Source organism: Psychrilyobacter piezotolerans, assembly GCF_003391055.1.
GTDB classification, from domain to species: Bacteria; Fusobacteriota; Fusobacteriia; order Fusobacteriales; family Fusobacteriaceae; genus Psychrilyobacter; species Psychrilyobacter piezotolerans.
In genome coordinates this window covers 1-41438 of sequence record NZ_QUAJ01000025.1, presented here as the reverse complement: position 1 = coordinate 41438, position 41438 = coordinate 1, and the positions used below count along the sequence as shown (strand labels likewise).

Sequence of the window (41438 nt, the reverse complement as noted above, 5' to 3'; positions counted from 1 at the left end):
AAAAAAGCTTTTAGGTTGTCGTTGGTAAGAATATCTTTAAGTGTAATAGTAGTCATAATAGTTATTATACCAAAAAACCCCCAAGATGGGGGCTGGGGGTTGAAGAAGCGTTAGCTTTTTTTTATTATCTAGGGAATTAGTCTCGTTACACTGCGGAACTTATTCTGTTGGACGACTGAGTAGAATATTTACTGAGGAGTAGAGTAACATCTAGAAAAAGAATTTCTTAGTGCAGCTCTTTATCTCATTTTCTAAAAATCTCATTTAATGTTTGGCAACGTACATTGGACAGAATTTTTCTGTGGATCTTTTTTGCAGCTTTATATTTTCCTAGATAAAAAAATTTTTTTTAATTTTTTTATTAAACTTAAAAAAAGACTAATAAACAATAAAAATATTTTTTTCACTATTCGAAGCCCAAAAAATGAGAAAAACGTGCTGATTAATAATACAACTATCCATCTTGGATATTTTTTTCACTCTACATAAAATGGATAAGTGTTTATTATTCGAATCAATTGCATTTATTTGATAAAAAAAGGTTGATTTCGAGAAAATTTTGTAGTATAAATGATTAGAGCAAAAAATAATAAATTTAAAGGGGGATAAAATAATGAGAATAGGAATACCTGGAGAGATCAAACCACAAGAGCATAGAATTGCATTAGTACCAGAGGGAGCAGCAGAATTTGTTAACAGAGGGCATAATGTTTATATGACATCTGGAGCAGCAAATGGAATTGGATTAACTGACGAAGATTATAAAGCTGTAGGAGTAGAGATCCTTTCAACTTTAGAGGAAGTTTATGAAGTTTCAGATATGATCGTAGGAGTTAAAGAGCCTCAACCTAGAGAACTTGCTCTCATTAAACCCGGACAAATTCACTATAGATATCTTCATTTAGCACCAGACTACGACCAGACAGTAGGATTGATGGAAGCAGGAGCTACCGGGATTGCATTCGAAACTGTAGAGATGCAAAACAGAAGTTTACCATTATTAGCACCAATGTCTGAAGTTGCTGGTAGAGAAGGAGTTATTTTTGGAGCTAATATCTTAGCAAAACATATGGGTGGAAAAGGAATCTTATTAGGAGGAGTTACTGGTACTGCTAGAGCAAAAGTTGTTATCGTAGGAGCTGGAATCTCTGGACAAGCAGCACTTAAGATGGCAGTTGGATTAGAAGCTGACGTTACTATATTAGATGTAGATATCGCTAAATTAAAGTATCTTGATGATATTTATGGAAATAAGATCAAAACTTTATACTCTAATTCAGGAAATTTAGCAGCACAAATTAAAACAGCTGACTTGGTAATATCTACTGTCTTAATTCCAGGAGCAAAGTGTCCGCATTTAATCACTATGGATATGATCCATTCAATGGAAGCAGGATCAGTAATTGTAGACATTTCAATCGACCAAGGTGGATCAACTCCGATATCTAGACCTACATACCATGAGGATCCTACTTTCTTAACTGACAACGGTGTTGTAATGTACTGTTGTGCTAATATGCCTGGAGCTATGCCTAGAACATCTTCATATGCTCTTGCAAATGTTACACTTAAATACGGATTAGCAATAGCTGATTTAGGAGTAGAGGGAGCTATCAATAAATTCCCTGAATTAAGACCTGGTATCAATGTTTATGAAGGTAAATTAGTTTATAAGCATGTTTCAACTGCTTTCCCTAATTTACAATTTGACGAATTAGATACAGTAATGTATGCTGGAAAATAAATATTTTAAAAGCTCAAGGTTATCCTTGAGCTTTTTTTTTGTCTAAATAGATACAAATATTCTTTTCCATATAATGACTATAAACTTCAAAGGTTAAAATCTAAAAAAATTAAGTTTAAAAAATATGTGTAATCTGTGATAAAAAAAGAAAACCTTCTGTGTAATAACTATAAAAGTTTTATAAAATTAGTGTAGATTGGTGGCGTAATGGGCATCACCAAAATAAATTATAAAACTTTAGTTTATCCCTGTCTGGATGCAATGCCTCGTTGCTTTTTTTATTTCTTTTTTTATCTTAACAATATAGTAAAGGGTGAATAACCCTGCTAATAAGTCTGCCACAGCATGACTTGCGATTATACCCCCCAGTCCAAATTTATAATTTAGAATATACACTAGAGGAATGAAGAAAAAACCGTTTCTACAACTGGCTAATATAAAACTGTCCCGGCCTCTTCCTAAAGATTGATAGAGAGTAGTTACAGTGGTAGTAACTCCGAATGTAAAGAAGAAAATATTTAAAGAATAAAGATTTAACCGCCCTAATTTAATCACTTCAGCATCCAATGAAAATATTTTTATAATTTCATCGGAAAATATTATATACATAAGGTTTAAAACTATACTATATATAGTGACCCATATAAGAGATACTCTGAAAGCTTCTATTATACGTGAATAGTTTTCCCGTCCATAATTATAAGCTACCAAAGGTTGGAACCCCTGGGCAAATCCAAAGAGGGTAAACATAATAATAGAAACAACACGCATGGCAATCCCTCCAGCAGCAATGGCTGTATCTCCGTAAACTTCCAATGCATTGTTGTACACTGCCATGGATACACTCACTAAAACCTGTCTGGAAAATGATGGCAGCCCAACAATTAAAATACTATAAAAGATAGATTTTTTAAATAAAAACTTCTTAAAAGACAGGTTTAAAAGGCTGGATTTTGAAAAATAGTATTTTAATAAAAATAAAGTTGAAATAAACTGTGCAATGACTGTGGCAATAGCAGCTCCCTTTATTCCAAAATTTAAAACAAAGATAAAGATAGGATCTAAAATAATGTTTAAAACTGCTCCCAACCCTATGGCACACATACTATATTTACTGTTTCCCTCTGCTCTAATAGTATTATTTAAAACCATATTGATGACAGTGAAAAAAGTACCTAAAATGATAATCAATGTATATGTCTTTGCATAGGGTAGGATTGTAGGAGTTGCTCCTACAACCTTTAATATCTGTTCTAAATATACCACCCCAAAAATAGTCGCGGCTGCCGAAAGAATGATCCCTAAACCTATGGATAGATTAAATGTGATATCTGCACTTTTTTTATCCTGTGCTCCCAAAAATCTGGAGATCATACTCCCTCCGCCAACACCAATCATCTGTCCTAAGGCTGCTATCAGCATAAATAACGGGTAGGAAACAGCAATAGCTCCTATTGCACGGGTATCATTTAACATTCCGACAAATAGTGTATCCACTACATTATATATGGCAGATATTAAAATCCCAACGATGGCAGGCAGTGATAATTTAAGCAGTGCTCTGGGTATTTTTTCCTCTTTAAGTATCCATTCTTTGTTCATAATATAATTCTCCTTTAATTTCTATAAACTGCATTCAAACTTTCATAAAGATCATACCTAGATAAAATTATTATGAAACTTCAGACGTTCAAGCAAAGTATAGAGATAAATTCCAGATAAAACTGTAGAATATTCTACAGTTTTTGATAATTGTGGGGTATACTCTAAATAGGGAGGTGAGCCGTGGAAAAAATCATTGAAATTATAGGGAAAACTCCACTAAAAGATTTTATTCCTCAAAAATACACAAATAGATTAAAAATATTAAATCTATCATCTGGAGAATACTTTCATTATTCAGAGAAAGAACTAAACTCTACTTTTTTTCTTATTGAGGGAATGATCCAAATAAAACAAACTACTCAGGATGGAGTTGATTTAAATTATATCTTATTGGATAACTTTAATGTCGTTGGAGAGAAAAAATTACTCTTTGGAAAGGAAGGAGGGGTGGATTTTTACACCATAAGAGATAAAACGAAAATTTTAGAAATTCCACTTGATATTGGAATAAAATTGATTAAAAATGATAAATTTAAAATTTTTTTATTGAAACTTCACTGTGAAAAGCTGCATAAATTTGTATGGGATATTTCCATCCTACACTTTAAGGGAGTAAAAAAGTTTTTAGCTCACAATATACTGACCTATTCCACAGATGATAAGTTTAGATTTAAAAATATGTCCTTTCTCAGTGAAATACTCAGTATTGACAGAAAAAGTTTATATAGTGCTGTAAAAAAATTAGAGGAAAAAAAATTAATAATCAGAGAAAATAAAATTATCAAAATTCTAGACAGAAAAAAACTAGAGGAATATATTAAAATTTAAAAAATATAGTCGGAGGAAGTAAAATGAAATTGGAAAAATATTGATCCTATGAAGGGTCAATAAAAAAAGGAAAAGGCAGCAGTTTTAGTATATTTACTACAAGGGGTGATGGATATGCCGGAGCAAACATTTTTAATGATTAAACCAGACGGTGTTAAAAGAAGGTTAGTAGGAGATATATTGATTAAACTGGAAAAAAAGGGATTAAAAATAGTCGCCATGAAGATGCTGCAGATAACAAGGGAATTGGCAGAAATTCATTATCAGGAGCATAGGGGAAAAGGGTTCTATGAGGAACTGATTAAATTCATTACCTCTGGACCTGTTGTAGCGATGGTTTTAGAAGGAGAAGGGATTGTAGAAATTATCCGTAATTTTGCAGGAAAAACTAATCCAAAAGAGGCAGGATGTGGTACAATAAGAGGTGATTATGCTTATGACCTGACTCAGAATGTTGTACATACTTCTGATTCTATAGTAAGTGCTAAAAGGGAGATAATTAATTTTTTTGAAAAGGCAGAGATCCTAGGTAAATAGAGAGGTAAAAAAATGTTTTTACTCTTCTAAAATTTGAGATAAATGTATATTTATGATAAAATTATTTAAAATAAATAGGGGTGATTTATTATGAAACAAGTGAGTGATGTAATGAATACAGATTTAATAACAATAGAGGCCAACTTGACCTTTGATAATATCTTAAAGATAATGACAGAAAAAGGTGTGGGTAAACTTCCTGTGATCGATAATGGACAGTTGGTAGGAGTTGTTACAAGGGATGATATTTTGGTAAGACAAGAAACTGCCCCGCTCCCTCCAGTAGTTGCATTTTGGGATCTGCTTATAACACTTCCACAAAATAAAGAATTTAAGAAAAAATTGAAAAAATTATCAGGGTATACTGCAAATGACATCATGTCTACAGATTATTTAGTTGTAAAAGAATCTGATGATCTAGCCGTTGTAATCACTCAAATAGTAGAACAAAAATATAATTATGCCATTGTGGTAGAGGAGGATTCTATAGAGGGGATTATAACGAAAACTGATTTAATCAATAAATGCTTTAATTAATAAATGATGCTTCGCGCTTACAAAGCCTATAATAATATTAAGATGTAATTCTTATTTTCCTTAAAATTCTATTTAAAATAAATTATTTTGATGATTTTAAAGAAAAATTACGGCTGTTTGCCCGCCTCTGGCGGCAAACTCTACGGTTTTTAATGCGTGCACCATCGCGAAAGTTCAGTTAATAAATGTTTTAAATTAAAAAAAAGAGGATGGTGTAAAAAAAACGTTGGAAATTTATAGTCAACTTATTTTATTGGTGGTATTAATTATTTTATCGGGATTATTTTCAGCTTCTGAAACAGCTCTTACTGCATTTAAAAGTACCGATCTGGAAGAAATTGAAAGGACTAATCCTAGAAAATCAAAATTGTTAAAAAAATGGTTAACCAAACCTAATGAGATCTTAACAGCAATACTTTTAGGAAATAATATTGTAAATATCTTAGCTTCATCTATAGCAACCGTAGTGACTTTACAAATAATGGGATCTAAATCTGGGGACGCAATAGCCATAGCTACTGTATCTATGACAATTGTAGTCTTGATATTTGGGGAGATAACTCCTAAAATAGTTGCCAAAACATACTCGAAAAAGATATCAGGAATTGTTATAGGACCAATCTATCTCCTGAGTATCGTTACATTACCTATCATAAAGTTATTGATATTTGTCACAAAGGTCATCAGCAGGATGATGGGGGTAGATATCAGACATGAAAATCTCATGATAACAGAGGAAGAGATCAAATCCTATATTAATGTAGGCAAAGCTGAGGGGGTAATAGAAGAAGAGGAAAGGGAGATGATCCACTCTATTATAGAGTTTGGTGACACCGCTGCAAAGGAGGTCATGACTCCTAGAACCTCTATTTTTATGTTAGATGGCGAATCTACAATAGACGAGGTTTGGGATGAGATTATACAGAGCGGTTACTCCAGAATACCTGTATACGGGGAAGATTTAGATGAAATATTAGGAATCCTCTATGTTAAAGACCTTCTGATACTAGCTAAAAAAGGAACTACAGATATCCCTCTAAAAAGTATATTGAGGGAGGCATATTTCGTACCTGATACAAAGTCTATAGTGGAGATCTTAGGTGAATTTAAAAGTAAGTATGTTCACATGGCCATTGTCCTGGACGAATATGGAGGAACTGTAGGGTTAGCCACTATTGAAGATCTCATTGAGGAAATAATCGGTGAGATAAAAGATGAATATGACCTTCACGAAGAGGATGAAATTGAAAAAATAAGTGAATCAAAATATAAAGTTGATGCACGGATAAATATTGAAGATTTAAATAAAGAATTGGGGTTAAATATCCCTGAATCGGAAGATTATGAGAGTCTTGGTGGATATGTCTTAGATATCCTGGGCCGGGTAGCAGAGGTTGAAGATGTCGTTGAGTTAGAAGGTCTTAAAATGAAAGTTTTGGAAATAGATAAGATGAGGGTAGTTAAAATTCTTATAGAGATAAGTGAGGAAGAAGGATGAAAAGAATAAAAAGTCTATTCGCAACAGGATTAATCACTGTTTTACCGGTATTAATCACAATCAATATAATGTCATGGATATTTAAATTTTTAAATAATTATTTAAGCCAGAATATTTTTGTAAAAGAGATGACCTCATACCTGTTAAAAAATGGGTTCTATTCTAAATTTATAACACAGATGTTGGTTTATTTAATTGCTGTAACAATAATTATATTAACTATTATCATTACAGGTCTTGCCATGAGAAATGTAATGGGAAAAAAAATAGCAAAAATAATAGATCGTTTGTTTTCTAATATTCCTTTAGTAAAACCTATATACACCACTATTTTGCAGATTAGACACCTGATGTTTACATCAAACACAAAGGCTTATCAAAAAGTAGTTATGATAGAGTATCCCAGGAAGGGGATCTATAGTCTGGGATTTTTAACCAACAGAGAAAATAAACTTTTTGAAGATATTTTAGGAGGGAAAAAATTGCTCAATATATTTATACCTACCTCTCCTAATCCTACTTCCGGAATGTTTATAATGGTAGAAGCAGATAGTGTCAGGGAATTAGATATCAAGATTGAAGATGCTGTTAAATTAATAATTTCTGGCGGAGCAATAGTTCCAAAGATCAATAAAAATTAGAAAATTAGGGGTATTATATGAAAAAAATATTATTAGTGATAGGTTTGCTTCTGCTTATGGGCTGTACCTCGGCAGATCAGAAGAAAAATAAGGAACATCATCTAATCAGAGGGATGAATTATAGTAAAAGTGGTAATTATACCAAAGCCATAGATGAATATAAATATTTTTATGAGATTGACAAAAAAGATCCTATTCTCCTTAGGGAGATGGGATTAGCCTATGCTCAATTAGGTGATTATGGGACAGCTGAAAAATACTATTTAGAAGCTATAAAATTAGATCCTAAGGATCAGATAACATTATCCAATATGGCTATTTTGTCCTATAAAATGGGAAAATTAAGGGAAAGCAGGTACTATCTGTCACAAATTTCATCGGACAGTATAGATTATAAAATATATCTGTTAAAGGGATATATCGCCTATGATGAAAAAAAATATGAAGATGCTTATCTTGAATTTACCAAAGTTCTAAATTTAATAAAAATCGAGGACTATACCTTTGTAGGCAAATATGTAGAAATTTTACAAAAAACAAACAGAACCAATGAGATCTATCCATTTATCTATAAAGTATATGAAGTTCAAAAAAATGATCCAGATGCAGTGATCACATATTCCAGATTTCTGATCGATGTTTTTAATGATTATGATGGGGCTTTAAAAGCTTTAAAAACATATATTGCAAGGGAAAAAAATAACCGTGTAATATTGGAGGTCGCTAAACGAAGTTTTGAAATGGGCAAAATAAATGATACTGAACTATACCTAAAATTATTAACAGATGCCTATAAATATGATTTGGATGTTTTAAATTTGAAAAAAGAAATAGCCGTCCATAATAACAAGCCTGCAGATGTTAAAAAATATCAAAAAATAATTGAGAAGGTGAGTGATTTAGACAGTGAAGAATATCAGAATTAGAGTTTGTGGAATCTTAGAAAAGAATGATGAATTACTTTTAGTTAAACATGTAAAAAATAAGTGTGAATACTACCTCCTCCCAGGGGGCGGGGTAGATCACGGTGAAGACTTTAGGACTGCTCTTAAAAGGGAGTTTATGGAAGAGTGCAGCCTCGATGTAGAAGTAGGAGATATGATCTTTATATCTGAAGGAATAGCTCCTAATGGCGGCCGTCACATTGTAAATATCTATTTTAAAGTTTCCTATATAAGCGGAGACCTGCAGGTTGGATTAGATGGCAGTAATTTAATAGGTGTGGAATACATAAAAAAATCAGACTTAGAGAATATTATACTCCATCCAAATACAAAAAAAGAGTTAAAAGAATATTTTGAGAATGGAAACACCGGTATAAAGTATCTGGGGAATAGATGGGAATAAAGATAACTAAGACTTAGTCACGAATAGCACGAAGAAAAAATTAAAAGAAAAAATAAGGGAGAAAGAAAAATGAATTTGAAGAACTATATAGCACTTGTGGAAGATTATCCAAAAGAAGGGATAAAATTTAGAGATATAACGCCTTTACTGGCAAATGGAAAGGCTTTTAAAAAAGCAACAGATGAGATAGTAGAGTATGCCAAAGAAAAAAAGATCGACCTGGTAGTAGGTCCTGAAGCCAGAGGATTTATCTTTGGATGCCCGGTATCTTATGCTTTAGAGGTAGGATTTGCACCGGTAAGAAAACCCGGAAAACTTCCCAGAGAAACAGTGGAATATGAATATGATTTAGAATATGGAACTAATACACTATGTATGCATAATGATTCTATAAAACCTGGTCAAAGGGTGCTTATCGTTGACGATCTATTGGCTACTGGGGGAACAGTTGAAGCTACTATAAAGATAATAGAAGATTTAGGCGGAATTGTTGCTGGAATGGCATTTCTTATCGAATTAGAGGATCTAAATGGCAGAGAAAATTTAGCAGGTTATGATATCATGACATTGCTCAAGTATTAATAAGAAAGCGACACTTGGTGTCGCTTTCTTATTAGTACTTGGATTAACTATATTTATTTAAAAAATTTTTAAGGAAGGAATTTTATGGAATATAAATCAAATATCGCTGAAGAACTTAAAAAAAATAATTTAAAGATAAACGAGGATATGATCTTCTCTGCCTATGAATTTGCCAGGGAATCCCATGTGGGGCAGTACCGGAAATCAGGGGAGGAATATATTGTTCATCCTGTAGAGGTCTCTAAAATTCTCATTAATATGAAGATGGATGCTGAAACCATTACCGCTGGATTTCTGCACGATATTGTAGAAGATACCATGACCACTATACAAGATATCGAATATAATTTCGGTTCTGAAGTAGCTAAACTAGTGGACGGGGTAACTAAACTTACAAATCTGCCTGTAGGCAGCAATAAGCAGCCTGAAAACATCAGAAAGATGATCGTAGCTATGGCTAGTGATGTAAGGGTTGTTATCATTAAATTAGCTGATAGACTGCATAATATGCGTACACTAAAATATATGCCCGCTTATAAACAGGAGAGAATTGCAAGGGAAACACTGGATATCTTTGCACCCTTAGCTCATAGAATTGGAATGGCAAAGATAAAATGGGAGTTAGAAGATCTATGCCTGTATTATCTGGAACCTGAGATCTATAGAAAATTAGTGAAAATGGTTAACAATAAAAGGGTTGAAAGGGAAGAATATACCAGTGCTATCTTAAGAAATATGAAAAAAATTATCCGTGAAACCAATATAGATGGGATAGTTTCTGGGCGGGTTAAACATTTTTATAGTATCTATAAAAAAATGTATGAGAAAAAGAAAAGTTTTGATGAACTCTACGACCTCACAGCTGTAAGGGTGTTGGTGGACACAGAAGGAGAGTGCTACAATATCTTAGGAATGCTGCATAGTCATTGGAAGCCTGTCCCTGGGAGGTTCAAAGACTATATAGCAGTCCCTAAATCCAATGGTTATCAATCGATCCATACTACCCTGGTAGGTCCCCTGGGGAAATTTATCGAGGTGCAGATAAGAACTAAAGATATGCACGCTATTGCAGAAGATGGAATAGCAGCACACTGGAACTATAAGGAAAAAAGAAAAAACTCCAAGGCAGATAATGTTTATTCATGGCTTAGAAAGATATTGGAATGGCAGAGTGAAGCCGATACATCTGAAGAATTTATCGAGACTGTCACAGGGGATATACTCAATGAAACAGTGTTTGTTTTCTCTCCTAAAGGAGATGTTATCGAACTATCCAAGGGTTCTACCCCGTTAGACTTTGCATTTCATATCCATACAGAGGTGGGGTATAAGTGTATAGGAGCCAAAGCCAATGATAAGATTGTCCCAATCGATTATAAGTTACAAAACGGAGACAGGATCGATATCATAACCTCTAATATCTCCAAGGGACCTGGGAGAGACTGGTTAAATATAGTCGCCACCCAGAGTGCTAAAAGTAAGATCAGAAGGTGGATAAGAGAAAAAAACTTTGATGAAAATCTAAAAATAGGAAAGGAGATCTTTGAAAAAGAATTACTTAAGGTCGGATCTTCTCTAAAACAGATTGAAAACAGCCCTGAAATGAAGAAATATTTAATTAAAAATACTATCAATAATTTCAATGAACTGCTGATTAAGATAACCGATAAAAGATTGAATGCAGCCCTTCTTGCAGAAAGATTGATAAAAAAAGATGAAAAAATAGACCTGGAACTCATAGAAAATTATCAAAAAGAAACTCCTAAAAGAAAAAGTCGGAAAAAAAATGATTATGGTGTTATAATAGATGGTCTTGATAATACTATTGTTCGATTTGCCAAATGCTGCACTCCTCTCCCAGGAGATGAGATTGGTGGATATATAACTACCTATGGAGATATCGGCATCCATAGATTAGACTGTAAAAACTATATGAATTTGATTGCCCGTGATCCCAACAGAGAGATAGGTGTCGGATGGGATGATGAAATTATAGGCAGAAAGATCAACAAATACAGGTTTAAATTTACCATAGTCACCACAGACAGGGCTAATATCCTCTTGGAAATTGTAAAAATTATAGCTGATCATAAGATAGACCTGGAAGGAGTAAACTCCGGCCATATTAAAAACGGAGCGGAAAGACTTTCAGTTATCGAGATCACTATAGATATCAACGAAAAGAGAGACTATGAAAAATTAATCAATCATATTGTAAATTTAAAAGATGTAATAGAAATCAGGAGAAATCAAAACAATTAAGAACCCCTTCTATTAAAAAATTGTGATAGGGGAGATAAAAAGGAGTATAAGATGAACAAATTACCAGTAAATTATGAATTATCCCATAGAGATGGAAAGGCAAGAGCAGGGGTTATAACTACTCCCCATGGAGATATAAAAACTCCGGTATTTATGCCGGTAGGAACACAGGCAACTGTAAAAACAATGAATCCCGAAGAAGTTAGAGAGTTAGGTGCAGATATTATCTTAGGAAATACCTACCACCTGTTCCTTAGACCAGGTGACGATGTAGTTGCTAAATTTGGAGGATTACACAAATTTATGAACTGGTCCCACCCTATATTGACAGACAGTGGTGGTTTCCAAGTATTTAGTCTGGGAGCTATCAGAAAGATAAAGGAGGAAGGAGTATACTTTAGATCTCATATTGACGGATCTAAAAGATTTATTTCCCCTGAAAAATCTATAGATATTCAAAATAATTTAGGAGCAGATATCGTTATGTTATTTGACGAATGTCCTCCCGGTCAGTCTTCTAGAGAATACTTAATACCTTCAATTGAAAGAACTACCAGATGGGCTAAAAGATGTGTAACTGCTCATAAAAGACCCGATGATCAAGGTTTATTTGCAATAGTTCAGGGCGGGATATATGAAGATCTGAGAGATAAGAGTATGAATGAATTGATGGAGATGGACGAAAGCTTTTCCGGGTATGCTATAGGTGGATTGGCTGTAGGTGAACCCCGTGAAGATATGTATAGAATATTAGATTATATAACTCCTAAACTTCCTGAGCATAAGCCTAGATACCTAATGGGTGTAGGAGAGCCTCTTGACATGTTAGAAGCTGTAGAACACGGTGTAGATATGATGGACTGTGTACAGCCATCTAGAATTGGTAGACATGGGACTACATTTACAAAATACGGAAGATTAGTTATCAAAAATGCCAAATATTCCCTTGATCCCAGACCACTGGATGAAGACTGTGACTGCTATGTATGTAAAAATTATACCAGGGGTTATATCAGACATCTATTTAAAGCCAATGAGATGTTAGGGCAGAAATTAGCTACTTATCATAACCTTTATTTCTTAATAAAGATGATGAATGGTGCAAGAGATGCCATCATAGATAAAAGGTTCATAGCCTTTAAAGAGGAGTTTATAGGAAACTATACTCAAGGCAAGGACAGTGAGTGGATAATCCCACAGAGAATAGAGGACTAAAGAGGACTAAAAAAAGAGATGCATTGCATCTCTTTTTTTACTTTTCACTCACGCCTCGAAACTTACCTCTATGTCTTTGGAATCCAGGCTGGAAAAATGTCTTTGAAATTCTTTCGGATTAGTAATAAATATAGGGTAGTGAACTATAAGGGTCGTGTTATTATAGATGGTAAAATCATCTATGATAAATCCTTCAACATCTCCTAGTTTCACCCTTATTTTGGTAAGTTTAGTCAAAAATATATCCAAAGCCTCCAGGTCTAAATCCAGGAGTTCCTCCAATGCGCTCTCTGAAAAAATTGCTTCATTTATAGGCTTAGTATAACTTCTTGTGGTATCGCTGAGAAAGGAGACAAACTTTATGACCAGGGGCATATACAGACTCCTTATATCCATCTCCAACTTATCTATAATCTTTTCGGTGATAGGAGGGAGAAGTTTTTTTAAATTTTCAGCTTCCTTCTTTTCAAGCTCTAAATCATCTACAGCCTCATATATATTAGCGATCCTCTCTTCATCATTTGGTTCTCTGGCCAGAATGGCAATTACTCCTTCTACTGAAATTCCATGTTGTTTAAGTTCGTCTATTATACTTTTTTCCTTTTCAACCATCCCCCTGTAAACTACTTCAGCCATTTCATTAAAAATATCATAAACGCCGTTATAAAAAGCGGTCATCTGTTCATGTTCCAGATTATTTTTATCAGCCTCAGAATCTTCTAATTGACTCAGGATACTTCCTATTCCCACAATCAATTCATCCTCTAAATATCTCGAAAGGAGACGTACATCCCTTAACTTCATGTTTATCTCTAATTTAATATTTTTATTTTCAATATCACTTTGATTATAAGTAGTCTCATTCATAGTTCCCACCTCATCTTAGAATTCTGATAATCTTGTGTCTTTACCTATCTATTGGCAAAAATATAAATTTTCCTCTATTCATTGTCTCTCAATGGCTAAAAAATAATATTTTCATATTTATGATATCTATGGTAAAATGGACCTTAGTAATAATAAAAAATCAGGAGGATTTTATGAATAATAACGATGTACTACGTAGATTTAGATACGCTTTGGATATGAGTGATAAAGAGGTAATAGATGCATTTAAAGAATCAGGACATATCATAGATAAAGAGGGAGTTCTTAATCTTTTGAAAAAAGATGAAGAGGAAGGTTTTGTAAAGTGTAACAATAAATTACTGGGGATGTTTTTTGACGGTGTTATAGTCCAAAAAAGAGGAAGACAAGAGGTAAAACCTGGAGAAACTCCAAGAAAACCAGAGGTAATGACTTCTAATAATATCAATAACCAAATCCTTAGAAAAATAAAGATAGCTTTAAACTTAAAAACTGAAGATATGGTAGCTGTATGGGAAGCTGCAGATATCTACATCTCAAACTCAGATGTAACTGCATTATTCAGGAAAAAAGGACAGAAAAACTATAAGGAATGTCTGGACAAATTTTTGAGAACCTTCTTAAAGGGACTGGCTGTAAAGTATAGAAAGTAGTGATGGTCAGCTCCTCCCTTGTTGTAGGTTTCGCCGATAGTGTGGAAGAAATAGGAATGTGAAAATACTAAAGAGGAGTGGTTATATGGAAATCATTAATTTGAAAAAAGCTAAATTAACAAAAACTAAGACAAAGAAAAATTTTACTGAGGAAGAGAAGATGATATGGAATTTTATTAAAGATAGAAAACTTTATAATGTAAAATTTAAAAAAGAAACTGAAATCGGAAAATATATATTTAATTTTTATTCTCCAGAGATAGAATTTGGGATAGAGATAGATGATAGTAATCATACTAAAAAATATGAAAAAACAAGGGAAGAATACCTGGATTCTATAGGAGTAATTGGTCTTCGGTTTACCAGCAGTGAGATAAAGAATAATTTAGAGGAAACATTAAATAAAATAGAGGCAGCTGTAAGCGGTCTTAAAGGTTAGAAATAAAAAACTGAACCCCAATCAGGAGTTCAGTTTTTTTTGTTTTATTATTTCTAATTTCTTGAGGTGAAAGTAACACCAAATAGCCTGCCAAAAGGAAAGCAGCTTTATATGGTTTCCTTGATCTTTTTTATGAGTTCATATTTCAGATTAATCAATGGGGTGGAAAGGTTTACTTTATAAGTATGAGGATTTTCCAATCTCCTTCTTTCTATGGAAATTTTCTCTAGACCTCTTAAATAATATTCTCTAGACAGATCTACGTCTAACAGCTCCTTATAGTCCTCCATTATTTTTCCCTCTTGAACATATTTCTTTGACAGTAATTTAATGGAATATTCTCCGCTTTTTAGCTTACTTGATTTAAATTCATACTTTTCATCTCTAATTACAATATCTTCATTATTAATTAATTTTTCTTTTTCATCGTCAGACCGTACAAGTGTAATCAAATCTGCGTAAGCTATCCCATCAGCATCATAAATTCTGTAAACCTCTTTAAACCCAGGATTAGATATTTTTATTATGTCTTCAGATAATTTCATTACAGGTTTTTTGTCTACTTCAACAATCTTATAAACCCCGCCAAAACACGGATTAGATTTACTAACTCCTATTGCGTCACCAACACCAAAATAATCTACCTCTGCACCCTGTCCCTTTAGGGACTTAATCACACTTTCATCGATGGAACTGGTTAAAAATATCTTAGCTTTAAAAAGGCCGGCTTCATTGAGTATTTTTCTGCATTTTTTTGAAAAATATGCTAAATCCCCTGAATCAATTCTTATTCCATATAATCCATCGTAGGAATCGTCTATCCCACCATCCTTAAATGCTTTAATTGCATTCCTTATTCCCATCTCCAAAGTATCGAAGGTGTCGATCAATAAAATTAAGGTATTATTTTTTCTAGTTTTTCTATGTCTTATAAAAGCATCAAAAGCCTCTTTTTCAGCTTCTCTTCCCAATCCGAAAGCTTGAACAAATGAGTGTGCCATGGTTCCAACACTTGGAATTCCATATCTATATTCTGTAACTAAATTTGAATGACTTGAGCATCCTCCTATATAGGCGGCTTTATTCCCTGATACGGCACTGTCAAATCCATGAGCTCTTCTGCTTCCAAAGGATGAAACAGGAACTGGGTTAGCTGCTCTAGTTACCATGGATGCCTTTGTAGCTATGGCTAAGTTCATATTCATGATGTTTAGTATTGGAGTTTCAAGTATTTTTGCTTGAATCAGCGGTGCTTTAACCGTTACTACCGGTTCATTCGGGTAAACAATTTCACCATCTCTCATGGCATATATATCTCCTGTAAATTTAAGTTTTACCAAAAATTCCAAGAGTTCTTTTTCCTCTATTATCTCTGAAAAATATCTTCGCTTCTCCTCTTCAGAGGTTGTATTCAGTATATCAACAAGGGAAATTACTTCTTGAATTCCACTAACTACAGCAAATCCACCGTCCTCTGTTTTTCGGAAGAACATATCAAAAATAGCTTCCTTATCCTGCATCCCTTCCATAAGAAGTACATCACTTTCAGTGTATTGATAACGATCCGAATTAATTACTCTTGCAAAATCGGTTAATATTCTCTTATTATTCATAAAAACACCTCATATAATTTTATCAAAACCCTTAATACTATAGTATTGCATATGTCTTTTACAACTTAATTTACTGTGTCCTTAATATCTTTCTGATATTTTATCAAATTCCTTTTAATATTTATTTATTATGGTGTCATGTCAAACGGACTATTCCCCTACAGTGATTTTTTATCCATAAGATATAAATACAAAATTAATAAAAAAATTATGTTGGAATAACAATATAATTAAGAGGTTAATTTAATATCCTAAAACGGCAAATAAAAAAGTGGTAGAAATTCTACCACTTTGAATACTCAAAATTTAACATAATTATACAGTTTTTATGTTTGCAACAGACCCGGAGAAGTATTTTTGATAATTTACCTATTACTCCTTTCCTGAAACTATATTTTTCCATCTTTTAACGATATCTTTTTTACTATTAGATGCCCAGTCAAAATCATAGTCAAGTAGTTTGATATCTGAAATTGGTCCTAATCCCTTTGGAAGAGCAACATCGGTTCTAACTCCTCTGATATTAAACTTTGTAGCTAAAATTTCTTGAACCTCTTTACTTCCTACATAGTCTAAGAATAATTTAGCATTTTCTTGATTCTCAGAACCTTTAATTAAAGCGGCACCATCAGCAACGACAGAGGTACCTTCAGATGGATACACTATTTCTATATGTCCGCCGGCATTTTTATATTTAACAGCAGAACTCTCCAAAGTTAATCCGATAGAGTATTCCTTATCTACTACACCTTTAGGTACAGCAGATGAACCTCCTAAAATCTTCCCATCCAAGTTAGTTACAAATTTTTTGATGAAATCAAAACCAGCTTCAGAGTTTTTTCCAAAGGCAGTCAAAAGAGTCGCCGTGATTGTATAAGATGATCCGGATTTAACAGGAGAGGCCATAGCAATTTCCCCCTTCCATTTGGGATCGATCAGGTCGTTCCAAGAAGTAGGAGCGTCTTCCTTCGTTACAAGATCAGTATTATAGATCATAACCATAGGTAAGACAGCAAAACCAAACCATTTGTCTTTAGAATCTTTAAATAAAGGATTTATCTTATCGTGATTTGCAGTTTGATATGGTGTGAAATATTCTTTGTATGAATTCAGTGATTCAGCTCCTCCTCCAAAAATAACATCCCCTAAAGGATTCTCACTTTCAGCTTGGATTCTTTTAAGTAATTCTCCAGTACCTGCTACAACTAGGTTAACCTTGATTCCTGTTTTGTTTGTAAAACCATCAACAACACTATTGATAGCATCGGGGAAAAGTGGTGAATATACCGTGACTTCATTGCTTTGAGCAGGTATTTCATCATTTTTTCCACAAGCTGCAACCAATAGAAGTGACAGTGCCAGTACTAAATTTAAAATTTTCGTTAATTTTTTCATATAATTTCTCCCTAATAATATTTTATAATAACTCTAAAGAATATGATACTTGTATTATATTCTTTGTTCAATAAAAAAAACACAAAGTGTATGGGTACACTTTGTGTTTAACCAAAAAAATTATTTATTTTTCATATTTAATATCCTAAAAATAACAAATAAAAAAGTGGTAGAAATTTCTACCACTTTGAATACTCAAAATTTTACATAATTATACAGTTTCTATGTTTGAAGCACAAGGACCTTTATCACCCTGGGTGATTTCGAAAGTAAAGTTTTATCTTAATATCTTAAAGGTTAAGCAGATAAACTGAATCTATTTTTCCTTTTTTAGCTGGGTCACTATGACTTTTAAGACTGTAATAAGTTTCTAAATATTATGATTAGAATCTAGAATTGCTTAGAAATGAAATTAGTGTTATAAATGAAAGTTTATGTTTCTTCTATAGCAGGCAGAACAGAACCTTTTAAAAGTTGTCTTTTTTTATAAAGGTTGATAAAATAACTAAAGAAGATAAAAGAGGTAAATAAGGGAGTGAGAGATGGAAGAAAGAAAATTTCATAAATTAATAGAGCATATAAAAAAGGAAATAAAATCGGGTAATTTAAAAAATGGATCCCAGATATATCCGGAACGTACCCTGGCTGAAAATCTGAATATTGGGAGATCATCGGTAAGGGAAGGAATCAAAATATTAGAAATAATTGGTTTGATTGAAAGTAAAAGAGGCGGAGGAAACTATATCACCAATGATTTTAAAAATATGTTATGCAACCCATTATCTCTGGCTTTTGAACTGCAAAAGGGAAAGATAAGAGATGTTATAGAACTCAGAAAGATGCTGGAGCTTTCCAATGCAGAATTCATGATTAAGAGGGTAACTCTAGAGGAGATACAGCAGGTTGAAAAAATTTATGAGAAAATGTTAAATTGTAATGATATTGAAAGATTAGCTGATTTAGACAGAGATTTTCACCTTTTAATGATGTCGTTTTCTAAAAATATTTTATTGACTACAATCATTTCTGCTATATCCGAACTCTTAGAAGAATCAATAATAGCTTCTAGAGATATGGTTTTAGAAAAATTCGGGAAGGAAAAAATAGACTTTGATCATAAGAAAATTTTAGAATCTCTAAAAAACAGGGATGAAGAAGGATTGAAAAATAGTTTAAGGCTCCATTTTGATAATATAGATAAAAGTCTTCCAAATTTAGATTAAATATTTAAAAGAAAAGACCTCTATCGTAGAGGTTTGTCTTTTTAAATATTGTGTGAATAAAATAATTAATCATTGATTATAGTAAAGTAATAAAAAAAATAATAATTTTCCTGTTTTCAGACAAATTATTTTTTTATATTAAAACACATCTAAAAGACAGTAATGAAAATAAAAAAATAGGATTTTTATAATATTAGTGTTTACATTTGGTAAAATGACTTAAATAAAAAAATAACTTTGTTGACATATAGGCGATGTTTAAAGTAGTATTTTAGAGGAAGCAAATTAATATTATTTGTTTTTAATTTTTACAAAAGTAATTGGTCATACCAATTGAGATGAAATTAATATTATTTGTTTTTAATTTTGCAAAAATAATTGGTCATACCAATTTCAAATACAAGGAGGATAAAATATGAAAATTGCCGTTTGTATAAAACAAGTACCTGGAGGTACTAATGTTCAGGTTGATCCGGTTACAGGAGTACTGCTAAGAGATGGTGTTGATTCTAAGATAAACCCATATGATCTCTATGCTTTAGAATCTGCATTTCAAATAAAAAATCAAGTCAGCAGTGAAATAGGAGTCCTATCTATGGGCCCTCCCCAGGCCAAAGCTGTGATTAAAGAATCATTTTCTATGGGAGTAGACACCGGGGTATTACTTTCCGACAGGAAGTTTGCCGGAGCCGATGTACTGGCAACTTCTTATGCTTTAGCTCAAGGGTTAAAAGCAATGGGAGAGATAGACCTCATAATCTGCGGGAAACAAACTACCGATGGGGATACAGCTCAGGTAGGACCAGAAATGGCGGAGTATTTATCGATACCCCATATTTCGAATATAAGTAAAATATTGGAAGTAACTTCAGAAAGTTTAACTGTAGAAGCAGATATGGGAGAAACTATCGAGATACAGACTATTGGTTACCCATGTTTAATTACAGTGGAAAAGGGGATCTATTCTCCTAGACTGCCATCTTATAAAAACAAATTAAAAACAGCTACCAGAGAGATAAAAGTTTTAACTTTTGATGATTTAGACGATAAAGATGAAAAAAAATATGGTTTAAATGGGTCTCCGACTCAGGTAGAAAGAATATTTAATCCTCCTAAAAATGCAGATAAAGAGATGCTTTCAGGGGACGAAGCTGCGGTTGGATTATTTGATATATTGAAAAAGAGAAAAATTATCTAGGAGGTTAAAATGGCTAAATTAGTTATAAATCACGATAAAATAAATCATAAAAAAATGATGGAATTAATAGAATTATGTCCCTTCAATGCAATTGAAGAACAAGATGGTCTGACATATATAAATTCAGGATGTAAGATGTGTAAACTCTGTGTTAAAAATGGTAATGGAACTATTGACTTTGTAGAAGATGAAACTGTAACAAGTGTTAATAAAAAATTATGGAACGGAATAACTGTTTATATAGATCATTTTCATGGTGTAATAAATCCAGTATCTTTAGAATTGATAGGTAAAGCCAGGGAATTGGCTGGAGAAATAAATCATCCGGTTCAAGCTATTTTAATTGGTTCAGATGTAAAAGAAATAGCAGAAGAATTAGAGCATTATGGAGTAGATCAAATTCATGTCTACGACTATAAAGAATTAGAGCATTTTAAAGTTCAAAACTATACCGAGGTATTCGCCGACTATATCGATAAGAAAAAACCATCTTCCATATTGGTAGGAGCTACAACATTAGGAAGATCTTTGGCTCCAAGAGTAGCCGCAAGATTCAGAACAGGACTTACTGCAGATTGTACTATCCTGGAAATGAAACCTAATACAGACCTGGTGCAGATAAGACCGGCATTTGGCGGGAATATAATGGCACAAATAGTTACAGAAAGACATAGACCTCAGTTATGTACTGTGAGAGCTAAAATATTTGATGCTCCTGAAAGAACAGTAGAAAAAAATGGGGAAACAATAAATCATCAGATCGATATAAAGAAATTAAATTCAGAAATTCAAGTTTTGGATATAGTAAAAAAAGATAAGGAAGTATCTATAGCTGACGCAGAAGTAATTGTAGCTGTAGGAAGAGCGATAGTAAAAGAAGAAGATCTTAAGATGATTCAGGAGTTTGCAGATCTTGTAGATGGAAAAATAGCTTGCACCAGACCTCTTATAGAGTGCGGATGGCTAAGCAATAAATTACAGGTTGGACTCAGTGGAAGAACTGTAAAACCAAAATTATTATTTGCATTTGGAATCCATGGAGCAGTTCAGTTTACTGCTGGGATGAATGGTTCTGAAACAATAGTTGCTGTAAATATAGATGAACAGGCTCCAATATTTGATGTGGCACATTATGGAATTGTAGGAGATTTATACAAGGTTATTCCAAAATTGGCAGAAGAAATAAAAAAAGATAGAAAAATCACTTTTTAAATGGAGGACTAAGATGCATAATAAATACAAAGAAATAGATATAAATGATTTTGAAAATATAAAAAAATTAATAGGAGATGCTGAAAGGGTACTCTTTAAAGATGAGATCAATCCAGACTACTCCCATGATGAATTAGGTGGGATAGACAAAATGCCGGATATACTGGTAAAAGCTCATTCTGCTAAGGAAATTTCTGATATTATGAAATATGCCTATGAAAATCATATTCCTGTAACTGCCAGAGGATCAGGAACAGGTCTTGTAGGAGCATGTGTTCCTCTTTTCGGAGGAATAGTTATCGAGACTACAGGGATGAATAAGATCTTAGAATTAGACGAAGAAAACTTAACTCTGACATTAGAGCCGGGAGTATTGCTTATGGAAATAAGTAAATATGTAGAAGAGAAAGATTTCTTCTATCCACCAGATCCAGGGGAAAAGAGTGCAACAATCGGAGGAAATATAAGTACCAATGCAGGTGGGATGAGAGCTGTAAAGTATGGTGTAACCAGGGATTATGTGAGGGGATTAGAAGTGGTTCTTCCCAACGGAGAAATTATTGAAGTGGGTGGAAAAGTAGTAAAAAACTCTTCTGGTTATAGTATAAAAGATTTAATCATAGGTTCTGAAGGAACTTTGGGGATTATCACAAAGGTAATTTTAAAATTAATCCCGCTGCCTAAGCATACGATAAGTCTGCTGGTTCCATTTGAAGACCTGAACACTGCTATCGATGCAGTACCGAGTATTATTAAGTCTAAAGCTATTCCTACAGCTATCGAGTTTTTACAAAGGGAAGTAATCTTTGCTGCAGAAGAATATTTAGGAAAAATATTCCCGGATAAATCCAGTGATTCCTACCTCTTATTAACTTTTGACGGGAACTCAAAGGAGCAGGTAGAAAAAGACTATGAAAAAGTAGCTGACCTGTGCCTGGAAATAGGGGCTTTGGATGCTTATTTAGTAGATACAGAGGAAAGAAAGGAAGCTGTTTGGTCTGCCAGAGGAGCATTTTTAGAAGCAATCCATGGGTCCACCGATGAAATGGATGAATGTGATGTAGTAGTACCTAGAAATAATGTAGCAGAATTTATTAAATATACAAAAATTTTAGCTAAAGAATTTGATATCAGAATCCCTAGTTTTGGTCATGCTGGAGACGGAAATCTGCATGTTTATATCTGTAAAGATAGTATGGATGTTGAATTATGGAATAAAAAAAGAGCAGATGTCTTTGAAAAAATGTATGATAAATCCTTAGAATTAGGAGGATTAGTATCTGGAGAGCATGGGATTGGATTTGCTAAGAAGGAATATATGTTCAATCAGTACAATGGAGGTCATCTTAATTTAATGGTTGGTATAAAAGAAATATTTGATCCAAAAAATATACTAAACCCTGGAAAAGTCTGCAAATAAATTTAATAGAAGCCTTTTTAATCAAAGGCTTCACTACCAAATATAAATACTCCCATTACCATCTATAGATGGGAGTATTTTTTTATACACTTTTTTATAAAAAGGAGGCAGATATGTTATTATTTACAGCCCTTATTGCAGTGGTCTTTCCCCTGTTATTTTTAGTTATTTTAAAGATGCCTGCTAAAAAAGGAATGGCATTGAGTTATGTAATTTTATTTCTGGGTGCTTATTTCATTTGGGGTATGGAATTAAAAGTTTTAGCGGCTTCATCACTTCAAGGAATCCATAAAGCACTGACTATACTTCTCATACTCTTGGGTGCTATGGTTCTTTTAAATATGTTAAAAAACACAGGTGCCATCACAAGATTAAACAAGGGGTTTAAAGCCCTTTCTGAAGATATGAGAATTTTAGCTATAATACTGGCATTTTTATTTGGTGCTCTCCTCGAAGGAGTTTCTGGATTTGGTGCTCCTGTTGCCGTTGTTGGTGCTTTAATGGTGGCATTAGAATTTCAGCCATTAACTGCTGCTATATTAGTACTTATTGCAAATAGTACTCCTGTTCCATTTGGAGCTGTAGGAACTCCAATTTTTGTAGGACTTAGTAATGTTTCAGGGTTAAGCACACAAGATTATGGCAGTATAGCAACATTGATAACTAAGCTAGATATCTTTCTTGGAACCTTTATGCCGCTGCTTCTTGTAGTGGTCTTAGTATTATCATTTGGTAAAAAAAACAAGATAAAATCTATACTCGAGATGGCTCCTTGGTCTATCCTGATAGGCCTAGTCTATACATTATCTGCATATTTATATGCAGAACTTGTGGGACCTGAATTTGTTTCTATCCTTGCTCCTATTACTGGACTTTTCGCAGCTACCATGACTTGTAAAATGAAATTTTTAATTCCTAAACACATATGGATAGAAGCTTTAGATGAAGAGGCAAAGGTAGAAATAGAAAGTTCTGAGAGTGATATGTCATTATTTAGAGCTTGGGTTCCATATATCCTTGTAGTTCTAGTTTTACTAACTACTAGAATATTTCCAGTTATCAAAAATTTTACAACTTCAGCTATAGATCTTTCATGGAAAAATATAATGGGGTTTGAGCAAATCTCCGGTAAGTGGCCTCTATTATATTCTCCAGGAACTGTATTGATACTAATAGCATTTTTAACTATATTTCTTCAAAAATCAAACTACAATTCATTTAAAAGAGCTTGTTTAACTTCATTCGGACAAGTAAAAAATACTACATTGATATTATTTCCTACACTGGCTCTGGTACAGATATTTTCCAACTCGTGGATCAATGGTCTCGGTTATGCATCTATGCCGCAATATATAGCCACCACAATGAGTTCTTCATTTGCAGAATCTTGGATCTTTATTGCCCCATTTATAGGGATGCTTGGAACCTTTATTTCTGGAAGTGGTACGGTGTCAAATCTTACCTTTGGAGCTATTCAACATGATGTGGCAAATATAATAAATTTAAACCCTACACTAATACTTGCTGAACAAACTCTTGGAGCAGGAGTAGGTCATATAATTTGTGTTAATGTAGTTGTAGCAGCATGTACTGTCGTTGGGCTTTCTGGTAAGGAAGGTATAGTAATTAGAAAGGTATTTGTACCTAGTGTTTTATACTCATTGGGTATAGGTGTTGTAGCCTTTGCTTTTAGTTAGATTCATAATTAATTCAATTTTCAAATACTATAATAAAAGTCTAATTATTATAGTATTTGAATTTGAATATTAAAAATGATAAAAATATTCTGAAAACCTTTTTTTATTTACCGCTAAAAGTTGAGCTAGATTTAAAAGGAAAGTAATTTTTAATTGAATAATCTAAGAAAGGACATTTGGGAGGTTGTTTTGTGTTTAACAGGTTAGAAGAAATCAAAGAATTAAGAAAAACAAGGAAATTAGTCGCTGAAAAAGAATTAAACAGATTAGAAAAAGATTATCAATTTGAAAATAGAAATGAAAAAATAGCCCAAAGAATGGGAAATATTAAAAGTAAAATAAATCAGTTGGAAAAAGATTTAGAAAATTTGACTGATCTTGAAAACAAATTCAAAAAAAAATATGAGACAGACCCATTTTAAAGTTTCTTCCCTAAAACTACTAAAAAGGTTGTGTCCCCTTGCATATTCATAAAAATGTGGTTTATCTGTTACTATTGTTACATTATTAGAAATTTTATAAAAATATCCTATTCCTCTTGTTATTATTTATTTTTCTATCTTTCTTAAGTTTTATGGACATTTGAGAGATAAAATTTTATAATAATAAATGGATTTTACAGAAATAGATCTTATAAACAGCTAAAGGAGGGATTAAAATTTTAAAAAATTTATATAAGAAATTAATGCTATGGGATGCGTTTAAAATAATCCTTATAGGTGCTACCGCCTATGGAGTAAGTTTTCATTTTTTAGGGGGGATACCCTCAGTTTTGAGTGCTGTATCGGCCATTGGAGGATATCTTTTCAATTTAAAGGGACTGAATAAAAAAAGAATAATTCTCAGGGTTATTAACCTATGGATACTTTTTAGCCTGGCTGCATTCATACCGTATATTGCTAAAGACAATACCGCAGCTTTGGTAGCCGGAACGTTGATATTTGTAGGTGTTACAGCTTTTTTTTCATTGGAGGAGTACTTGGGGGGATTTTTAGCTCATATTCCAGCCGTATATATTTATATCTATTCATTTTTTAATAAGGAACTAAATGATTATCTAAAAAGTTTAGCCGGAGTTTTGATTGGTATTTTAGTGGGGTATATGTATATTCAGATATTTTGGAAGAGCTGTCCCAATGATAAGATGAAACAAACTGTAGAGGAATATTTGGATTCCCTAATAAAAGAGGTGAGGTCCTGCAGGAAGGGGATAGATATCCAAAAAACAAGGGAAGAAGGAAGGAAAGCCTACAAAATTTTTTTAAATGAATTCTATAAAACTTCTTATGGATCATATCTAGGAGATGAAAAGGCAAAAAAGAATTTTGAATTTGTCCTTTCTTTGCATGAACTTATTGAAAAATTTAGAATAAAAAATAAAAAAGAGCCCTTCACTCAAAATAAATACTTGGAGCTTGAAATGTTTTTGAAAGATATAAAAAGTAACAAAGATATAGATTTGGAAAAATTAGAGCTGCCTATGAACACAGTAAAAGTTATCTATAAAAACAGAAAAAATTTATTCTCTGAAATAGAGAGAAATTCAGACGAAAAATACAAAAAAAATCATAGGACACTATATTATCTAAAGGAGAGTGTGTCCCTAAATACAACTAGGATGAGGCATGCCATACAGCTTGCAATAACTTTTACAATAGGAATAGTTATATTTCAAAAATCTGGGATGGTTAACTCAGTTTGGCTGCCAACTACTATGGTAGTTATAGCACAGCCTTATGGGATGGATTCTAAAAAGAAAATTTGGGATAGAATCCTAGGAACAATATTTGGATTACTAGTTGTAAGTATTATAATTGCAATATTTCCAAGCGGTAAAGGAATAACGGTCATTGCTGTATTATCTGTGTATCTATCTTTTTCTTTAATGAGGGTTTCATCTATCGGAGTTGTAATGTTTGCGACAATTACTGCTGTACTCATGAGTTTATCATATCTATCACCGGAAAATAGTTATATGCATAGGATGTTATATACAATTATGGCAGGGGCAATAATCTTTATTGTAGAATTTTTGCTAAAGGATAGAAATAGATCGATAATAAAAGGAAGATTGATTAGAATGATTGAAAATGATGTTGTTTTTTTGGATGAAATGGTAAAACTTTTAAAAAATAAAGAAAAAAAACATTTAGATGGATATATTGTAAGAGGTTATATTTTTAGGGATATCCTTATAAAAGATCTAGAAAATGCAGGTGAAGAAAACAGTAAGATGATACTAAAAGACAGTCTTGTGTTTATGGATAAATTGAAATTAATATATTCCAGAATAAGAAGTAATGATATGGATAAAAAATATATAGAAGTTTTGATTTTAATGAGTAACTTTATAAAAAGCTCTATAGTTTCTATACAAACAGAGAATTCAGAAGAAATATTAAACTACAGGGGAAAAATAGAAGAATTATTAGACAGCTCTATAGATGATACCATGATAATAGAAATTTTAGAATTGATGAAACATTATATAGAAAATTTTAACAATAGAAATTATTTTTGGAAAGAAATATAAAAGGAAATTTTTATTTTCTAGTATGATTATAAACTATTTTTTGCTTAAGTTTAAGGTGGGGCTGTATTAATTTATTGACCCATTATAAATGAAAGATCCTAATTTTCTTAGGATCTTTTTTTAATTACCATTGAAAGAATTAAAGATAATGGCAAAGATATCCTTAGTTAAAAAAGTGTTTTAAAATTCCCAAAGATAGTAAATATATTTTTTCATACATGAGTTGACATTCATATAACTTTGAGGTAATATGTGAGTAGACATTCATACATTAATTTATTTCAAGGGAGAAAACTATGAAAAGAGAAATTATATACAATGTAAAAAACCTGCATTGCGGCGGCTGTGCTGCTAAGATAGAAGATGCAGTCGGTTCATTGCCATATGTAGAAAATGCTAACTTAAATTTTATGAAAAAAACTTTACTCATTGAATTGAAGGAGATAAAAGAAAACCTTCTGGAGGAGTTGAATAAATTGGCAGATAATTTGGAACCTGGAACAGTAATTGAAGAAATTTTAACTAAAAGAAATACAAAAGTTACCTATAATGTAGAAAACCTGCACTGTGCTGGCTGTTCATCCAAGGTTGAAAATGCAATAAATGAGCTTCCCCATGTTTCGGAAGCTACATTAAATTTTATGAAAAAAACTTTGGTGGTTGAATTCTCCGGGGAGAGAGATGAGTTTTTGGAGGAGATCAGAATCTTAGCTGATAAGATCGAGCCGGGGACGGCTATTTTAGAGGTAGAGGAAGAAGATTTTACCGAGGAATATGTAGAGAGTAAAAAAGTCCTTACATCGGACAAAGGTATGACCTATAAAGAAGAGGTCGGAGTAGGGATTGCATTATTTTTATTTTTACTGGGAACTTTTGGGATAGAAGACAGTACACTTAAACTAGCTGTACTTGTTCTTGCCTATATAGTTTCTGGTGGAGAAGTAGTTTTAAGATCATTTAAAAATATAGCCCGTGGAAATATCTTCGATGAAAATTTCCTGATGACTATTGCAACCTTCGGGGCCTTCTTTGTAGGGGAACATTCAGAAGCTGTCGGAGTTATGCTGTTTTATCAAATAGGAGAATATTTTCAGGGAAGAGCAGTCAATAACTCCAGAAAATCTATCGAAGGATTGATGGACATAAGACCTGACTTTGCAAATATAAAGATCGGTAATGAAGTGAAAAAAGTAAGACCTGAAAGTGTAAAAGTAGAGGCAGTAATTGTGGTTAAACCCGGGGAAAAGATCCCACTGGATGGGGTTATTATATCTGGAAAAGCAGCTCTAGATACCTCTGCATTGACCGGGGAAGCACTTCCTGTAGACGTTAAATCCGGGGACAATGTACTGAGCGGCAGTATCAATAAAAATGGGGTTATAGAAGTTGAAGTAAAGAAAGATTTTTATCACTCCACTGTAAATAAAATATTGGAATTGGTGGAAAATGCCAGCAATAAAAAAGCTGAAACTGAAAAATTTATAACTAAATTTGCTAAATATTATACCCCGGCAGTGGTATCTGTGGCTGCTGTGACGGTGATAATACCGCCATTATTTGGAGGAGATTTTAATACGTGGTTATATAGAGCGTTGATATTTTTAGTTATCTCCTGTCCATGTGCACTGATAATCTCTATACCCCTTGGATTCTTCAGCGGAATCGGTGCTGCATCTAAAAAGGGGATCTTAATAAAAGGCGGAAATCATCTGGAAGCACTTAATAAAGTTCATGCTGTGGTATTTGATAAAACCGGGACTATCACTAAAGGAAATTTTAAGGTTACAGAAGTAGCAGCTAATGAAATTTCAAAAGAAGAACTCCTGTATATATCAGCTTACGGAGAGGCATATTCCAACCATCCTATAGCTAAAAGTATAGTTAAATCTTATGGGAAAGAGATTCAGATAGAAAAAGTAAAAGATTATAAGGAAATTGAGGGATATGGGGTGAGTTTAACTTTAGAGGATAAAAAAATCTTATTAGGAAATCATAAATTGATGGAAACAAATAAGATAGACTGTCCTAAGACAGATAAAATAGGAACTATTGTTTATCTGGCTGTTGAAAATGAATTTAAGGGTTACCTTGTAATCTCAGATGAACTGAAGGCCGACTCAAAAAAAGCAATATCATCTATAAGAGATCTGGGGATAAAAACATATATGTTAACCGGAGACAATGAATCGGTAGCTGCTGATATTGCTGATAAAGTAGGAATAGATAAAGTCTATGCAGGACTATTACCCGATCAAAAGGTAGAGATCTTTGAAAAAATACAATCTGAGGTCCATGGGAATGTTATTTTTGTAGGGGATGGAATAAATGATGCACCTGTTCTGGCTCGTGCTGACGTTGGAGTTGCCATGGGAGGAATTGGCAGTGATGCTGCAATAGAAGCTGCTGATGTGGTTATAATGACCGATGAACTCACAAAGATAGTAGATGGAATTGTTGTTGCAAAAGCCACTAGAAAGATAGTTACACAAAATATTATATTAGTCTTAGTTATAAAGCTGGTTGTTATGGGATTAGGGCTTATGGGAGAAGCTACAATGTGGGAAGCAATTTTTGCAGATGTAGGAGTGGCTATCCTTGCCATATTTAACTCTATCAGAATACTAAAAAAATAATTAAAAGCGTCTAAATAAAAGTCTGGGAATTAATTAAAATTCCTGGACTTTTAGTGTATAATGGGGGAAATGAAATTGTAGGAGTTGATAGTATTGATTTTGACAAAAGCAAGAATTTTGAGTTCTGGGATAGATGAAGGGGTATATTTTATCAGAATAGCAGATAATAAGATTAAAACCATCAGTAAGGAAATGATCATTCCCTTAGCAGGTGAAGAAATAATCGATATAGAGGGAAACTATTTGACCCCTGGTTTAGTTGACTGCCATACTCATTTGGGATTAAAAACTGATTCAGCCGGTGTTTTTTATGCCGATCACAATGAGAAAAGTAACTTTATAACCCCAGAAGTGAGAGCAATAGATGCAATAAATCCTCAAGATATAACCTTTGCAGAAGCGAGATCAGCCGGTATAACAGCCTGTGGAAGCGGTCCGGGATCGGCTAATCTCATAGCCGGGCAGTATGCCTGTATAAAAACTTTTGGGGATACAATAGATGATATATTAGTAGATCCATATATTGCTATGAAAGCTGCTTTAGGAGAGAATCCAAAAAGAGTTCATAATCTTACCAGGATGGGTCTTATAAGCAAATTAAGAGAATTTTTGAGACTTTCCAAAGAGTACTTTTTAGATAAAGAGGCTGAATATGACCATCAATTAGAAGCGATGAAACCCATAATGAATAAAGAAATACCCTTAAAAATTCATGTTCATAGAGCCGATGACATAGTCTCTGCCATAAGGGTTATGGAGGAATTTGATCTGTTATATACACTGGATCATGTGACTTGCGGGGCAGATATATTGGACTATATCCATACTAAAAAAAGAAACCTGATAGTAGGGCCTAGTTTAGGAGCCAGAGGAAAGATGGAGTTAAAGGGAAAAGGGTTTGAAAATGTAGTTAAATTAGCTAAAAATCAGAATATATCCATAATAACAGATGCTCCTGTAATCCCATTGCAATACCTGCCAATTTGTGTAGGATTAGCAATTTCTAAGGGGCTGACCTTTGAAAAGGGCTTAGAAGCTGTAACTATAAATCCAGCTCGTATGATGGGAGTGGAAAAAAGAATTGGTTCCATCGAAGAGGGGAAAGATGCAGACCTGGTTGTGTGGAAAGATAAGCCTTTTATAACTATTCAAGATCCGGTTTTGGTTATGATAGATGGTAAAATTATTGATTAATAAAAAAGCAGCGTGACGTTGTCACCACATAATATAATTTCCCAGATAAAAAAAATGGGACTCTCTGAGAGAAGTCCATTTTTTTAATTGTTATTCTGATCTAAGTAGCCCGCGTTTACCCTCATACTGCCAAGGACCGTCACTTTCGAGTAAGATCATATCTAGCGGTATTTTTTTTAGCAAACTCCAAATATTCTTTATTCACCAAGATCTCAGGACTGATAGAGATATAATGATTGTTTAATATTTATAAATTAAGATCTTCCGGGCTGCCTTCATCCCAACTGCACCTATTATCAAATTTTCTTTTATTGCAGTTTTTATTTCTTTTGGACTAAGTTTGTCAGCATGACAGTGAATATCATAATATATATAGTACTCCTTTAAAATATTTGATCTAATTTATCAGAATAAAATAAAATAGCATCTTTATAAGTTTTAATTTTAGTATCATTTGAAGTTTCACTTATAATCTTTAGTAGTATCTCCATAGCTTTTTTATGATAACCTAAATTATAAAGGGTCATAGAATAGAAAACTTTAAAATCCTTATTATCCGGAAATTCATTCGTGGCTTTTTTAAAAATTTCTTCTGATTTTTTATACTCTCCTATAGAGCGGTAGGTACTACCTAAACCCAGATAAGCACCCTCTAGATTCTCGCTGGAAAGACCATTTTCAATGGCTTTAAGATAATAAGGGATAGCTTCTTTTTCCTGTTCTAATGTGTCGTAACACCAAGCACATTGATAGTTAGCTATAGGATCGTTAGGGTTTTCTTTCAGATAGGTTTTTATAGTTTCTAAGGCCTTTAATTTTTCACCATTTTTTCTCAGTTCAACTACTTTTTTTAATATAGATACCTTCATCTGGCTACCTCCTAAATTTTTATACTATTTTATAGAGTTCATCACTTTCCGGTTCAGATATATTTGATCTTTGATCTTCAGAGTGATACATAAATTTTTCCTCGATATTTTGGGTAAAATAACCTATTTCAAAAGTAGGGATCTCATTTGATATTAATTTATCCAATAGTTCATCTTTATTTTTAGGAGATACAACTATAAGCATGGAACCGCTGGAAATTAACTTTAATGGATCGATCTTATAATGATCACAAATTTTATGGGTAACTTCAGCAACATTGAACTGATCACGGTAGACAGTAACTCCTAATTTAGAAAGTTCTGCAACCTCCCAGATGGCTCCTAATATCCCCCCTTCAGTTACATCATGCATCCCCTTAGACAGTTGTGAAGACAACAGACCTTCTTTGACTACACTGGTCTGGGCCATCATAGATTTTGCATGGTTAATTTCATCTTGAGACAAGATAACTTTCAACTCTTCTTCTTTTTCATAAGCTATGATAGCCGTACCCTCTATTCCGGTTCCTTTAGTAAGTAATACTATGTCTCCCTCTAAAATTTCTTTTCTATCTTCATAGTGATCCTTAGTACCGAATCCTAGTCCTGTCACAGAGATTATGATCTTATTTACAGCATCGGTAATCTCTGTATGTCCTCCTAAGATATCAATATTTAACACAGTACATTCAGATTCCATATCTACCATGATCTTTTGCAGGTCTTCTACACTAGTAGATGGAGGAGCTAATATAGTCACCATGATACCCATGGGTTCTACTCCTGTAGTAGCTAGATCATTGCAGGTTATATTTACAGCTAATTTTCCTATCTCAGAAACTGCACCGGTGATGGGGTCGCTGCTGACATAGCATACCTTTTCCCCTAAATCTATAGCGGCACAGTCATCTCCTATTCCCGGTGAATTTAAAAATTCCTTTCTTTTCTTCTTTATATTGTTAAAAATTACATGTTTTAGTTGTGAAGCAGTCAGTTTTCCTATTTTCATTAATCTTCATCCTCTCAAAATTTAAATTTTAGTTGTTATAAAATATTATAGCATAAAGAGGGGGGAGGAAACTTCTTTTTCCTATTTTTTTGCCACTAATCTAAACAAATAGTGTCATTGGCGGTTATTAGTTTTCAGTGCTTAGGTTTTAATTCTTGATAAAACCTGTAGAATATAGTATTATATTAGGTAAATAAAAATTTGAAAATAGAGGTGGAAGGATGAAAATAATTGCTCCTGCAGGAGATATAGAGAGAATGAAAGCAGCTATAAAAGGGGGTGCAGCCGAAGTTTATCTGGGGCTAAAAGGATTTGGAGCCAGGAGATCAGCTATCAATTTTACAATCAGCGAATTAAAAGATGCCATTGATTATGCACACTTAAGAGGGGTAAGAGTTTTACTGACACTCAATACAATTATGAAAGACAGTGAGTTAGATTCTTTATATATGAATCTGTCTACCCTGTATGAACATGGGTTAGATGCTGTAATCGTACAAGATTTAGGTGTTTTCAGATATCTAAAGGATAATTTTAAAGAGTTGGAGATCCATGGAAGTACTCAGATGACTGTGGCTAATCATGTTGAAGCTAACTACCTCTATAATTTAGGATTTAAAAGGGTAGTTTTATCCCGTGAACTTAGTTTTGAAGAGATCAGGACTATCAGAAAAAAAACTAAGATAGAATTAGAGGTATTTGTATCTGGAGCTCTATGTATATCTTATTCTGGGAATTGTTATATCAGTAGTTTCATAGGCAGCAGAAGTGGTAACAGGGGAATGTGTGCTCAAATTTGCAGAAAAAAATATACAACAAGTAAAAAAGAAAGCGGATATCTTTTAAGTCCAAAAGACCAGATGCTGGATAAAGTTGAGATTGAAAAATTAAAAGATGCAGGAATAGACGCAATTAAAATAGAGGGAAGAATGAAATCTCCTAACTATGTCTATGAGATGGTAGGAAAATACAATGATATCTTAAGGAAAACGAATGAGGAACATCATCCTGAAAAAATATTTAACAGAGGTTACTCAAAGGGATATTTTTATAAAAGCGACAGTGACAAACTAATGAACAGCCAATATGCTTCTAACTATGGATACAGTATTGGGGATGTCAGAGGAAGGATATTAAAGTTAAACACTACAGTTATTTTAGGAGATGGAATAGCTTATTTAGATAAGGATATGAATATATTAAAGGGGGAATACCTAAACCAGATCATCATCATGGGGAAAAAGGTAAAGGAAGCTAAAAGATTGGACCTGATCAGTATCTACCCGCCTAAGGGGACTAAGTACATCTATAAAACATTTGATAAAGCATTAAATGACAGTGTTGAATCTACATTAAAAACTGCAAAGGTCAGAATGTCTGTAGGTGGAAAGTTTTTTGCACATGTAGGAGAACCTATAAGATTTGATATCTATGCAAATAAAGTAACTCTATCTGTCATAGGGGATGTATTGGAAGAAGCTAAAAAAAGACCTTTAGACAATGAAACTATATTTGAAAAATTAGGAGAGATGGGTAATTCTACACTAAAATTATCCACTTTAGATATACAATATGATGGGAAAGCCTTTGTCTCATTGAAAACTTTAAAAGATATAAAGAGGTGTGCCATTGAGAAATTTGAAAATGAATATCTGGCAACCACAAGAAGAACTTTAGATACCCATGAAATTGTCGGATTTACACCAACAATAAGTGAAAATGACTATAAAACTACAGTTGCTGTATCTGTTGTAAACAAGGAACAGTTTAAAACAGCCAAGGAATTTGGAATTAAAAAGATCTACTATAGGGGGCCTGAAGTAGCTAAGGAATCTAATTTAGATAAGATAGATACAAAATCAAGATTAGCCTCTAATCTATACCAATTGATACAAAATGAAAATGAGGTTGTATCTGTAGATTATAACTTTAACATAGCCAACAGCAGATCTATAGAGGAATTTTCAAAGATGAAAAATACAGGAGTCATCTATCTGTCACCTGAGTTTGATTTGGATTATTTGAGTACTCTGGAACTGAGTAAGTGCGGGATGATGGTCTATGGTCACCTTACAGGGATGTATATAGAAAATCTCAAGGTGGAAGCTAATGATTTAACCAATGAAAATGGGGATAACTTTAAACTTCATACCAATAAATTGGGTAATACACAGGTCTTCTTGGAAGATCCTATGAATATCATCTCCAGGATCGATAAATTAAAGGACTTAGGACTAGCTGAAGTAAGATTAGATTTTGTATTGGAATCAGCCTTTGAGATGAGAAAAATTTTGGAAAGTATTAAAACAGGGATAGGAGAATATGTGCCTTATAACCTGCACAAGGGAGTATTTTAAATTTATGAGATGTAATATATGTGGAAATGAAGACCTTCGCCTCATTGGGGTAAAAAATAAAGCTGGATTAAAAAAATACTATAGATGTAAAGAGTGTGAATTTATTTTTATAGATAAGGCTCATATTTTATCCTACAAGGATGAAGGTCTGAGGTATGAGGTTCATAATAATGAGATTTCAGATCCCTCATATAGATCTTATTTTAAAAAATTTATAAACTATATAGAAGATAACCTAGATAAAGATAATGTTATCCTAGACTATGGTTCAGGACCTCAGCCGGTATTGGCAGATGTAATGGAAGAAGATGGATATAGGGTCGATATCTATGATAAATTTTTCTACAATAAAAAAGATTATCTGGATAAAAAATATGATGTGATCATCTCTACAGAGGTCTTTGAGCATATATATAAGCCTGTAGAAACTTTAGAAACTTTATTGTCTATTTTAAAGAAAAATGGTAAATTAATTCTCATGACTGCTGTCTCTCCTCCTACCGATGAGGAGTTCAGAAGATGGTGGTATATTCAAGACCCTACCCACGTTGTATTTTATAATGAAAAAACTTTTGAGGTTATAGGAAGGAAATATGATTTAAATATCATAAAATATAATCATAAGAATATTATAATTTTTCAAAGGAGGTAGACATGGGTATTAAATTATTTTTACTTTATTTAGTTGTTGTGATTATTAATTTTTCCCAGGTAGAAGAAATTAATAAAGATGAATTATCAAAAAATAAAGCAGTTTTAAAAAATACTGAATTTAAAAAAATCGAAGAAGAAAAAATACTGGCAGAACGAAATATTCAAATTAGATTAGAGATAAAAAAAATGGTGAAAGGCACACATAAGGAGATCGATTTACTCCATCTGTCTGAAGTTCAGCCAATTCCAGGAGAAAAATCAGTACCCAGGGTGGTCTATAGTATGGATAATGTATCTTTGAGGGGTTTAAATATCCCGAAGAAAAAGCAAAAATTCTTTGAAATCATGGTACCTACAGCCATGGTTGTGGTAGAAGAGATAGAAGAGACCAGGAAAGGGTTAAAATTAATTATGGAAGGCAAGAGGGAGAGAGATGAAGAATATCTTTCAAAAATGTATATTAAATACAGGGTTAAGGAAAAAGACATTGAAGTTTTATATCATAAATTAAAACCTGTCCCTATATCAATTCTGCTTTCTCAGGCTATTTTAGAAAGTGGCTGGGGAACCTCTAGAATCTTTGAAAAAGGGAATAATATATTTGGTGTATGGTCGGTAGATCCTACAGAACCTAGGATAAAGGCTGGAGAAGCCAGGGTAAATAAACAGGTATACTTAAGAAGCTATCCTACATTAAAGGAATCTATGGCTGACTATATGAAACTTTTGGCCAGGCATAGAGCCTATAGCGAATTCCGTGAAAAATTACAGGTGACAGAGGATTATAAAATTTTGGTGCCCAAATTAGACAAGTACAGTGAGATGGAGGAGGTCTATATCAACAGGCTTTTAGCTACCATTGAGCACAATAAACTATATCAATATGATAGGTATGAATTTGAATAGAGAGTGGTTCTTCGTCTTAGGGGTAATAATAATTTTTTTAACCTTGGACCTGCGGACTAAGGAATGGGCTGAAAAGAATCTGAATATCTCCAAACATCTGTTTAGAGGGAAGATACAATTAATCTATGTGAGAAACTACGGGATAGCATTCAATAGATTGTCAGGGAAGAAAAATTTAATATTAATTATAAATTTATTTTTATTTACCTATCTAGGCTACCTCCTCTACACCGATATAAACAACTATTTAGCTTATTCCCTGATATTAGCAGGGGGCTTGGGAAATTTTATCGGCAGAATACAGAAAGGCTATGTGATTGACTTTATATACTTTAACATCCAAGGCTGGCCCGTGTTTAATATCGCAGATTTTGAGGTACTTTTAGGGATAAGTATAGTTATGGTAAGGGAGATAATAGGTTAATGAAATCAAAGGAAAAATTTAGAAAGGAAAAAAATGGAATTTAAATATTTAAACGGATATTCACAAAATATCCTGCAGCAGGTAGAACAATTAATAAAAAGTGATAAATTAGGAGTTTATATAAAAAACAAATATCCCAAAGGTCACAGAATCGATACAGATAAACAACTGTATGAATATACTATGGAGATAAAGAATAATTTTTTAAAAAAGAGCCAGCCTTTGTCAAAGGTAGTTTATGATGGAAAGATAATCCTAGAAAATCAAGCTCTGGGTCTCCATTCGTATATTCCTAGGAAACAGGGAAAAAAAACAAAGGTAAAAAATGAAATAAAGATAGCTTCGAAGTTTAAAAAAATGCCATTAGAGTTTTTAGAACATATAGTGGTTCATGAATTAGCTCATTTAAAGGAAAAAAATCATGATAAGGCTTTTTACAGGCTCTGTCAGTCTATGGAAGATAATTGCGGGCAGGTAGAGTTAGATCTGAGAATTTATCTTACCTATGTGGATATATATAAGGAAGAACTTTATTAAAAAAAGGACAGCCTCTGGTTCCAGGGAACCAGAGGCTGTCCTTTTTTTATTCTGAATTAACTATTTAAAAACTAAAGATTATGGTGATGTTTTTTATAATCCGGATGATGTTTATATCCGCCTTCCCAGAATTCTGCATTTTTTACTCCCAGTTTGATGGAATCATATTGCGGATCCACTCCCTGTGCTTTTTGTTCCTCATAGTCTTTGAGACTCTGCAGTGCAGGTTTTCTTAAAAGGATAATGGCAATAATATTTAGCCAAGCCATAAGTCCAACACCTACATCTCCCATACCCCAAGCCAATGAAGCTGTTTTGATTGCACCATAGTAAATGGCAGCCAGCAGTGCAAACCTCATTAGATTGACAACCAGTTTATGGTGATGGCTTCCTCTAAATAAATAAATAATACAGGTCTCTGCATAATAATAATAAGCCATCAAAGTCGTGAATGCAAACAAGAATAGGGCAATGGCAACAAATTTACTACCAAATCCCGGGATAAAAGAATCCACTGCCATCTGTGTATAGGCCGGACCGTATTCAACACCCGGTATATATTCAACGATGTAGCCACCTACTTTATCATGGACATTATACGCTCCTGTTAACAGAATCATAAATCCTGTGGCACTGCAGACAAACAATGTATCGATATAAACTGAAAATGCTTGAACTAATCCTTGCTTAGCAGGATGAGAAACCTCTGCAGCACCGGCTGCCATAGGACCAGTACCCTGTCCGGCTTCATTGGAGTAGATACCACGTTTTACACCCCATGAAATTGCCATACCGATAATTCCTCCAAAGGCTGCGTCTACACCAAAAGCACTCTTAAAAATCAACATGAAAACAGCCGGAAGCTGTGCAATGTTAACGACAATAATTATAAGTGCCACAAGTATATAGGCTCCTGCCATGAATGGCACAAGGATCTCAGCGGCCTTACCCATACGATGGACTCCACCGAAGATAATAATCCCCAAAAGAGCCACGATAATACCACCTGTTATATACGGGCTGAGACCGAAAGCAGTTTCTACACCTGTAGCTATACTGTTTGCCTGAACCCCTGGCAGTAAAAATCCCATTGCAATTACCGAAGAAATTGCAAATAATACAGCATACCATTTTATACCGAGACCTTTTTCAATATAGTACGAAGGTCCACCACGATACTGACCATCAATTTCAACCTTGTAGATTTGAGCTAATGCCGATTCCACATATGCAGAACCCGCACCCAGAAATGCGATTACCCACATCCAAAACAATGCTCCGGGACCACCGAGAGCAATGGCTGTTGCAACACCTGCAATATTACCTGTTCCTACTCTACCTGAAACCGCAAGTGCAAAGGCTTGGAAAGAAGAAACCCCTTGTTCAGACTCTTGACCACCAAAAAGTAGTCTTACCATTTCTTTGAGATGGCGTATCTGCATAAATCGCGTTGCAAATGAGAAGTAAAGTCCTGTTGCAAGAAGCAAATACACCAGTACCGGACTCCAGATTATTCCGTTAAGAAAATCAACAGCTTGACCCATAAATAACCTCCTTAATAAAAAACATAATACTTTGGCCTTTGTTTAGATTTAATAAGAATATAATTTTAACTGCAATTCTATATTCTTTTTTTATAACAATTTTCCTTTTTTTTAAGTATAAATTTTTTATAAATCTAGAGGGAGCTTATTACAGATAGGTGTTTTTTATTAATTTGTCTCATTAAATAGAACAGGGCAGCTATCGAATATAAAAAAAATTATTTTACAGCTTCAATTTTATCCTAATTATATCTTATGATCTTTTTAATTCTGCTGCATCTTCTGTTACCATTCCTCTTCCTTCTCTTCTTATTTCATCCCAAACAGCAAACTCTCCTTTAATTCCAACCTCATTTGGATTAAAGTCCCAATCATCTGCTCTCCCCTCTTTCAGTCTTATTCTATAATCTTTTAAGCAGGCAATGGCAGGCTTATGCATAATTAAAATTCCTATTATATTTATCCAGGCCATTGTTCCTATTCCAATATCTCCAACAGTCCAAGCCATTCCTCCTGCAAGTAGAGATCCTAAAAATGTACAACCGAAGAATATGAACATTAAAATATATCTGATTTTTTTCCCTTTTTCACTGTCTTTAGTTAAATAAATTAACGCTGTCTCTCCATTCCAGAAAAATCCTAATAAACTAGTAAAGGCAAAGAATGCAATAGCTATGGCTACTATATATGCACCATACCCAATTCCAATATCCAAAGCTGTAGATGTATTGGCTGCTCCTACTGTTCCTATACTCATACTAGCAGTTGCTCCCTTTCCTGCATAAATTGCCTTACCAGTTCCATCAAATACCTTGTATGCACCTGTGATGATGATCATCAATGCTGTTGCTGTACATATGAATATTGAATCAATGTAGATCGAAAATGCCTGTACCAGCCCTTGTTTAGCAGGATGTGATGTATCTGCTGCTGCTGCTGCACCTGGTCCTGTTCCCTGCCCTGCTTCATTTGAATAAACACCTCTTTTTACACCCCAGGATATGGCTGATCCTACTATCCCTGCAAATGCTTCTTCCCTTCCAAAAGCAGATTTAACAATTAAAGTTAACGTTGGGATAATATTTTCGACATTAAGTGCCAAAACTATCACTGCAATAACTACATATGCCACAGCCATAAATGGAACTACTATCCCGGCAAATGTTGCCAGCCTTTTAGCTCCTCCCAAAATAATGATTGCTAAGAGTCCTACGATAATTGTTCCTGTAACCCATTGGGGAACCCCTGCTGCTACTTTAAAAGTTCCTGCAATTACATGTGATTGAGTAGATGGCATACATATTAACATAGCCAATATTGTAGATAGAGCAAATAAATTTCCATACCAAGATTTCCCGCCTAATAATCCTTTTTGGAAATAATAAGAAGGTCCCCCTCTATATCCGCCTTCAAATTTTTCTTTATATAATTGTCCCAGCGTAGACTCGATATATGATGATGCAGCCCCCAATAATGAAATCATCCATAACCAGAATATAGATCCAGGTCCTCCTAATGATATAGCTGTAGCCACTCCTGCAATATTTCCAGTTCCCACCCTTGCAGAAACAGACATACACAATGCTTCAAATCCACTTATTGAATCTTTAGATCTTTCACCTGGTTTTACATCTTTTCCCAATAATAATCTTATCATCTCTTTTATCATCAAAAATTGAACGCCGCTTGTTTTTAAAGTAAAAAATAATCCTGCACCTAAACAAAGATATATAAGCACCGGTGACCAAACAATACTATTTAACAGATTAACTAAACTCCCCATAAAACCTCCTAAGTAATTTTCAACAATAAAAATAAAACTCTAAATTCCATCTATCAACTAATAACAGCTTAGCCCCACTTTTCATGGATGTCAAAACTACAATATGGACATTCTGTCTTATTTTTTGTTCATTTTTTTCTTGTAATCTTAGAGGTTGTGATTTTTTTGTCAAAAAATAGAAATTTATAACCAAGGGTAGTAGAGTTTGAAATTTTAGTATTTCGATGCTTCTATTTCTTATATTTTTGGTCGATTTATCAGCGATTTTCCCCTTTATTAGTTATTTTTAATAAATAATTTTTAAGTCCATGGATTACTATAATTAACCTCTATAGCAACATTTAATCTAACCTAATATTAGGATATTTTTAGTAATTTTTTATTTTTTAAAAAAATGTACTCTAAAATGGGACTAAAATATTAGATAGTATTTTTTATTTTTATTTTTATTTAATATCTTGTAGATTTTTTTTGATTAAGTG

The 41438-nt window shown here is 33.3% G+C and carries 35 protein-coding genes; 27 read left to right on the top strand and 8 right to left on the bottom strand.

Going from position 1 to position 41438, the window contains the following annotated elements:
• Positions 1-613 precede the first annotated feature (613 nt).
• The gene (gene ald, locus DYH56_RS12500) at positions 614-1744 is read left to right on the top strand and encodes an alanine dehydrogenase (protein ID WP_114643213.1); all 1131 of its coding nucleotides are present in this window, start codon (positions 614-616) and stop codon (positions 1742-1744) included.
• Positions 1745-1981: 237 nt separating this feature from the next.
• Here ald and DYH56_RS12495 read toward each other — a convergent pair whose 3' ends face one another.
• Positions 1982-3346 (bottom strand): MATE family efflux transporter, encoded by a 1365-nt coding sequence (locus DYH56_RS12495; RefSeq protein WP_114643212.1) that lies wholly within the window; start codon positions 3344-3346, stop codon positions 1982-1984.
• Between the two features lie 183 nt (positions 3347-3529).
• Between DYH56_RS12495 and DYH56_RS12490 the strand changes: the two genes are divergently transcribed.
• The 10 genes from DYH56_RS12490 to tgt all read left to right on the top strand — a co-directional run bounded on the left by DYH56_RS12490 (position 3530) and on the right by tgt (position 12796).
• A complete protein-coding gene (locus DYH56_RS12490) occupies positions 3530-4177 on the top strand; it encodes a Crp/Fnr family transcriptional regulator (RefSeq protein WP_114643211.1) in 648 nt (215 codons plus the stop codon).
• 114 nt (positions 4178-4291) lie between these two features.
• Positions 4292-4714, top strand: a complete 423-nt coding sequence (gene ndk, locus DYH56_RS12485) for a nucleoside-diphosphate kinase (RefSeq protein WP_114643210.1) — start codon at positions 4292-4294, stop codon at positions 4712-4714.
• Between the two features lie 90 nt (positions 4715-4804).
• Positions 4805-5251: a CBS domain-containing protein gene (locus tag DYH56_RS12480; protein WP_114643209.1), complete on the top strand. Its 447-nt coding sequence runs from the start codon at positions 4805-4807 to the stop codon at positions 5249-5251.
• A 226-nt stretch (positions 5252-5477) separates the two neighbouring features.
• A complete protein-coding gene (locus DYH56_RS12475) occupies positions 5478-6749 on the top strand; it encodes a hemolysin family protein (RefSeq protein ID WP_114643208.1) in 1272 nt (423 codons plus the stop codon).
• Complete coding sequence (locus tag DYH56_RS12470) at positions 6746-7390, top strand: DUF502 domain-containing protein (RefSeq protein WP_114643207.1); 645 nt, start codon at positions 6746-6748, stop codon at positions 7388-7390. The genes DYH56_RS12475 and DYH56_RS12470 overlap by 4 nt, the downstream gene beginning before the upstream one ends.
• A gap of 17 nt (positions 7391-7407) precedes the next feature.
• The gene (locus DYH56_RS12465) at positions 7408-8316 is read left to right on the top strand and encodes a tetratricopeptide repeat protein (protein WP_114643206.1); all 909 of its coding nucleotides are present in this window, start codon (positions 7408-7410) and stop codon (positions 8314-8316) included.
• A complete protein-coding gene (locus DYH56_RS12460) occupies positions 8297-8737 on the top strand; it encodes an NUDIX domain-containing protein (protein WP_114643205.1) in 441 nt (146 codons plus the stop codon). The genes DYH56_RS12465 and DYH56_RS12460 overlap by 20 nt, the downstream gene beginning before the upstream one ends.
• Positions 8738-8806: 69 nt before the next feature.
• Positions 8807-9319 carry an adenine phosphoribosyltransferase gene (locus DYH56_RS12455; protein ID WP_114643204.1) on the top strand — a complete coding sequence of 171 codons (513 nt, stop codon included), beginning with the start codon at positions 8807-8809 and terminating at the stop codon, positions 9317-9319.
• An 84-nt stretch (positions 9320-9403) separates the two neighbouring features.
• Positions 9404-11581, top strand: a complete 2178-nt coding sequence (locus DYH56_RS12450) for a RelA/SpoT family protein (protein WP_114643203.1) — start codon at positions 9404-9406, stop codon at positions 11579-11581.
• Positions 11582-11632: 51 nt separating this feature from the next.
• The gene (tgt, locus tag DYH56_RS12445; RefSeq protein ID WP_114643202.1) at positions 11633-12796 is read left to right on the top strand and encodes a tRNA guanosine(34) transglycosylase Tgt; all 1164 of its coding nucleotides are present in this window, start codon (positions 11633-11635) and stop codon (positions 12794-12796) included.
• A gap of 48 nt (positions 12797-12844) precedes the next feature.
• Here the strand turns inward: tgt and DYH56_RS12440 are convergent, their stop codons facing one another.
• Complete coding sequence (locus DYH56_RS12440; protein ID WP_114643201.1) at positions 12845-13663, bottom strand: hypothetical protein; 819 nt, start codon at positions 13661-13663, stop codon at positions 12845-12847.
• A 173-nt stretch (positions 13664-13836) separates the two neighbouring features.
• Between DYH56_RS12440 and DYH56_RS12435 the strand changes: the two genes are divergently transcribed.
• Positions 13837-14316, top strand: a complete 480-nt coding sequence (locus DYH56_RS12435) for a YehS family protein (RefSeq protein WP_114643200.1) — start codon at positions 13837-13839, stop codon at positions 14314-14316.
• 85 nt (positions 14317-14401) lie between these two features.
• Positions 14402-14755, top strand: coding sequence for an endonuclease domain-containing protein (locus DYH56_RS12430; RefSeq protein ID WP_114643199.1), 354 nt, complete (start codon positions 14402-14404; stop codon positions 14753-14755).
• Positions 14756-14862: 107 nt separating this feature from the next.
• Here the strand turns inward: DYH56_RS12430 and DYH56_RS12425 are convergent, their stop codons facing one another.
• On the bottom strand, positions 14863-16368 hold the full coding sequence (locus DYH56_RS12425; RefSeq protein WP_114643198.1) for a nicotinate phosphoribosyltransferase: 1506 nt from the start codon (positions 16366-16368) through the stop codon (positions 14863-14865).
• Between the two features lie 372 nt (positions 16369-16740).
• The gene (locus DYH56_RS12420) at positions 16741-17763 is read right to left on the bottom strand and encodes an ABC transporter substrate-binding protein (RefSeq protein ID WP_114643197.1); all 1023 of its coding nucleotides are present in this window, start codon (positions 17761-17763) and stop codon (positions 16741-16743) included.
• Between the two features lie 542 nt (positions 17764-18305).
• Here DYH56_RS12420 and DYH56_RS12415 point away from each other — a divergent pair.
• The 9 genes from DYH56_RS12415 (at position 18306) to DYH56_RS12375 (ending at position 30873) form a co-directional block, all read left to right on the top strand.
• Positions 18306-18986 carry a FadR/GntR family transcriptional regulator gene (locus DYH56_RS12415; RefSeq protein ID WP_114643196.1) on the top strand — a complete coding sequence of 227 codons (681 nt, stop codon included), beginning with the start codon at positions 18306-18308 and terminating at the stop codon, positions 18984-18986.
• 415 nt (positions 18987-19401) lie between these two features.
• Positions 19402-20184, top strand: coding sequence for an electron transfer flavoprotein subunit beta/FixA family protein (locus DYH56_RS12410; protein ID WP_114643195.1), 783 nt, complete (start codon positions 19402-19404; stop codon positions 20182-20184).
• A gap of 9 nt (positions 20185-20193) precedes the next feature.
• Complete coding sequence (locus tag DYH56_RS12405; protein ID WP_114643194.1) at positions 20194-21396, top strand: electron transfer flavoprotein subunit alpha/FixB family protein; 1203 nt, start codon at positions 20194-20196, stop codon at positions 21394-21396.
• A 13-nt stretch (positions 21397-21409) separates the two neighbouring features.
• Positions 21410-22816: an FAD-binding oxidoreductase gene (locus tag DYH56_RS12400; RefSeq protein ID WP_114643193.1), complete on the top strand. Its 1407-nt coding sequence runs from the start codon at positions 21410-21412 to the stop codon at positions 22814-22816.
• A 113-nt stretch (positions 22817-22929) separates the two neighbouring features.
• A complete protein-coding gene (locus DYH56_RS12395; RefSeq protein ID WP_114643192.1) occupies positions 22930-24513 on the top strand; it encodes an L-lactate permease in 1584 nt (527 codons plus the stop codon).
• Between the two features lie 191 nt (positions 24514-24704).
• Positions 24705-24935, top strand: a complete 231-nt coding sequence (locus tag DYH56_RS12390; RefSeq protein WP_114643191.1) for a hypothetical protein — start codon at positions 24705-24707, stop codon at positions 24933-24935.
• A gap of 263 nt (positions 24936-25198) precedes the next feature.
• Positions 25199-27046: an FUSC family protein gene (locus tag DYH56_RS12385; protein WP_114643190.1), complete on the top strand. Its 1848-nt coding sequence runs from the start codon at positions 25199-25201 to the stop codon at positions 27044-27046.
• 296 nt (positions 27047-27342) lie between these two features.
• Positions 27343-29679: a heavy metal translocating P-type ATPase gene (locus tag DYH56_RS12380; protein WP_114643189.1), complete on the top strand. Its 2337-nt coding sequence runs from the start codon at positions 27343-27345 to the stop codon at positions 29677-29679.
• Between the two features lie 93 nt (positions 29680-29772).
• Positions 29773-30873 carry an amidohydrolase family protein gene (locus DYH56_RS12375; RefSeq protein ID WP_114643188.1) on the top strand — a complete coding sequence of 367 codons (1101 nt, stop codon included), beginning with the start codon at positions 29773-29775 and terminating at the stop codon, positions 30871-30873.
• 383 nt (positions 30874-31256) lie between these two features.
• On the opposite strand, the gene DYH56_RS12370 is transcribed toward DYH56_RS12375, so the two are convergent.
• Both DYH56_RS12370 and DYH56_RS12365 read right to left on the bottom strand, forming a co-directional pair.
• A complete protein-coding gene (locus DYH56_RS12370) occupies positions 31257-31742 on the bottom strand; it encodes a tetratricopeptide repeat protein (RefSeq protein WP_114643187.1) in 486 nt (161 codons plus the stop codon).
• 19 nt (positions 31743-31761) lie between these two features.
• Positions 31762-32751, bottom strand: coding sequence for an AIR synthase family protein (locus DYH56_RS12365; RefSeq protein ID WP_114643186.1), 990 nt, complete (start codon positions 32749-32751; stop codon positions 31762-31764).
• 221 nt (positions 32752-32972) lie between these two features.
• Between DYH56_RS12365 and DYH56_RS12360 the strand changes: the two genes are divergently transcribed.
• From DYH56_RS12360 to DYH56_RS12340, 5 genes are read left to right on the top strand one after another with little or no spacing between them, the layout of a single operon-like run.
• A complete protein-coding gene (locus DYH56_RS12360) occupies positions 32973-35108 on the top strand; it encodes a peptidase U32 family protein (RefSeq protein ID WP_114643185.1) in 2136 nt (711 codons plus the stop codon).
• A gap of 4 nt (positions 35109-35112) precedes the next feature.
• Positions 35113-35760: a class I SAM-dependent methyltransferase gene (locus DYH56_RS12355; protein WP_158539150.1), complete on the top strand. Its 648-nt coding sequence runs from the start codon at positions 35113-35115 to the stop codon at positions 35758-35760.
• A gap of 2 nt (positions 35761-35762) precedes the next feature.
• Positions 35763-36668 carry a glucosaminidase domain-containing protein gene (locus DYH56_RS12350; RefSeq protein ID WP_114643183.1) on the top strand — a complete coding sequence of 302 codons (906 nt, stop codon included), beginning with the start codon at positions 35763-35765 and terminating at the stop codon, positions 36666-36668.
• Positions 36655-37092: a signal peptidase II gene (lspA, locus tag DYH56_RS12345; protein ID WP_158539149.1), complete on the top strand. Its 438-nt coding sequence runs from the start codon at positions 36655-36657 to the stop codon at positions 37090-37092. The genes DYH56_RS12350 and lspA overlap by 14 nt, the downstream gene beginning before the upstream one ends.
• 33 nt (positions 37093-37125) lie before the next feature.
• Positions 37126-37629 (top strand): YgjP-like metallopeptidase domain-containing protein, encoded by a 504-nt coding sequence (locus DYH56_RS12340; protein ID WP_114643181.1) that lies wholly within the window; start codon positions 37126-37128, stop codon positions 37627-37629.
• A gap of 71 nt (positions 37630-37700) precedes the next feature.
• Here the strand turns inward: DYH56_RS12340 and DYH56_RS12335 are convergent, their stop codons facing one another.
• On the bottom strand, positions 37701-39173 hold the full coding sequence (locus tag DYH56_RS12335) for an alanine/glycine:cation symporter family protein (protein ID WP_114643180.1): 1473 nt from the start codon (positions 39171-39173) through the stop codon (positions 37701-37703).
• A gap of 253 nt (positions 39174-39426) precedes the next feature.
• On the bottom strand, positions 39427-40956 hold the full coding sequence (locus tag DYH56_RS12330) for an alanine/glycine:cation symporter family protein (RefSeq protein WP_114643179.1): 1530 nt from the start codon (positions 40954-40956) through the stop codon (positions 39427-39429).
• Positions 40957-41438 lie beyond the last annotated feature (482 nt).

Bases quoted from the DNA above. Each gene is read 5' to 3' on its own strand.
- ald (WP_114643213.1), top strand. From the start codon at position 614: ATGAGAATAGGAATACCTGGAGAGATCAAACCACAAGAGCATAGAATT.
- DYH56_RS12495 (WP_114643212.1), bottom strand. From the start codon at position 3,346: ATGAACAAAGAATGGATACTTAAAGAGGAAAAAATACCCAGAGCACTG.
- ndk (WP_114643210.1), top strand. From the start codon at position 4,292: ATGCCGGAGCAAACATTTTTAATGATTAAACCAGACGGTGTTAAAAGA.
- DYH56_RS12480 (WP_114643209.1), top strand. From the start codon at position 4,805: ATGAAACAAGTGAGTGATGTAATGAATACAGATTTAATAACAATAGAG.
- DYH56_RS12470 (WP_114643207.1), top strand. From the start codon at position 6,746: ATGAAAAGAATAAAAAGTCTATTCGCAACAGGATTAATCACTGTTTTA.
- DYH56_RS12465 (WP_114643206.1), top strand. From the start codon at position 7,408: ATGAAAAAAATATTATTAGTGATAGGTTTGCTTCTGCTTATGGGCTGT.
- DYH56_RS12455 (WP_114643204.1), top strand. From the start codon at position 8,807: ATGAATTTGAAGAACTATATAGCACTTGTGGAAGATTATCCAAAAGAA.
- DYH56_RS12450 (WP_114643203.1), top strand. From the start codon at position 9,404: ATGGAATATAAATCAAATATCGCTGAAGAACTTAAAAAAAATAATTTA.
- tgt (WP_114643202.1), top strand. From the start codon at position 11,633: ATGAACAAATTACCAGTAAATTATGAATTATCCCATAGAGATGGAAAG.
- DYH56_RS12440 (WP_114643201.1), bottom strand. From the start codon at position 13,663: ATGAATGAGACTACTTATAATCAAAGTGATATTGAAAATAAAAATATT.
- DYH56_RS12435 (WP_114643200.1), top strand. From the start codon at position 13,837: ATGAATAATAACGATGTACTACGTAGATTTAGATACGCTTTGGATATG.
- DYH56_RS12430 (WP_114643199.1), top strand. From the start codon at position 14,402: ATGGAAATCATTAATTTGAAAAAAGCTAAATTAACAAAAACTAAGACA.
- DYH56_RS12425 (WP_114643198.1), bottom strand. From the start codon at position 16,368: ATGAATAATAAGAGAATATTAACCGATTTTGCAAGAGTAATTAATTCG.
- DYH56_RS12420 (WP_114643197.1), bottom strand. From the start codon at position 17,763: ATGAAAAAATTAACGAAAATTTTAAATTTAGTACTGGCACTGTCACTT.
- DYH56_RS12415 (WP_114643196.1), top strand. From the start codon at position 18,306: ATGGAAGAAAGAAAATTTCATAAATTAATAGAGCATATAAAAAAGGAA.
- DYH56_RS12410 (WP_114643195.1), top strand. From the start codon at position 19,402: ATGAAAATTGCCGTTTGTATAAAACAAGTACCTGGAGGTACTAATGTT.
- DYH56_RS12405 (WP_114643194.1), top strand. From the start codon at position 20,194: ATGGCTAAATTAGTTATAAATCACGATAAAATAAATCATAAAAAAATG.
- DYH56_RS12400 (WP_114643193.1), top strand. From the start codon at position 21,410: ATGCATAATAAATACAAAGAAATAGATATAAATGATTTTGAAAATATA.
- DYH56_RS12395 (WP_114643192.1), top strand. From the start codon at position 22,930: ATGTTATTATTTACAGCCCTTATTGCAGTGGTCTTTCCCCTGTTATTT.
- DYH56_RS12385 (WP_114643190.1), top strand. From the start codon at position 25,199: ATGCTATGGGATGCGTTTAAAATAATCCTTATAGGTGCTACCGCCTAT.
- DYH56_RS12380 (WP_114643189.1), top strand. From the start codon at position 27,343: ATGAAAAGAGAAATTATATACAATGTAAAAAACCTGCATTGCGGCGGC.
- DYH56_RS12370 (WP_114643187.1), bottom strand. From the start codon at position 31,742: ATGAAGGTATCTATATTAAAAAAAGTAGTTGAACTGAGAAAAAATGGT.
- DYH56_RS12365 (WP_114643186.1), bottom strand. From the start codon at position 32,751: ATGAAAATAGGAAAACTGACTGCTTCACAACTAAAACATGTAATTTTT.
- DYH56_RS12360 (WP_114643185.1), top strand. From the start codon at position 32,973: ATGAAAATAATTGCTCCTGCAGGAGATATAGAGAGAATGAAAGCAGCT.
- DYH56_RS12355 (WP_158539150.1), top strand. From the start codon at position 35,113: ATGAGATGTAATATATGTGGAAATGAAGACCTTCGCCTCATTGGGGTA.
- DYH56_RS12350 (WP_114643183.1), top strand. From the start codon at position 35,763: ATGGGTATTAAATTATTTTTACTTTATTTAGTTGTTGTGATTATTAAT.
- lspA (WP_158539149.1), top strand. From the start codon at position 36,655: ATGAATTTGAATAGAGAGTGGTTCTTCGTCTTAGGGGTAATAATAATT.
- DYH56_RS12340 (WP_114643181.1), top strand. From the start codon at position 37,126: ATGGAATTTAAATATTTAAACGGATATTCACAAAATATCCTGCAGCAG.
- DYH56_RS12335 (WP_114643180.1), bottom strand. From the start codon at position 39,173: ATGGGTCAAGCTGTTGATTTTCTTAACGGAATAATCTGGAGTCCGGTA.
- DYH56_RS12330 (WP_114643179.1), bottom strand. From the start codon at position 40,956: ATGGGGAGTTTAGTTAATCTGTTAAATAGTATTGTTTGGTCACCGGTG.